The 57,671-nt window shown below is 50.0% G+C and carries 52 protein-coding genes (2 of these 52 only partly in view); 46 read left to right on the plus strand and 6 right to left on the minus strand.

All coding sequences use genetic code 11. The annotated features are described in order from the left end of the window. Positions 1 to 12: the beginning of an ABC transporter permease gene (locus tag ACFQ0N_RS18955; protein ID WP_379329325.1), read on the minus strand. It extends 846 nt beyond the left edge of the window; the window shows 12 of its 858 coding nt (coding positions 1-12); the start codon lies at positions 10 to 12; its stop codon lies beyond the left edge, outside the window. Between the two features lie 292 nt (positions 13 to 304). On the opposite strand from ACFQ0N_RS18955, the gene ACFQ0N_RS18960 reads away from it, so the two are divergent. The 10 genes from ACFQ0N_RS18960 to yajC all read left to right on the plus strand — a co-directional run bounded on the left by ACFQ0N_RS18960 (position 305) and on the right by yajC (position 12,529). After that, entirely contained in the window at positions 305 to 2,026 is a 1,722-nt protein-coding gene (locus ACFQ0N_RS18960; protein ID WP_379328989.1) for an extracellular solute-binding protein, read from the plus strand. 103 nt (positions 2,027 to 2,129) lie between these two features. Then, the gene (locus ACFQ0N_RS18965) at positions 2,130 to 3,824 is read left to right on the plus strand and encodes a cache domain-containing sensor histidine kinase (protein WP_379328991.1); all 1,695 of its coding nucleotides are present in this window, start codon (positions 2,130 to 2,132) and stop codon (positions 3,822 to 3,824) included. A gap of 18 nt (positions 3,825 to 3,842) precedes the next feature. After that, positions 3,843 to 5,474, plus strand: coding sequence for a response regulator (locus ACFQ0N_RS18970; protein ID WP_379328993.1), 1,632 nt, complete (start codon positions 3,843 to 3,845; stop codon positions 5,472 to 5,474). Between the two features lie 135 nt (positions 5,475 to 5,609). Next, positions 5,610 to 6,113: a crossover junction endodeoxyribonuclease RuvC gene (gene ruvC, locus ACFQ0N_RS18975; protein WP_379328995.1), complete on the plus strand. Its 504-nt coding sequence runs from the start codon at positions 5,610 to 5,612 to the stop codon at positions 6,111 to 6,113. Then, entirely contained in the window at positions 6,110 to 6,736 is a 627-nt protein-coding gene (gene ruvA, locus ACFQ0N_RS18980; RefSeq protein ID WP_379328997.1) for a Holliday junction branch migration protein RuvA, read from the plus strand. The genes ruvC and ruvA overlap by 4 nt, the downstream gene beginning before the upstream one ends. A gap of 20 nt (positions 6,737 to 6,756) precedes the next feature. Further along, positions 6,757 to 7,785: a Holliday junction branch migration DNA helicase RuvB gene (gene ruvB, locus ACFQ0N_RS18985; protein ID WP_379328999.1), complete on the plus strand. Its 1,029-nt coding sequence runs from the start codon at positions 6,757 to 6,759 to the stop codon at positions 7,783 to 7,785. 31 nt (positions 7,786 to 7,816) lie between these two features. Then, positions 7,817 to 9,925, plus strand: a complete 2,109-nt coding sequence (locus ACFQ0N_RS18990; RefSeq protein WP_379329001.1) for a SpoIID/LytB domain-containing protein — start codon at positions 7,817 to 7,819, stop codon at positions 9,923 to 9,925. A gap of 9 nt (positions 9,926 to 9,934) precedes the next feature. Beyond that, a complete protein-coding gene (queA, locus tag ACFQ0N_RS18995; RefSeq protein WP_379329003.1) occupies positions 9,935 to 10,993 on the plus strand; it encodes a tRNA preQ1(34) S-adenosylmethionine ribosyltransferase-isomerase QueA in 1,059 nt (352 codons plus the stop codon). A gap of 20 nt (positions 10,994 to 11,013) precedes the next feature. Then, entirely contained in the window at positions 11,014 to 12,147 is a 1,134-nt protein-coding gene (tgt, locus tag ACFQ0N_RS19000) for a tRNA guanosine(34) transglycosylase Tgt (protein WP_379329005.1), read from the plus strand. A 16-nt stretch (positions 12,148 to 12,163) separates the two neighbouring features. Beyond that, positions 12,164 to 12,529 carry a preprotein translocase subunit YajC gene (gene yajC / locus ACFQ0N_RS19005; RefSeq protein WP_379329007.1) on the plus strand — a complete coding sequence of 122 codons (366 nt, stop codon included), beginning with the start codon at positions 12,164 to 12,166 and terminating at the stop codon, positions 12,527 to 12,529. Positions 12,530 to 12,585: 56 nt separating this feature from the next. Here the strand turns inward: yajC and ACFQ0N_RS19010 are convergent, their stop codons facing one another. Together ACFQ0N_RS19010 and ACFQ0N_RS19015 are read right to left on the minus strand one after the other, a co-directional pair. Further along, positions 12,586 to 13,449, minus strand: a complete 864-nt coding sequence (locus ACFQ0N_RS19010; protein ID WP_379329009.1) for a phosphatase PAP2 family protein — start codon at positions 13,447 to 13,449, stop codon at positions 12,586 to 12,588. A gap of 116 nt (positions 13,450 to 13,565) precedes the next feature. Beyond that, positions 13,566 to 13,967 (minus strand): TIGR04086 family membrane protein, encoded by a 402-nt coding sequence (locus ACFQ0N_RS19015; protein WP_379329011.1) that lies wholly within the window; start codon positions 13,965 to 13,967, stop codon positions 13,566 to 13,568. Positions 13,968 to 14,212: 245 nt separating this feature from the next. Between ACFQ0N_RS19015 and ACFQ0N_RS19020 the strand changes: the two genes are divergently transcribed. Continuing rightward, on the plus strand, positions 14,213 to 14,905 hold the full coding sequence (locus ACFQ0N_RS19020; protein WP_379329013.1) for a DUF421 domain-containing protein: 693 nt from the start codon (positions 14,213 to 14,215) through the stop codon (positions 14,903 to 14,905). A 35-nt stretch (positions 14,906 to 14,940) separates the two neighbouring features. On the opposite strand, the gene spoVB is transcribed toward ACFQ0N_RS19020, so the two are convergent. Next, complete coding sequence (gene spoVB / locus ACFQ0N_RS19025; protein WP_379329015.1) at positions 14,941 to 16,521, minus strand: stage V sporulation protein B; 1,581 nt, start codon at positions 16,519 to 16,521, stop codon at positions 14,941 to 14,943. 169 nt (positions 16,522 to 16,690) lie between these two features. Here spoVB and ACFQ0N_RS19030 point away from each other — a divergent pair, with 169 nt between their 5' ends. From ACFQ0N_RS19030 to ACFQ0N_RS19110, 17 genes are all read left to right on the plus strand, one after another. Beyond that, positions 16,691 to 16,930 (plus strand): post-transcriptional regulator, encoded by a 240-nt coding sequence (locus ACFQ0N_RS19030; RefSeq protein ID WP_379329017.1) that lies wholly within the window; start codon positions 16,691 to 16,693, stop codon positions 16,928 to 16,930. A gap of 179 nt (positions 16,931 to 17,109) precedes the next feature. Beyond that, the gene (gene secD, locus ACFQ0N_RS19035; RefSeq protein ID WP_379329019.1) at positions 17,110 to 18,372 is read left to right on the plus strand and encodes a protein translocase subunit SecD; all 1,263 of its coding nucleotides are present in this window, start codon (positions 17,110 to 17,112) and stop codon (positions 18,370 to 18,372) included. After that, complete coding sequence (gene secF, locus ACFQ0N_RS19040; RefSeq protein WP_379329021.1) at positions 18,362 to 19,285, plus strand: protein translocase subunit SecF; 924 nt, start codon at positions 18,362 to 18,364, stop codon at positions 19,283 to 19,285. The genes secD and secF overlap by 11 nt, the downstream gene beginning before the upstream one ends. A gap of 78 nt (positions 19,286 to 19,363) precedes the next feature. After that, complete coding sequence (locus ACFQ0N_RS19045; protein WP_379329023.1) at positions 19,364 to 20,272, plus strand: cation diffusion facilitator family transporter; 909 nt, start codon at positions 19,364 to 19,366, stop codon at positions 20,270 to 20,272. Positions 20,273 to 20,294: 22 nt separating this feature from the next. After that, entirely contained in the window at positions 20,295 to 22,796 is a 2,502-nt protein-coding gene (gene recJ, locus ACFQ0N_RS19050; protein ID WP_379329025.1) for a single-stranded-DNA-specific exonuclease RecJ, read from the plus strand. Next, on the plus strand, positions 22,793 to 23,305 hold the full coding sequence (locus ACFQ0N_RS19055) for an adenine phosphoribosyltransferase (protein ID WP_379329027.1): 513 nt from the start codon (positions 22,793 to 22,795) through the stop codon (positions 23,303 to 23,305). The genes recJ and ACFQ0N_RS19055 overlap by 4 nt, the downstream gene beginning before the upstream one ends. 142 nt (positions 23,306 to 23,447) lie before the next feature. Next, positions 23,448 to 25,628 carry a RelA/SpoT family protein gene (locus ACFQ0N_RS19060; protein WP_379329029.1) on the plus strand — a complete coding sequence of 727 codons (2,181 nt, stop codon included), beginning with the start codon at positions 23,448 to 23,450 and terminating at the stop codon, positions 25,626 to 25,628. 29 nt (positions 25,629 to 25,657) lie between these two features. After that, positions 25,658 to 26,104: a D-aminoacyl-tRNA deacylase gene (gene dtd / locus ACFQ0N_RS19065; protein WP_379329031.1), complete on the plus strand. Its 447-nt coding sequence runs from the start codon at positions 25,658 to 25,660 to the stop codon at positions 26,102 to 26,104. A gap of 98 nt (positions 26,105 to 26,202) precedes the next feature. Then, positions 26,203 to 26,382, plus strand: a complete 180-nt coding sequence (locus tag ACFQ0N_RS19070; protein ID WP_379329032.1) for a hypothetical protein — start codon at positions 26,203 to 26,205, stop codon at positions 26,380 to 26,382. Positions 26,383 to 26,465: 83 nt separating this feature from the next. After that, the gene (locus tag ACFQ0N_RS19075; RefSeq protein ID WP_379329034.1) at positions 26,466 to 27,983 is read left to right on the plus strand and encodes a coproporphyrinogen III oxidase; all 1,518 of its coding nucleotides are present in this window, start codon (positions 26,466 to 26,468) and stop codon (positions 27,981 to 27,983) included. A gap of 643 nt (positions 27,984 to 28,626) precedes the next feature. Next, positions 28,627 to 29,880 (plus strand): histidine--tRNA ligase, encoded by a 1,254-nt coding sequence (gene hisS, locus ACFQ0N_RS19080; RefSeq protein ID WP_379329036.1) that lies wholly within the window; start codon positions 28,627 to 28,629, stop codon positions 29,878 to 29,880. Between the two features lie 32 nt (positions 29,881 to 29,912). Beyond that, positions 29,913 to 31,730 (plus strand): aspartate--tRNA ligase, encoded by a 1,818-nt coding sequence (gene aspS, locus ACFQ0N_RS19085; protein ID WP_379329038.1) that lies wholly within the window; start codon positions 29,913 to 29,915, stop codon positions 31,728 to 31,730. Positions 31,731 to 31,798: 68 nt separating this feature from the next. After that, the gene (locus tag ACFQ0N_RS19090) at positions 31,799 to 32,545 is read left to right on the plus strand and encodes a tRNA threonylcarbamoyladenosine dehydratase (protein ID WP_379329040.1); all 747 of its coding nucleotides are present in this window, start codon (positions 31,799 to 31,801) and stop codon (positions 32,543 to 32,545) included. A 103-nt stretch (positions 32,546 to 32,648) separates the two neighbouring features. Beyond that, positions 32,649 to 33,959, plus strand: coding sequence for a replication-associated recombination protein A (locus tag ACFQ0N_RS19095; protein WP_379329042.1), 1,311 nt, complete (start codon positions 32,649 to 32,651; stop codon positions 33,957 to 33,959). Positions 33,960 to 34,254: 295 nt separating this feature from the next. Further along, the gene (locus ACFQ0N_RS19100; protein ID WP_379329044.1) at positions 34,255 to 35,574 is read left to right on the plus strand and encodes a hemolysin family protein; all 1,320 of its coding nucleotides are present in this window, start codon (positions 34,255 to 34,257) and stop codon (positions 35,572 to 35,574) included. Between the two features lie 181 nt (positions 35,575 to 35,755). Further along, positions 35,756 to 36,121 (plus strand): BlaI/MecI/CopY family transcriptional regulator, encoded by a 366-nt coding sequence (locus tag ACFQ0N_RS19105; RefSeq protein WP_379329327.1) that lies wholly within the window; start codon positions 35,756 to 35,758, stop codon positions 36,119 to 36,121. A 6-nt stretch (positions 36,122 to 36,127) separates the two neighbouring features. Further along, positions 36,128 to 38,230, plus strand: a complete 2,103-nt coding sequence (locus ACFQ0N_RS19110; protein WP_379329046.1) for a M56 family metallopeptidase — start codon at positions 36,128 to 36,130, stop codon at positions 38,228 to 38,230. Between the two features lie 92 nt (positions 38,231 to 38,322). On the opposite strand, the gene mnmA is transcribed toward ACFQ0N_RS19110, so the two are convergent. After that, positions 38,323 to 39,429 (minus strand): tRNA 2-thiouridine(34) synthase MnmA, encoded by a 1,107-nt coding sequence (gene mnmA / locus ACFQ0N_RS19115; RefSeq protein WP_379329048.1) that lies wholly within the window; start codon positions 39,427 to 39,429, stop codon positions 38,323 to 38,325. Positions 39,430 to 39,664: 235 nt separating this feature from the next. On the opposite strand from mnmA, the gene cymR reads away from it, so the two are divergent. From cymR to ACFQ0N_RS19205, 18 genes are all read left to right on the plus strand, one after another. Next, a complete protein-coding gene (gene cymR, locus ACFQ0N_RS19120) occupies positions 39,665 to 40,084 on the plus strand; it encodes a cysteine metabolism transcriptional regulator CymR (RefSeq protein WP_379329050.1) in 420 nt (139 codons plus the stop codon). Positions 40,085 to 40,157: 73 nt separating this feature from the next. After that, positions 40,158 to 41,309, plus strand: coding sequence for a cysteine desulfurase family protein (locus ACFQ0N_RS19125; RefSeq protein WP_379329052.1), 1,152 nt, complete (start codon positions 40,158 to 40,160; stop codon positions 41,307 to 41,309). Positions 41,310 to 41,324: 15 nt separating this feature from the next. After that, on the plus strand, positions 41,325 to 41,876 hold the full coding sequence (locus ACFQ0N_RS19130; protein ID WP_379329054.1) for a PRC-barrel domain-containing protein: 552 nt from the start codon (positions 41,325 to 41,327) through the stop codon (positions 41,874 to 41,876). Next, positions 41,873 to 42,067, plus strand: a complete 195-nt coding sequence (locus ACFQ0N_RS19135) for a hypothetical protein (protein ID WP_379329056.1) — start codon at positions 41,873 to 41,875, stop codon at positions 42,065 to 42,067. Before ACFQ0N_RS19130 ends, ACFQ0N_RS19135 begins: the two co-directional genes overlap by 4 nt. Before the next feature lie 143 nt (positions 42,068 to 42,210). Next, positions 42,211 to 43,281: an AI-2E family transporter gene (locus ACFQ0N_RS19140; protein WP_379329058.1), complete on the plus strand. Its 1,071-nt coding sequence runs from the start codon at positions 42,211 to 42,213 to the stop codon at positions 43,279 to 43,281. A gap of 381 nt (positions 43,282 to 43,662) precedes the next feature. Continuing rightward, on the plus strand, positions 43,663 to 46,299 hold the full coding sequence (alaS, locus tag ACFQ0N_RS19145; RefSeq protein ID WP_379329060.1) for an alanine--tRNA ligase: 2,637 nt from the start codon (positions 43,663 to 43,665) through the stop codon (positions 46,297 to 46,299). A 49-nt stretch (positions 46,300 to 46,348) separates the two neighbouring features. Continuing rightward, positions 46,349 to 46,612 carry an IreB family regulatory phosphoprotein gene (locus ACFQ0N_RS19150; protein ID WP_379329062.1) on the plus strand — a complete coding sequence of 88 codons (264 nt, stop codon included), beginning with the start codon at positions 46,349 to 46,351 and terminating at the stop codon, positions 46,610 to 46,612. 108 nt (positions 46,613 to 46,720) lie between these two features. Then, positions 46,721 to 47,137 carry a Holliday junction resolvase RuvX gene (gene ruvX, locus ACFQ0N_RS19155; RefSeq protein ID WP_379329065.1) on the plus strand — a complete coding sequence of 139 codons (417 nt, stop codon included), beginning with the start codon at positions 46,721 to 46,723 and terminating at the stop codon, positions 47,135 to 47,137. Between the two features lie 8 nt (positions 47,138 to 47,145). Beyond that, positions 47,146 to 47,460 carry a DUF1292 domain-containing protein gene (locus ACFQ0N_RS19160; protein WP_379329067.1) on the plus strand — a complete coding sequence of 105 codons (315 nt, stop codon included), beginning with the start codon at positions 47,146 to 47,148 and terminating at the stop codon, positions 47,458 to 47,460. Positions 47,461 to 47,491: 31 nt separating this feature from the next. Continuing rightward, entirely contained in the window at positions 47,492 to 47,794 is a 303-nt protein-coding gene (locus ACFQ0N_RS19165) for a DUF1292 domain-containing protein (protein ID WP_379329069.1), read from the plus strand. A gap of 119 nt (positions 47,795 to 47,913) precedes the next feature. Beyond that, on the plus strand, positions 47,914 to 49,038 hold the full coding sequence (gene mltG, locus ACFQ0N_RS19170) for an endolytic transglycosylase MltG (RefSeq protein WP_379329071.1): 1,125 nt from the start codon (positions 47,914 to 47,916) through the stop codon (positions 49,036 to 49,038). An 18-nt stretch (positions 49,039 to 49,056) separates the two neighbouring features. Continuing rightward, positions 49,057 to 50,010 (plus strand): peptidase U32 family protein, encoded by a 954-nt coding sequence (locus ACFQ0N_RS19175; protein WP_379329073.1) that lies wholly within the window; start codon positions 49,057 to 49,059, stop codon positions 50,008 to 50,010. Positions 50,011 to 50,013: 3 nt separating this feature from the next. Continuing rightward, positions 50,014 to 51,273 carry a peptidase U32 family protein gene (locus tag ACFQ0N_RS19180; protein ID WP_379329075.1) on the plus strand — a complete coding sequence of 420 codons (1,260 nt, stop codon included), beginning with the start codon at positions 50,014 to 50,016 and terminating at the stop codon, positions 51,271 to 51,273. A gap of 226 nt (positions 51,274 to 51,499) precedes the next feature. Further along, positions 51,500 to 53,554 carry a methyl-accepting chemotaxis protein gene (locus tag ACFQ0N_RS19185; protein WP_379329077.1) on the plus strand — a complete coding sequence of 685 codons (2,055 nt, stop codon included), beginning with the start codon at positions 51,500 to 51,502 and terminating at the stop codon, positions 53,552 to 53,554. 568 nt (positions 53,555 to 54,122) lie between these two features. Further along, complete coding sequence (locus ACFQ0N_RS19190; RefSeq protein WP_379329329.1) at positions 54,123 to 55,244, plus strand: MBL fold metallo-hydrolase; 1,122 nt, start codon at positions 54,123 to 54,125, stop codon at positions 55,242 to 55,244. 41 nt (positions 55,245 to 55,285) lie between these two features. Then, the gene (locus ACFQ0N_RS19195; protein ID WP_379329079.1) at positions 55,286 to 55,858 is read left to right on the plus strand and encodes a sulfurtransferase TusA family protein; all 573 of its coding nucleotides are present in this window, start codon (positions 55,286 to 55,288) and stop codon (positions 55,856 to 55,858) included. A gap of 36 nt (positions 55,859 to 55,894) precedes the next feature. Beyond that, positions 55,895 to 56,122 carry a sulfurtransferase TusA family protein gene (locus tag ACFQ0N_RS19200; protein ID WP_379329081.1) on the plus strand — a complete coding sequence of 76 codons (228 nt, stop codon included), beginning with the start codon at positions 55,895 to 55,897 and terminating at the stop codon, positions 56,120 to 56,122. Positions 56,123 to 56,494: 372 nt separating this feature from the next. Beyond that, positions 56,495 to 56,971 carry a DsrE/DsrF/DrsH-like family protein gene (locus ACFQ0N_RS19205; RefSeq protein ID WP_379329083.1) on the plus strand — a complete coding sequence of 159 codons (477 nt, stop codon included), beginning with the start codon at positions 56,495 to 56,497 and terminating at the stop codon, positions 56,969 to 56,971. A 114-nt stretch (positions 56,972 to 57,085) separates the two neighbouring features. Here the strand turns inward: ACFQ0N_RS19205 and ACFQ0N_RS19210 are convergent, their stop codons facing one another. Continuing rightward, positions 57,086 to 57,671: the 3' portion of a zinc metallopeptidase gene (locus tag ACFQ0N_RS19210; RefSeq protein WP_379329331.1), read on the minus strand. 80 nt of this gene lie beyond the right edge of the window; 586 of the gene's 666 nt are visible here — the last part of the coding sequence; its start codon lies beyond the right edge, outside the window — the gene reads right to left on this strand; its stop codon occupies positions 57,086 to 57,088.

A 57,671-nucleotide genomic window follows, 5' to 3' on the forward strand; every position in this document is an offset into this window, starting at 1 on the left:
GGGTATTAACATGACATGGAGCTGCCAATTTCGGCGAAAGCTCCGGTTTGTTTCAGAATGGCGGCGCGTCGTGTGTACAGTGTTCAATTCAAATTCCTCCCCAATAGTTAGCGCTACAGTAAATTATAGAAGAGGGATTTTGTTTCAGATATGCGAAAGTCTCAACAAAAATGGCATTCTCTTAACCTCATTCGGCGGATAGTTAACGATTTATCTTTTTTGTTGAAATTGTTTTCTTTCCGGTATGTTTATAATTCGTTATGCTTGGATGGCAGTATCAAACTACAGAGCGGAGGTCTACACAATGAAAGCGTTAAAGAAACGAATGCTGCTGGCAGCGGCGGCAATGACGATGGTCTCGTCCCTGGCAGCCTGCTCCGGCAATACCGGCAAAGGGGCGGCTCCGGCGGAAAATTCGGGCAACGGCCCGAACAGTACCGCAGACAATAGCGGTTCCGCTGACCAGCGTGCGGAAACGGCGCCTTTTAAGGAAGGGAAGTATGATCCGCCAATACCAATCAATATCGCAGTTGATGTCGGTGACGATATTCAATATTTCAATGGAGAAACGGCGGAAAAAAATATTTTATTCGACCGCGCGAAAGAAAACTTGGGCTTGGACATTCACGTGCTGTGGACGGCGCCTGGTAAAAATGACGGTTTCAAGACGAAGCTGCTGCTTTCTCTCTCATCTGGAGAGAAACTTCCTGATGTCGTCTATACAGGCGGCGATTTTGAACTGACCAATCAATTAATAGACTCCGGCATGTTTATGGATCTTAATGAGGCGATCGATAAATATGCCAGCGACGATATAAAGCGGATCTATGCGGAAAATCCGGATTTGTTTCTTCCAGTAACTAGAGACGGCAAGACGATGGCGCTGCCGATACCGATATTTGGGCCGAACAGCCCGCCGCTTATGTATATCCGTCAGGATTGGCTCGACAAGCTCAATCTAAAGCCTCCTACGACTATGGAGGAACTGGAGAAAGTTATGGATGCATTTGTCAATCAAGATCCGGACGGCAATAATAAAAAGGATACGTATGCGTTGGCGGTGCAATTGAAAAACCCGGGCGGCGATATATTCGCCGATGCGACAGCATTGTTCGGCGCTTACGGGGCGATTCCCGGAATTTGGCGTAAATCATCGGACGGGAATACACTAACCTATGACTCCATTCAGCCGGAAATGAAAACTGCGCTCGGCAAATTTAAGGAATGGCTGGATAAAGGCTATATTTCCAAGGATGCCGCACAGCAGGACGGGGGAACGGCGGCGCAATTGTTCACTTCCGGGAAGGCCGGCATTGTATTCGGGCCGAACTGGTTTCCGTATTTTCCCCTTCCGGAGCTGGAGAAGAATGTCCCCGGAGCGACCTATAAGGTATATCCGCTCCCTACAGGCCCAAGCGGAAAAGCGGAGCGCAGGGCGATGTCGATCTATGGCGGAGCTTTGCTCATCAATAAAGATTATCCGCACCCGGACGCGGTGTTCAAATATGCGCAGGCAATGTACGAAATGAGCAGAGACGGTCAAATATGGGGACTGACGCGCGATTATTTGATCAATAATGGCTATCAGGCACAGGGAAGTTATTTCCAGGTTTCCAAATACGGGTTTCTTCCAAACTATTTTGTCGATCCTTGGTATCAAATTGACGGTTATCTGGATTATATGAAGGCAGGCAAGCCCGGCCGCACGGAGAGCGAGCAGGAAGGGTTCGACTCCTGCCAACAAAATCCGCTTTGCATCGACGGGCAAATCGAAGCGATGAGTACGTGGAGGGCGCAAAAGGATGCCGACGTCATTAATGCTTTTGCAGGCCCTGCTACTGAAACACAGAGTTCACAGGGCGATTTCCTGTACAAGCTGGAATATGAAACGATGGTTAAAATCATCTATGGCAGCATGCCGCTTGACGATTTCGATCAGTTTGTGGAGAAATGGAAGACAAGCGGCGGGGAAAAGGTAATACAGGAAGTCAATGACTGGTATCAACAAAATGTACTGAAAAAATAAATGCTGAAAAAAGAGGGGCGGACAATTTCCATTCGCCTCTCTTGCGCGTATTGCCGCAGTCATATCATAATAAATGAAAAAACGAGAAGGCGGTAGCGGATGAATGGCGAGAATGAACAGCTTTACAAAAATGAACAGTTTAATTTTGGCGCTGCTCATTCCTGTTCTAATTATGTATACAATCTCTCACCAGGTCAGTGTTGGCGTCATTCAGCAAAACCTTCAGGACTCTCAGATGAACAAGCTGTCGTTTTTGCTGAAGCAGCTTGATGATAATGTACGCCAGCTGTCGATGATGGCCAATGTGCTGTTAAAGGACCCGAATGTCAAGGAATTTCGCGATCTTGATTTGTATGGGGACGAAATTAATGTGCTGAAAACCGAACAGATTATTAGCCAAAAGCTGAATCTGCAAAGTGTCGCTAATGCGTTCAGTAATTCAGTTGTAATCTATGCGCCCCGTATTCAAAAGGCGGTTGGGCAAAACTCGCTCGTTTATTACGACCGGGAGCAGTTGTATAGGGACGCTAAGCCGCAATGGCGCTATGACAGCGAGCGGGGGCAATTTGTTCTATATACATTTGATCCGATAAACAGTAAAAGTCTGGTTGGGAATGCCCGGCTAATTGCCAAGGTGAGCTTTAATGCCGGCAATATTGTGAAGATGCTGGACAATTATCATGTGGAGGGCTCCGGTGAAACCTTTCTGTACCGACCTGCTGACGGGGAGCTGATTACTTCCGGCTTTGACCCGGATTTTTCCGGGATGATTGTCGGTAGAATTGGCGGAAGAGATATGCAAGAACGGGGCAATCATACAGTTGCTGTCAACGGCGCCGACTATTTGGTCAATTATGTGAAATCCGCAGAGCTGGGCTGGTATCTGGTCGATTATGTGCCGCTGCAAAAAATATTGGCGCCGGTTACCGAAAGCCGTACGTTTTTTTATTTATTTCTGGGCATTATGCTGCTCGTCAGCATTACGATTTCCTATGTCCTGTATCAAAATATCCGCATTCCGATTAAAAACCTGATTCGCAGTGTGCAGCAATTGAAAAAAGGCAACTACGCGACCCGAATCAGCATGAAGGGCGGCAATGATTTTACTTTTCTCATTCAGCGGTTTAATGAGATGGCGGAGCAAATTGAAAATTTGGTGGGGAAAGTGTATGCGGAAGAGATTCGTTCGCGGGAAGCGACGATGAAACAGCTGCAATCCCAGATCAATCCCCACTTTTTGTATAACTGCCTCGCTTTTATGAAGAGCATGGCCATATTAGAAAATAATGACGCCATTGTTGCCATGTCGGTTCATTTGAGCAAATATTACCGGTATACGACCAGAAATGAGCAGCAGCTCGTCCCTATGCGGGAAGAAATTGAGCTTGTCCGCCATTATTTGGCGATCCAGAATCTGCAAAACAAGCGTCTTTCCTACACGATTGAAATACCGGATGCGATGCTCGATTTGCTGATTCCCCGATTGCTGATCCAGCCGGTGGTCGAAAATGCCATTTTGCACGGGATTGAGAGGCATGCCGAGGCAGGACGCATACGGATTAGCGGCGTACAGCTGATCGATGAAAATCGGATTACGGTCGAGGATGACGGTCCGGGGATGAACGGTCAGGAGTTGCAAGCCTTGGCAAGGCGATTGAATCTTCCGTTGACCGAGGAGGTCGGCTGCGGCTTATGGAATGTCCATCAGCGTTTGAAGCTGCAATTTGAAGCCGGGTCGGGACTGCGGTTCGAAGCGGCGGAGTTGCGAGGGCTTAAGGTGAGTCTGCATTGGAAATAAGGAAAGGGCGATGATTTGATGTTTCGGATACTGATTGTCGACGATCATGAGCATCTGGTGCAAAGTCTGGCCAAGTCGATTCCATGGGGAGAGCTGGAAATCGATCAGGTGTATCAGGCGTATTCCGGCGCTGAAGCGCTGGAGCTGCTTAAACGGTACCCGATCGAAATTGTGCTGACCGATATTCGGATGCCGGGCATGTCGGGGCTGGAACTGCTGCAAATGATCCGCCAAAAGTGGAAACGGGTTAAATGTGTGCTGTTTAGCGGCTATGCCGATTTTGAATACGCCCAGCAAGCGATTCAGTATCATACGGATGACTACATTTTGAAGCCGGCGGAAGATGAGGAGATAATCGCCTGCTTGCGGAGACAGACGGAAGCGATCCGCAAGGAGTGGCAGGAAATCAGCTCGATGCAGCGGACAGTATATACACTGCGCGAAAATTTTCCGAAACTTCGCGACGGTCTGCTAAACGATCTGCTGCAGGGCCGCGCTTTTGCCCGGCAGTCCTTGTCGCAGCAGCTTGAAGCTTTCGAAATTCCGTTCTCCGTGGGCGATACCGTGACGCTTATGGTTGTTCGCATGGATGAATCATTTTACACGTACAGCGATCATGATTTTCATTTGAGGGAATATGCGATCGGGAATATGGCGGAAGAAATTTTTCAGGAGCATTATTTGATGTGGAAGTGCAAGGATCCACACGACTATCTAGTGTTTGTTATTAAACAGAAGCAGGGTGCTCCTGCGGCGGAGCTGCCGCAAGGGGGGCAGCGGCTTGAGCGTGAAGCAAGCGAGCTCCAGAGCTGCGTGCAGTCTTTTTTGCATGGTAAAATTTCCATTCTGATTAGTGAGCATGGGGTATTTCCGGAAGCGATCCCGCCGCTCTATCAGTCCTCTCTCCGCATGATCCGGCAGCAATTTGGGATGAACGGCGAGTTTTTAATATCCGCCGAATCATTTGGCGGGAGGCGTGACATCGATTTTGCGTCCTGCCTGCATGACTCGCCCACACTAATCCAGCTTCTGGAGGCAGGACGCTGGGAGGCGCTGGAGCAGAAGCTTCACACTGTTTTTGAGGCATTGTCAAGGCTTGCGCGGATGCTTCATCAGGAGCAGCTCTTGGAAGTGAGCTTGGCTGTTAGCCATGCCTTGATATGTATTTCCCATAAAAACGGAAAATTTCTAGAATCTATCCTTGGTGAGGATTGGAACGTTTTATCCCGTCCTAACCCGTTTCGCAGCGTGGAGCAGCTGCAGCAATGGGTATGGCGGGTGCTGGGAAAAATGAAGGCCGATATGCAAGGGGAACAGAGTGAAACCTCCGCTTATTTGGTGCGCCGCGCTCAGCAATATGTCGAAAACAATCTGGCCGGAGACACATCACTCCAGGCAGTAGCTCAATACGTGCGTGTTCATCCCGTCTATCTATCCCGGGTGTACAAGTCGGAGACGGGCGAGGGGCTTAGCGGGTATGTGCTGTGTTTGAAGATGGAGAAAGCGGAGAAAATGCTGTTGGAGAGCAATGCCAAAATCCACGAGATTGCCGATGAGCTGGGGTATATGAACCCTCCCTATTTTATAAAAGTGTTTAAAAAGCATTTCGGCTTGACGCCGAAGGAGTACAGAGAACAGATGACGCCTTGACAAGCCTTCCGCCAGGCCTCCACAGTTTGGAGGCTTTTTTTTCGTGAGGCAGTGATCGATACAAAACGCGCGTTCTCATTAGGGCGATGATTTGCTATAATGATAGGAAGTCTTTTTTGTGAGGAGAGAGCTAACTTGCGCGTATTGGGAATTGATCCGGGCATTGCCATTGCCGGGTTTGGGTTTATTGATAAAATAGGAAGCAAGCTGGCTCCTGTCCAATATGGCAGTATTGAGACGGCAGCGCATACACCTCAGGAGACGAGATTGTTGCAAATCTATGATTCTGCCTGCGCGCTGATGGATAAATATAAGCCGGATACAGTAGCGGTAGAGAAGCTGTTCTTTAACCGCAATGTGACAACGGCATTTGCCGTCGGGCAAGCGCGCGGCGTCATTATTTTAGCCGCTGCCCAGCGGGGGCTGCCGGTTGCGGAGTATACTCCGCTGCAGGTGAAGCAGGCTGTCGTCGGTTACGGGAAAGCGGAGAAGCGCCAGGTGCAGGAGATGGTGCGGATGTTTTTGAAGCTTTCCGCCATTCCGAAGCCGGACGATGTTGCCGATGCGCTGGCAGTAGCCATTTGTCACGCCCATTCATCTGTATTGACACAAAAAATTAGCGAGGTGCCCCGCCGATGATTGATTTTATTAAAGGACGGGTAGTACACTGGGATACAGAATATGTCGTAATTGATGTACGGGATATCGGCTATCGCGTGTTTACGCCCAATCCATACAGCTTTGCCAAATCGGATGAAGCAGTGACGATCTATACCCACCATCACGTACGCGAGGATGCCGTTTTGCTGTTTGGTTTTTCGTCGCGGGAGGAGCAGGCGATGTTCCGTAAATTGCTGGATGTCTCCGGCATTGGCCCGCGCGTAGCTTTGGGCATCTTGGCCGGAGGCAGGCCGGAAGCGGTAGCGGCGGCAATTCAGCAAGAAAACCTTACATATCTAACTAAACTTCCAGGCATCGGCAAGAAGACTGCCCAGCGCATGATTTTGGACTTGAAGGACAAGCTGGACATGCTGCCGGCAGGCGTTAGCGGTTCAGGCGCCGCATTGGCGCTTGATCTGCCGGTCGAGCCTGCTTCCGAAGGCGGCAAGCTTTGGCAGGAAGCGAGAGAGGCGCTGGCCGCGCTCGGATATACAGCGGCGGAGCTGGACCGGGCCTGGCATGGGCTTAAAGATTCTATACAGCCGGATGAATCGGTCGATGCACTAATGAAGCGGGCTTTGCAGCAGCTATTTAAAGGTTAAGTGGAAAGGAGGGAGCAAACGTGGAGGAGCGAATCATTTCCGCTAATCTAATGATGGAGGATCAAGCGGTCGAGCTGAGCTTGCGCCCCCGCTATTTGGCTGAATATATCGGCCAGTCGCAAGTAAAGGAAAATTTGAAGGTGTTCATTGAGGCGGCGAAGCTGCGGAAGGAAGCGCTGGATCATGTACTGCTTTACGGTCCTCCAGGGCTGGGAAAAACGACATTGTCCAACATTATCGCCAATGAGCTTGGCGTAAATCTGCGGACGACGAGCGGTCCCGCTATTGAGCGTCCTGGCGACCTCGCGGCTTTGCTGACGAATTTGCAGGAAGGTGATGTGCTGTTCATCGATGAAATTCACCGTCTGCACCGGACGGTGGAAGAAGTGCTCTATCCGGCTATGGAGGATTTTGCGCTCGATATTATGATCGGGAAGGGGCCGAGTGCCAGATCGGTGCGCCTGGAGCTGCCGCCCTTTACGCTCATTGGCGCGACTACCCGGGCCGGGCTGCTGTCGGCGCCGCTGCGCGATCGTTTTGGCGTCATCAGCAGACTGGAATTTTATAAAGTGGACGAGCTGGCTTACATAGTGACACGAGCGGCAGAAATATTGGAAATTGGTATAGTAGGCGAAGCTGCCAAGGAAATTGCCATGCGCTCGCGGGGAACGCCGCGGATTGCCAACCGGCTGCTGAAGCGGGTGCGGGATTTTGCACAGGTGCGCGGCGACGGCATCGTTACCCACGAGCTAGCACGCAATGCATTGGAGCTTATACAGGTAGACCCGCTTGGCCTCGATCAGATCGACCACAAGATGCTGCAGGCGATGATTGTGAATTATCGCGGCGGTCCTGTAGGACTTGATACGATTGCAGCTACTATAGGCGAAGAAAGCCAGACCATTGAAGATGTGTATGAGCCGTACTTGATGCAGATCGGCTTTTTGCAGCGAACACCCCGCGGAAGAGTTGTTTCTCCGCAGGCCTATATCCATCTCGGGCTTCCGGTTCCCGGCGAGTTAGCCGGCGGCAAGGCGTCCGAGGAATAAAATACTTCATGACAGAATGGAGGAACGGCTGATGAAGGCTAGCGAAGTAACTGCGGGAAGGAAGATGTATAGGGGCGGGATTCGTCCAAGGGTGCGCCGCATGGCGGCGCTGCTGCTGGCGCTGACGCTCATCGTTTCGGTGTGGACGGCTGTCCCTTCGCAAGGCGCTGTCCCGAAGCTGGATACAATTCGAGTGGGCTTATTTATCGATCACCCCAAATATAAATCAACCGTCCCTTCAATAACATTAAGTTCAGAAGGGGCATTGAGCGTTGGGTTTCGCGAGCCGTCGGGAATCGTCCCGCTCTTTCAATCCAGCCAGCAGCTGCGCTTTACGCTGGATGATTTCAAGGTCAAAGTAATTGAAACGAAGGATTTAAGCTCGGCACAGGCTGTCGCCAAACGGCTGAAGGCGGCGGGAGGAGCGGGGATGCTTACCGCATCGTCCAGGAATGGCACGACTGTGTATCAAGTGTTGGAGGGCTCTTATTCCAGCGTATCGGCAGCTAATACGGCAGCAGCGAAGTGGGGAAAGGACAGCACCATCTCCGGCGTGACTGGCAGTAATTCTGCCAGTGCAGTGATCGGGCCTTATCATTTGCTAGCCGGCTCTTATGCAACAGAGGAGGAGGCGCGTGCGGCAGCGAATTCATGGGGGGCTGCCGGCGTTGAGGCGATCGTCGGCATGCGGCAGGAAGCTGCCAAAAAAGGGCAATATATCGTGCTGCTCGGCGCGGAAACAGATGAGAGCGGCCTGAATGCCTTGCGGACGAAAGCGGGACAAAATGCGGATACTATGCCCGTCTTGACTTCATCCTATATTCTTTTGCGAGACGATTATACAGACCGCGCCGGCGGGGATAAATTGATTGCACTACCGGGAACGGCCGCCAAGGTGGCTGTAACGACAGAAGCGGCTACCGGAATCAAGCTTGCGGAGCGGTATAACCGCAATTATCGCGGCCAAATGGAATTTAGCGGCATGAATAGCAAACTGGCTGTTGTCAACGAGCTGCCATTTGAACAATATTTGTATTCTGTAATAGGGGGAGAAATGCCGGCCTCCTGGCATATGGAAGCGCTGAAAGCACAGGCGGTGGCCGCGCGTACGTTTGCTTTGTATCAAGGTTTTGCATTTCAAATCGCCCATGTTGCCGATACGACGATTAGCCAAGTCTACGGAGGGATTGGCGCGGAAAAGCCTGCAACAATAAAGGCGGTTGATGCTACGGCGGGAGAAATAGTGACGGTTAACGGCAAAGTGATCGAAACGATGTTTTCTTCCAGCGCTGGCGGAGTGAGTGCGGATTCGTCCGAGGTATGGGGATATGAAGTCTCATACCTAAAATCAGTGCCAAGTCCGGACGAGGTCTCGGAGAAGGGGCTGCCTTATTGGTCCCGCGTTGTACTGCCTAGCGGCGAAACGGGCTATATTCGTGAAGATCTGCTCGAACAGACAGCCGACAAGACGGCTGCCGGAAGCGTTATAATGCGCGTCAAGAGCGACGGCGTTATGGTGCGTCCGATCCCGCTTGTCCAGGACAGTGTGCCTGCCGTCGCCAAAGCTGCAGCAGGCACGCGCGTCGTTATTTTGGAGCGTGTCGTGCAGTCCAATGAAATGTCGTGGATTCGCGGGCCGTTTACTTCACAGGAGCTGGAGAAAAAGATCAAGGCAGCGGGCGTCGCGCTTGAGGGAACGATACGAACGCTGGAAGTGGGGAAAAAAGGGCCCTCCGGCAGAACGACGGAGCTCCTCGTTAACGGCAAGCCGCTTAATGTGAAATACCCCGACAATCTTCGCGGCGCTCTGGGCGGATTGCCAAGCACCTTATTCGAGGTGGATGAGTCGGCAAGGCTGGCCGTTGCCGGCGCCAAGGGCAGCCAGGACAACCGCAGCAATGTAACCATCCTTGGGGCAAACGGCAAACAGACATCACAAGACAAGCAGCTGTTTGTGCTAAATGGAAAAGGCGACATCAGACCGGTGACGAAAGAGCCAACCTTCCGTTTTGTAGGACATGGTTACGGGCATGGTGTAGGTATGTCTCAATATGGAGCACGCGGATTGGCAGAAAAAGGGTATGACTATCAGTATATTTTGCAATACTACTATAAAGACGCAAAGATCGTTAAGGACTGACAAGAGCCGATGAATGTAGAAGAGTTTGATTTTTATTTGCCGGAAGCTTTAATTGCCCAGACGCCGCTTGCTGAACGCACGGCGTCCAGGCTGTTGACATTGGACAAAGCGACAGGCGCGCTTGGCCATCATCGTTTTACCGAGCTGGCGCAAATGCTGCGTCCGGGCGATACAATTATTTTGAATGATACGCGAGTGCTGCCGGCTAGGCTGCTTGGCATGAAGGCCGACACAGGAGCAAAGGCAGAGATATTGCTGTTGAAGCAGCTTGAGGGCGATCGCTGGGAAACGCTGGCAAAGCCGGCCAAAAAGCTGAAAATTGGCTCGGAGCTGGTCTTTGGCGACGATGGGCATGGCAAGCCACTGCTGCGGGCTGTCGTTACCGGGGCAGGTGAAATGGGAGCGCGCGAGGTGCAATTCCAGTACGAAGGGATCTTTCAGGAGCTGCTGGACCGGCTGGGAGAAATGCCGCTTCCGCCATATATTAAAGAGCGGCTCGACGATCGCGAGCGGTATCAGACCGTTTACGCCCGGCAGGAAGGTTCTGCAGCCGCGCCGACTGCCGGCCTGCATTTTACGACTGGCTTTCTGGAGAAGCTAAAGGCACAGGGCGTTAATATCGGCTATATCACTCTTCATGTGGGACTGGGCACCTTTCGCCCTATGTCGGTCGATAAAGTCGAGGATCATACGATGCATGCAGAGTATTACGAATTAAATGAAGAAACCGCGGCCTTAATAAATAAAACGAGAGATCGCGGGGGACGTATCGTTGCTGTCGGCACGACTTCCGCCCGTACGCTGGAGACCGTGTCATCACACTGCATGGAAGTCAATGGTCAGCTAACAGTCAAAGCATGCAGCGGCTGGACAGATATTTTTATTTTTCCCGGCTACACCTTTAAGCTTGTCGACGCCTTGCTGACAAATTTTCACCTGCCCAAATCGACGCTTGTCATGCTCGTCAGTGCATTGGCGGGACGCGATCATACGATGCAGGCTTACAAGGAAGCAGTTGCACGGGAATACCGCTTTTTTAGCTTTGGGGATGCGATGTTTATCTATTAGAGAGAATGGAAGATGCACAGATGGCAATTACGTATGAATTATTGAAGGTATGCAAGCAATCCGGGGCGCGCCTTGGCCGCATTCATACTCCGCACGGAGTCATTGAGACGCCGACCTTTATGCCGGTCGGCACACAAGCGACGGTCAAGACGATGAGCCCGGAAGAACTGAAGCAGATGGACGCGCAAATTATTTTGAGCAACACTTATCATCTCTTTGTCCGTCCCGGTCATGAATTGATCAGGCAAGCAGGCGGACTGCATAAATTTATGAATTGGGATCGTCCGATCTTGACCGATAGCGGCGGGTTTCAAGTGTTCAGTTTAAGCGAGATGAGAAAAATTACAGAAGAGGGCGTACATTTCCGTTCTCATCTAAACGGCGACAAGCTGTTTATTTCTCCGGAGAAGGCGATGGAGATTCAAAATGCGCTGGGGCCGGATATTATGATGGCATTCGACGAGTGCGCGCCTTATCCGGCGGAATACTCTTATGTGAAGCAATCGCTGGAAAGAACGACCCGCTGGGCGGAAAGATGTCTAGAATCCCATGCCCGTCCGCATGACCAGGCGTTGTTTGCCATAGTGCAGGGCGGGATGTTTGACGATTTACGCAAGCAAAGCGCCACCGAGTTGACTTCCATGGATTTCCCGGGGTATGCTATTGGAGGATTAAGTGTCGGGGAACCGAAGGATATCATGTATCGCGTGCTGGAAAGTACGGTTCCGCTGCTGCCAACCGGCAAGCCGCGTTATTTGATGGGGGTTGGTTCACCGGATGCGCTGCTGGATGGCGCAATTCGCGGCATCGATATGTTTGATTGCGTTCTGCCTACCCGAATCGCCCGGAATGGGACAACGATGACAAGCGGCGGAAGGCTGGTTATTCGCAACGCGAAGTTCACGGACGACTTTGGTCCGCTCGATCCGGAATGCTCCTGCTATACCTGCACCAACTATTCCCGCGCTTACATCCGTCACCTCATCAAGGCGGACGAGACGTTTGGACTGCGCCTGACTACGTATCATAATTTGCACTTTTTACTGCAGCTCATGCGGGATGTGCGTCAAGCCATCAGAGAGGATCGTCTGCTTGATTTCCGGGACGCTTTCTTCGACAAATATGGCCTGCATGACAATGACAAAGGATTCTGAAAGGGGTGAATAAACTATGATGATAGCAGCTGATGCTGCCGCCGGCGGCAGCTGGGGTATTTTAGGCTCGATTGCGCCGTTTATTTTGATGTTTGCGGTGTTTTATTTCCTGCTTATCCGTCCGCAGCAGAAAAAACAAAAACAGCGTACTTCGATGCTGCACCAATTGAAGAAGGGCGACAAAGTCGTAACAATCGGGGGCATGCACGGAACAATTATGGAGATTACAGATGACATCGTTGTCCTGCGTGTAAACGATGCCACGAAAATTACATTTGACCGCAGTGCGATAAACAATGTAACTTCCAGTACTGCTGCTGCAGCAGCAGAGAAGAAGGAAGAGAAGAAAGAAGAAACCGCTAACGACGGCATTAAAGCATAATGACAAAAGGGCTATTTCATCATCGCCATCGGCGGTTGATGAAATAGCCCTTTTTCTCACTTGGCGTCTTCACGGACATAAGAATACTTGGCCGCCGCGAGCCGCTGCTTGCGGGCGCGCATCCATGGAACTGTTTTTTCGCTTAATCGCAGGCCTGCTGTGGAAGCGAACAAGCCAAGCAGCAATCCGCCCAACATATCGATTAACCAGTGGATGCCCAAGTAGAAAATCGAGAATATAACGAGTGCTGCACAGATGCTGCAAAACCAGCCCCAGCGTTTATTCCCGGATCGAACCGCCAGCACCGCAAGCGTTACAGATAAAGAGGTATGCAGGCTAGGGAAGCAATTGTCGATGCCGGATAATGCCCGGTACTCGGTTTCAAAGGACGGGAATACATCAAGCATCAAAAATTTGACGCTGGAATCGAAATGCCATACCTCCAGAACCGGAAAAAACAGATAAAAAGGAATGGCCACTATATAATTTATCATAATTGCATAGCAGACAGCGTAGAACATTTTTTTCGTCTTGTCCTCAAACGTATAGATACCGATCGAGACGATAAGCAGCGCCTGAAAAACAACAACATAAATAAATGCAAGAATCGTCGTCAGTATGCTATTTTCGAACAGTTGCTGCAGGCTGCCGACAAAATGGCCTTCAATCGATTGAAAAAACGGCGTAAAGTTAGCCTGATAGGAGGTCATGTTTTCCTCAATCATTAATTCAACTTTATTAAAGAACAGGATCATCAGCAATGCAGCGAAATGCAGCAAGTAAGCCCTTGAGGTTATGAGTTCCTTCAGAAATGCGCCGCCCACTCGCAATGGATTGCTTAGCGTGCCGTACCATAGCAGAAAGACGACAGTGAATGCCGTATAGATGGTGACGGTCGTCATACTGTCAAACAACATCATAATAATATTTTCCCCCTATAACATTAACAATTACGCAAGTAGCGGCTCGATCTAGTATAGCATATTACATAGGGGAGTTCATAATGGTTAACATTTGGCGAATTTGAAATCTTTCCTCAATTTTTTTTCGTATTGACCCCGATCATACCGCCCAGTGCTCCGCAAGTTAAAGCCGCGCCGATCATTGTAAGCGTGTGTGAGGTGAAGGAGGCATTGGAGGCGAGAAAACCGACAAGCAATACGAGCAAACCATAAATTAGACCGAGCAGCCCTCCGTAGTACCAGCCTTTTTTCCCCGATCTTCTTCCGGAGACAAATCCTCCGGCAAGTGCGGCCAGCCCGTGTACAATCAAGCTGCTTGACAAGAGCTGTTCCTCTCTCAAGCTTCCCCATTTGAGTAAAATCGACAGCGTAATTGCTCCCAAAGCAAGCCAGATTGCGGCATAGATAATGCCTGACAGCATCGGCGAGTTGATCGGTTTTTTAGAAACTTCTTTGAATGAATGGCCGATTTTCATTAGTAACTCCTCCTTATGACGTCATCGTATTTTTGCTGCATACGTTCTGATGTTTACTACACCTTATGGTCAAGCTCCCCCAAATAGTACAAGTTTTACACCAACTCGTATCATTTCTCCCATAAATTCGAAGCTTATGCGCTGCATGACGCTGCTGGTCTTCGGTGACAATAGAGGAACAGTCTTGGGACAGAAGGGTGGTTATAAATTTGGAGATAACAGCACATATCACAAGGACGTTAGCAATGTATGTTACCATATTTTTAATTATCCGATTAATGGGCAAGCGCGAAATCGGAAAGCAGTCGGTGTTCGATTTAGTTATTTTTGTGATGATGGCTGAAATGGCGGCCATTGTCATTGAAGATACGAAACGGCCGTTCATGCATGGCTTGCTTCCGATACTGGTCCTTCTCATTGTACAAGTATGTCTGGCGCTTATTTCGCTTAAGAGCCGCCGTCTGCGGTTACTGTTTGACGGCAAGCCGACGATCCTGGTTGATCGCGGCCAGTTGAATCGTAAAGCGATGCGCAAGCAGAGGTATTCACTGGACGATCTGATGCAGCAGATGCGGGAGAACCAGATCGCTACGATGAAAGATGTCGATTTCGCTGTACTAGAGCCTTCGGGAAAGCTTTCCATTATAAAAAAAGAGTCAGCTAATAATACGGCTGGAAATACAGCTGCGAATAATCAAAAACAGGGAAAAGAGCTGCCAAAACCATTTCCTAAGCACTATCGTTTCGAATCGTTGCCCGTACCGTTAGTAATGGATGGCAAGCTTATTGCCGAAAACTTAAAATCCCTCGATAAGGATCGCTTTTGGCTGAACAGTCAATTGAAGGCGAAAGGCGTTAATGAGTTGAAAAATGTTTTTCTGTGCACGATCGATCATCGCGGCGAATTATATATCAATGTAGAGCATCAACTGCGGTAGAAGCTTTGAGCGGCTCAAAGCTGTTGCCGCAGTTTTTATTTGAACCACCGGTTAAGATATGGGATGCGGGCAAGATCGTAGCGGTCAATTAAGCCGAGCTTGACCATCAGCAGCAAATAGATCAGAAGGCCTATTAAGCAGGCGGCGACCAAGTTAAGCGGCAAGGCCGGCATGAGCTGCTGCTTCATGAGCCAAAGAGACGCCGCGCCCATTATGATCATTGCTCCTCCTACTTTAATAAAATCAAGGTACTGCATCCGGAAGCCGATAAACCGGGTAACGCTAATCCAGTGCAATACCGTAACGAGAACCGTATTGACGTTTATGGCGATTAATGCGCCATAAATGCCAAGTTCGGGCATGGCCGCAAGCTTCATAATAAGCAACAGCTTGACGATCGCTCCGATAAATGTATTGGATAAGGCAGTGCCCGGTTTGTCCAATGCTTGCAATGCCGCTTGCAGCGGCGCTTGCATATAGATAAATAAACCAATAGGCGCCATCCACGTCAGCATAGGGGCAATCTCGGCATAGTTGTACAGCAGCCGGCAGATCGGATCGGCAAATAGCGCCATTACGACCACGAACGGAGCACCGGTCACTAAAGCCAGCCGCATGGATTGATGCAGTCTTTTATGAATCAGTCTGCGATCCCCTTGAGCAGCTGCCTCCGATAAGGAGGGAACGAGCGAGACGGCAAGCGAATACGTCAGTGCTGTAGGCAGCAGCAGGACGGGAATGATCATGCCCTGCAAGGCGCCGTATTGGGCAGTCGCCGCAGCGGTAGCTATGCCGGCGATTGCGAGCGCGCGCGCAGTAATGATCGATTCAAACAGATATGAAAAGGAACCGATCATTTTGCTTCCGGTCACCGGTATAGAAAGGCTGAGCAGATGGCGCAGTATCGGCTCTCTTTTTTTGGGGCGGTCTGACAGTTTTGCCTCCCCGCCGCTGGCTGGCTCAGCCTGTCCAGGCTTGCTGCTGCGCTTATGCCGGCGATAGTGCCATAGCAGAACGAGCAATCCGGCTATTTCTCCGGCAATGACGCCGATCATAGCACCGGCAGCAGCCCAGGCCAGACCGTACGGGAGCATCCAGACGGCAAAGGATAACTGGAAAACGATGCGAATGGCTGTTTCTACTGTTTGGGATACGGCGGTAGGAATCATGTTCTGTTTGCCTTGGAAATAGCCGCGGTACACTGAGGAAATACCGATAATGAGCAGCAGGGGACTCATACATAGGAATGTTTGATAGACGCGCGGGTCTGTCATGAGCGTCGCAACCATCCAAGGCGTGAACCATATAAAGGCGGCTGTTATGACAAGCGAGAACAGGATGATAAACGCCATAGCTGTATGGAAAATTTGCTTGACCCGGTGCGAGTCTCCTTTTGATTCCGCCTCTGCCACCCATTTGGCGATTGCCAGCGGAATGCCGCCAGTGATGAGGGTCAGCATGACGAGCAGGAATGGATAAGCGAGCTGATAAAGACCGACTCCTTCAGCCCCGATAATTCTGGGAAGTGCGATGCGCGGCACAAAACCGAGTATGCGATTAATGATCCCGGCCATGAGCAAAATTAAGGCGCCTTTAATGAATGATTGCTTGGTCACGGTCATATCCCTCTCTTTTATGAAATCCTTGTTCAAGCATATGCACGGCATGTCCGTTTCCATGTCAATTATTGCATATATCCGGCGTCAAGCAGGAAACCGTAAATGAGAGGGCGAATAGAACTAATATAGCTGCCGAAGATCGTTGTGCATGAGGGAGGAACTGGCAATGACAGAAGAGGAATGGAGCATGGCAATCGAGCAGTTGTGCCAGAGCAAGGCTGAGGAATTCCGGCTGGTCGGTTATGAGTATGTAACAGCCGAAGAAGTGTGGCAATGCGTCAGTGAGAAATATGCCAAATCCGGGCAGCCGGCAATGCATCAAGTCGTTAATGATATTTTATCGTTAAAAGCGACAAAATTTATGAATTATTTAACAATAAGTGCCTATCGCGGAACTCAGTTTTAAGGGATGGGCTTCTTTTTTTTGACTCGTTTTTCCGGCATCGCTATAATAGATAGCATGACGAGCGCTAGGACAAGCATTTCTGCCATACTAAAGGGAAAGATTGTCTATGGACGCAGGATGAGCCGGAGCGTGCCAGCGCTGTTGGGACTCATCAATTATAAGGGGGAACTTGAGGCACTATGAATCGTCGTTTGCTTTATTTTGTGCTCATCGTGGTCGTATCGATAGCCGCTGTTGGAGCAACGAGCCCGTGGTTTGTAAAGCAGGTCAAGCTGGGCCTTGACCTCAAGGGCGGATTTGAAATTTTGTATGAAGCGAAGCCGCTTGTAGAAGGGGGCAAAATTACGCAGGATGCGCTGCGGCAAACGGCAAAAAGCCTTGAGCGCCGCGCGAATGAAACCGGCGTAGCCGAGCCTGAGATCACGCCCGAAGGCTCCAATCGGATCAGAGCCAAAATTGCCGGTGTTACTGACGAAGCCAAGGTGCGCGACATTTTGAAGAAGCCTGCCGAGCTTACGTTCCGCAGCGCCAGAGACTGCTCTGAGGATGCCGGCTATTGCAAGGTAGAGCTGACCGGCATCGATTTTGTCGAGGGCGGAGCGAGCATTCATCAGACGCAGCTTGGCGGCTGGGAAATCGCGATCAAGCTGAAAGATTCGAAGAAATTCGGCGAAGTAACGAGAGAAATTGCCAAGCTTCAAAAGAATCAATTGGCGATTTTTCTGGACGAAGAAATGATTTCTTATCCAAATGTCGACCGCGAAATTCCGAGCAGCGAGGCCGTTATTTCAGGCAGCTTCACGCGCGATGAAGCCAAAAATCTGGCCGACACGATCAATCTCGGCGCACTGCCGCTTAAGCTGACGGAGAAATATACGCAAAGCGTAGGCGCGACGCTGGGACAAATGTCGCTGGAAAAAACGCTGTTTGCCGGCGGGCTGGGCACGATTCTGGTTCTGCTCTTTATGCCGCTGTTCTATCGCGTGCCGGGGTTGATTGCCAGCTTCTCGATTATCGTTTATATTTGGGTGCTGCTCATCGGCTTCTATCTGATCAATGCGACGCTCACGTTGCCGGGCATTGCCGCATTTATTCTCGGGATCGGGATGGCCGTCGATGCCAACATCATTACGTTCGAGCGGATACAGGAGGAGCTGCGCAGCGGCAAGAGCGTTTTGTCCTCGCTAAAAGCGGGCTCGAAAAATTCATTCCGCAGCATTATCGATGCCAACTTGACGACCGTTATTGCCGGCCTGGTGCTGTTCTTTATCGGTACAGGTTCGGTTAAGGGCTTTGCCGTCATTCTCATTTTGAGCATTATCGTTAGTATTCTTACAAACGTGCTTTACTCACGATTGCTCCTTTATTTGCTCATTCGCAGCAATTTCTTGAAGAAACCGGCTTACTTCGGCGTGAAGGAGAGTGAAATTCGTGAGCTCTAAGTTTGGATCGCAAAACCGGAATTTCAGTTTTGTTAAAAAAGCGCGTATTTTCTTCATTTTCTCGCTCATTATTACGGTGCTGGGGATTGCGACGCTGGCGATCTTCGGTCTGAATTACGGCGTCGACTTTCGCGCGGGCTCCAGCGTCGATATTGCTTTGAAGCAGGATTTGAGCGGTCGCAAAGCGGAAATCGAGCAGTTTTTGCAGGAGGGCGGATTCGGCACTCCGGTTCTGACGATCGGCTCTGACCGGATTACGATGCGCTTTGATGAAGAGCTGAAGGACGACAAGGAAAAGGCGCTGAAAGAGGGCTTCGCACAGAAGTTCGACAAGCACGCCTCTATGGAAATCAACACCGTCGACGCCGGGATGGCCAGAGAATTGCAATTTAACGCTTTGAAGGCGCTCGGGATTGCCAGCATCGGGATCATTATTTATGTGGCGATCCGTTTTGAGTGGCGCTTTGGCGTCGCGGCGATCATCGGCATTATGCACGCTGCGTTCTTTGTTATAAGTATGTTCTCGATCTTGCAATTGGAGGTTACTTTGACCTTTATCGTTGCTGTCTTGACAATCGTCGGCTATTCTATCAATGATACGATCGTTATTTTTGACCGGATCCGCGAAAATATGCGCTTCGCCAAGCTGAAAACAACAGAAGATTTAATCAAGCTGGTCGATGATAGCATATGGCAAACATTGCGCCGCTCGATTAACACGGTTGTCACAGTCGTTATTTGTGCGCTTAGCTTGTTCCTGTTCGGCAGTGAATCGATCAAGCTGTTCTCGCTCGCTATTTTGTTCGGTCTTATCTGCGGCGCGTACTCTTCGATTTTTATTGCCAGCCCGTTATGGGTATGGCTGAAAAGCAAGCAAAAGAAAGCGGCCGCAAAATCGCCAGCCGCATCTTAATCGGACAAGCAACCGTGCAAGCACTTATGGAGAAGTGCAAAGCCTCTTGCTGTTATGGGGACTTTGGGGGGATCCATGATGTTAGCAAACCAACGATATGCCAAAGCGGAAGCGGCCGCATGGATGGCGCTGCTCGGCAATATTGGCATTGCTGCGATCAAAGGCGGGATCGGCATGCTGGGAAGCAAGGCGCTTCTGGCAGACGCATGCCGGTCCGCTTCTGACGCGACAGCGGCTTTTGTATCACTGGCTGGCTTGCGCCGCTGCCGGCAGCTGGGCGCCTTTGAGGCGCCCGTGCCGGCGGTTAAAGGTAGAACGGAAGGCGCTTCCGGCGTGTTTGCTTCTATTTTGCTTATGATTATGGGCTTGGAAATCGGCATTTCGGCGATCAAATCGATTGCCGACGGGGTTGAGGACGGGCCGGGATGGCCAGCAGTAACTACTGTAATCATCGCTTTTTTTATTAAGGAAATTTTCTTCCCGGTCAAAGAGCGGCGCCTTGACATGTACGCTTCCATCGCGGCAGTTGTCGGCACTGGAGTTGCTGCACTCGGCGAACCGCTGGCATTGCCGGTGCTCTATTATTTTGATCCGGCTGCATCTCTAGTCATTGTTGTCATTGTATTTGCCAATGGCTATAGAATTGCTTCGATGTCGGTGCTGAAGAACCAGCATATTCAAGAAGAGCCTGCCGATATTAACGAGTTAAAAACTGCGGTGCAGCGCATTGAAGGTGTAGTGACGGTCGAGGAGCTGCGTGCAAAAGAGCATGGCCATTATGTCATTGTAGATGTCGTCATTAGCGTCAATCCGCGTATTACTGTGCTGGAGGGCAATGAAGTTGCCCGCCGGGTCAAATATTTTTTAATGCGCCGTTTTTTACATGTGACCGATGTCATTGTTGCTGTGGAGCCATACGATCCGGGTTATCCATACAAATCGAATCATGATCCGAATCAGGAGCAAATGCCGACGCTAATGCAGTAGCGAGCGGCGTTTGCTTTTTGGAGTGAAGGAGGGGGACAATCTGCTTCAAGCGAGGACGAGATGGGACATTGCTGCGCTTGACGAGGCCGGAAATCAGGAGGCTGAGCTTCTGTCGCGCACTTTGGGCGTTCCGCTGCTTATCGCCAAGCTGCTCGTACAGCGCGGCTATGGCGAGCCGCAGAAGGCAAAAACCTTTTTGCATGGCGGTCTGGAATGTCTGCACGATCCCTTTATGCTGAAGGGAATGCGTGAAGCGGTAGAACGGATTGAGCTGGCAAGGGCTGCAGGTGAAAGAGTGCGCATCTATGGCGATTATGATGCGGACGGAGTTTCTTCGACGACGCTGATGACCTGTTTGTTTCAGCGGCTTGAGCTGCAGTTTGATCATTATATTCCGCATCGATCGCTCGAAGGCTACGGCCTTAATAATAAGGCGATCGATTTGGCCGCGGAAGCGGGAGTAACGCTGCTCGTTACAGTAGACACCGGCATAAGCGCGGTCACGCAGATCGATTATGCCAGAGAGCGCGGCATCGATGTCATCGTTACGGATCATCACGAGCCGCCGGCTGTTTTGCCTAAAGCGGCTGCCCTTATTAATCCAAAATTGCCGGATTGCCCTTATCCGTTCAAAGGGCTCGCCGGAGTAGGTGTCGCATTCAAGCTGGCGCAGGCACTGCTCGGTGAGCCGCCTATAGAATGGACGGATATTGTCGCCTTAGGCACAATCGCCGATCTGATGCCGCTAGCGGATGAGAACCGGGTGCTTGTGCGCTATGGCATTGAGCGGCTGCGCCAATCGGACAAGCCCGGCTTTCGGGCGCTTGCTGAAGTGGCGGGCATCGATTTACATACTATTACTGCTACCAATGTCGCTTTCGGCATGGCGCCGCGCATTAATGCCGCCGGACGGCTTGAACATGCCGACCGCGCTGTAGCCTTGCTTACAGCAATAGATGAAGAGAAAGCTTCATCAGCAGCTATCAGCCTCGATATGCTCAATCGCGAGCGGCAGCGCGTCGTCGAAGCGATCGTTAAAGAAGCGGAAGCGATATGGGAGGCCAAATGCGCCGAGGCAGCTGCGGCCGGCAAACTTGCGCCGGCTGTTGTAGTTTTGGCGGGAGAGGGCTGGAATGTCGGGGTGGTGGGCATTGTAGCGTCCAAATTTGTCGAGAAGCTATACAAGCCGGTCTTGATTTTAGGGATAGATCCGGAGACCGGAATGAGCAAAGGCTCGGCCCGCTCGATAGACGGCTTTGATTTGCACGCCGCGCTGACTGCCTGTGAAGAACTGCTTGATCATTATGGCGGACACCAGGCGGCGGCTGGCATGAGCCTGCAGCGGGAGAAGCTGCCTGCGCTTGAGGAACGGCTTAGCGAGCTGGCGCGGCAATGGCTGCAGCCTGAGGACTGGATTCCGAAAACGACGGTCGATCTGACATGCACGATAGAAGAGGCTTCACTCGCCGTACTGGAGCAGCTCTCCTTGCTGGAGCCGTTCGGTGCAGGAAATACTGCTCCCAAGCTGATGCTCTCCGGCACGACAATAGCCGATTACCGGACAATGGGAAAAGAGAAAAATCATTTGAAGCTGACGCTGAGCGCTCAAGGCCTGCTGCTGGACGGGGTAGGCTTCGGCTTGGGGATGGCCGCCGAGCGGATTTCGAACGGCGCTGGAATTGAATTGGTAGGCGAGCTGTCGCTTAATGAATGGAACGGACGCAAGAAAGCGCAGTTTATGATTCAGGATCTGCGGATAAAAGATGTTCAGCTTATCGATCAGCGCGATGTTTCTCCGCTCACGGCATTTAAACAGCTTCTGGCGGATCAGAGTCTGATCAGCGGCGGTGCGCTGGTAGTCGTGCCTGATCAAGTATGGCGCGATGCGCTGCTTGCAGCCGCCCAAAAAGCGGCAGGGGGGCTGCCGCCTTCGCTTGTCATTTCGACGTATGACGAATTGGAAGAGCGGCTTGAACTGGCCGGCAATTCGCTTGTTCTGTGCGGCAGGCCCAAATCGGCAGACCGCTTGATAGCTTTGCTGCAGCAGTGGACGAATCTGGAGCGGGTCTATGCTTGCTACAATCGCTCGCATCAGTTGGAAGAAGGGCGGGGAGCCGGCGTCGGGCGCAGACAGTCTGAGGCGGGAGCGTTCCCGGACCGCGCTGCTTTCGGACAGCTTTACCAGACGATGCGGCGCGTATGTCCGCTTGAAGGAAGCGGGTATACGGAGCGTTTGACGGCGATGATGGGATGGCCGGGGGCAACAATTTCTTTCATGCTGCGTGTATTTGCGGAGCTGGAACTGGTTAGCGCGGCTGAAAACGGCCTTCGTCTGCCGGCGGCTCCGAAGAAGCGGGATCTGTCCGAGTCGGAGACTTACCGCCGCGCCCGGCGCACTGCGGAAGTTGAACAAATATTGTTTGCGGACACAGCGCAATTGGCACAATGGATTATAGAGCAAAAAAATGCAGCGCCTATGCAATCATCAACCTACGACATTAAACAAGGAGTGGCCATTTCATGAATTTCAAAGATTATATTCGCGTAATTCCTGATTTCCCGCAGCCGGGAATTCGTTTTAAAGATATTACGACATTAATTAACGACGGCGGGGTCTACCGTGCAGCTATTGAGGCTATTCAAGCAGGCATAGCGGACAAATCGTTCGACCTGATCGCCGGTCCTGAGGCGCGGGGCTTTATTGTCGGCGCTCCGCTGGCAGTTTCTTTAGGCTGCGGCTTTGTACCGGTCCGCAAAAGCGGCAAATTGCCGGGAGAAGTTGTGGAGGCAAGCTACGGCCTGGAATACGGTACAGACAAGCTGGCGGTTCACAGCAATGCGATTCGCCCGGGTCAGCGTGTGCTTATTGCCGACGATTTGCTTGCAACGGGGGGGACGATTGCGACGACGATCGATTTGATCCGCCAGTTGGGCGGAGAGGTTGTCGGAGCTGCATTTTTGATCGAGCTGGGCTATCTCGATGGCCGGAAAAAGCTCGAAGGCGTCGACGTGTTTTCATTAGTCACGTATTAATTGCAATAAGAGCTGCGGAAATCGGCGGAGGCCGATGTCCGCAGCTTTCGTCGTTTTCCGCGCACAGGACATGACAAATAGTTGACGTCATGCCGTTTGTGGGGGCATAATAGGAGAAATAGCAGTCGGAAAGGGTCGTTTCATGGGCATTGAGCAGTTAATTGAAAAGGCATCGACCTATATGAAGGAACAAGATATCAGTCTTGTTATGGACGCCTATACATTTGCAGAGCAGGCTCATCACGGTCAAATCCGCAAATCGGGCGAGCCTTATATTTTGCATCCGGTCGCAGTAGCCGAAATTCTTGTTAATATGCAGATGGACGTGCTGTCTATTATTGCAGCTTTACTCCATGATGTAGTAGAGGATACTACAGTGCCGCTGGCTGAATTGCGCACGCGGTTTGGCGAGACGGTAGCCATGCTGGTGGACGGGCTGACCAAGCTGGAGAAGATTCAATTCCGTTCCAAGGAAGAACAGCAAAATGAGAACTATCGCAAGATGTTTGTAGCGATGGCTCAAGATATTCGCGTTATTCTCATTAAGCTGGCGGATCGGCTGCATAATATGCGTACGCTCAAGTATCAATCGGAGGAAGCGCAGCGCAGAATCGCATACGAGACATTAGAGATTTTTTGTCCGATTGCACACCGGCTCGGGATTTCGGCGATCAAATGGGAAATGGAAGATATTTCGCTTCGTTATTTAAATCCGCAGCAGTATTACCGCATTGCTAATCTGATGAAGAAGAAGCGCGCGGAACGTGAAAAGCATATAAACGATGTTATTTCCCGCATTGCAGAGAAGCTTGGCGAGATGGGCATCGAAGGCGACATTTCCGGTCGTCCCAAACATATTTACAGCATTTATAAGAAGATGACCGCTCGCAATAAACAGTTTAATGAAATTTATGATTTATTGGCGATTCGGATCATCGTTGACAATATTAAGGATTGCTATGCTACGCTGGGCATCATTCACACGCTGTGGAAGCCGATGCCTGGCCGTTTTAAGGATTATATTGCAATGCCGAAGGCGAATATGTATCAGTCCCTGCATACGACCGTTATCGGACCGACAGGCGAGCCGACGGAAGTGCAGATCCGTACATGGGACATGCATCGCACAAGCGAATACGGCATTGCAGCTCACTGGGCCTATAAGGAAGGATCTGTCGTGCCGGGCGATAATTTTGAGGACAAAATGACGCTGTTCCGGGAAATTATCGAGCTGCAGCATGAAGCGCGCGACGCGTCCGAATTTGTGGAATCGCTCAAGATGGATTTTTTCTCCGATCTTGTCTTTGTTTTCACGCCCAAAGGCGAGGTGTTCGAGCTTCCTGCCGGCGCCGTGCCGCTTGATTTTGCCTACCGCATTCATACCGAGGTCGGCAACCGGACAATCGGCGCGAAGGTGAACGGGCGGATTGTACCGCTTGATCATAAGCTGAAGACGGGCGATATTGTGGAAATATTAACGTCGAAGCATTCCTACGGGCCAAGCCAGGATTGGATCAAGATTGCCCAGTCCTCACACGCCCGCAGCAAAATCAAGCAATGGTTCAAAAAAGAAAAGCGCGAGGAAAACGTGCTTAAAGGGCGGGAACTGCTGGAACGCGAAATCAAGCGGCTCGGGCTGGAGCCGTCCGTATGGCTTACCGATGACAAGCTGCTGGAGGCGGCGCAGAAGTTTACCTTCCACGATATAGAGGATATGCTGTCGGCGATCGGCTTTGGAGGCATTACAGCTGCACAGATCTGTACCAAGCTGACGGAGAAGATGCGCAAGGAAGCGGAAGAAGCCAATCAAATCGAGCTGACGGGCGAGAAGAAGGAAGTCAAGACGCCGCCGCAGCGCAAAAATCGCCCGACCCACGGCGTGTCGGTTAAAGGCGTCGACAACCTGCTTGTCCGTTTTGCACGCTGCTGTAATCCGGTCCCCGGCGATGAGATAATCGGTTATATCACCCGTGGACGGGGAGTGTCTGTGCACCGGGCCGATTGCCAGAACATTCCGGTTGGCGGCGAAGATGAGGAAGCGGCGCGTGTAATTGAAGTGGAATGGGAAGAGTCCGTAGAAGCCAACTACAGCGTCGATATAGAAATTACTGGGCATGACCGCCGCGGCTTATTGAATGAAGTGCTGCAGGCAGTGTCGGAAAGCAAGACGAACATGTCCGCCGTATCCGGCCGCTCAGACAAAAATAAAATGGCCATGATCCATATGACGATATTGATTCGCAATATTGATCATTTGCATGCCGTTGTAGAAAAAATTAAACGGGTGAAAGACGTATACTCCGTGCAAAGGATTATGCAATAGCATTAGGAGCAAGAGAGGGAAGCGATAGCATGAAAGTCGTAGTCCAAAGAAGCAAGGCGGCATCGGTCACCGTTAATGATGAAGTTGTCGGCGAAATTGACAAAGGGCTAGTCCTGCTTGTCGGCATCGGACCCGAAGATACGGAGGCCGATCTTAACTGGATGGCTGAAAAAGTGACCGGATTGCGCATTTTCGAGGATGCGGAAGGCAAGATGAATTTATCGGTGCAAGAGATCGGCGGGCAAATATTGTCGGTATCGCAATTTACGCTATACGGCGATTGCCGCAAAGGAAGACGTCCTAATTTTATGGGAGCGGCCAAGCCGGACATGGCGGAGAGCCTGTACAATGAATTCAATGCTGTGATGAGGCAAAAAGGGATGAGCGTCGCCGAAGGCCGATTCGGGGCGATGATGGACGTTCAGCTTGTTAACTGGGGGCCGGTAACTTTAATTATCGACAGCAAGGAGAAGTAAAGTGCTGCCAATATTTCCATGGTTCCGTCTGTTTGATTAGTTTGGTGATTAAGGGCAACACTATATGCTGCTAGCAAGTGCAGCAGGAGGGTTGCCGCATGCATCAATCGCGCAAAGAGCAAGGGATAGAACGGGCAGGTAAGCAATTATTGCAGCCAGAGCGTAATGAGGCGCTGCTGTTTGCTTCGCTTGAGGAGGAACTGTTCCTGGACATGAATGCATTGGCCGATGGAGCGGCATCGTCTCGTTATCAGGAAACGAAGGGCGGCCGCTCATAAACTCATTTTGGTAATAAAGAGGCGGACAGTAGGCGTCGAGCAGACGAGCCTGGCTGTCCGCTTCATGCTGGGAGAGGTGTATCATGCTTGTACATTTGCAGGCGGAGGATATGACATTTGAGCGTTCATTGTCGCATATCGTCCCCTTATTTTTTGAAAATGTAAAAACTTCATTCGGCCCGGAAGAAAATGAAAATGCGGATATCGTCATCGCATTGACGGCCGAGGATGACGGCCGGTCGATTCATGCCTCGGCCGTCATGCATATCCGGGCAGGAGGCATGCGGCAGGCCGAGCATAGCCGGACGCCGGATGATGTGGCCGGTCATGAGGAGCGCAGGAGAAACTACAAGCAGGCGCTCTGTTTCGTTTTGCTTGATGTCTTGCAGCAGGAGACGGGGATTGTTCAGCCTTGGGGGATCTTGACGGGTATTCGGCCAACGAAGCTGCTGCACGAGCGGATGCGCAAAGGCGTCGACCGCGAGACAGCCTACCGCGAACTGAGGGCCGATTATTTAATTTCGGATGAAAAAATTGCGCTTATGGAGCGAATCGTGGATCAGCAGCTCTCGGCATTGCCTGATTTATACGATTTGCGCAATGAGGTAAGCATTTATATCGGGATTCCGTTCTGCCCAACCAAATGCGCATATTGCACCTTCCCTGCTTATGATATCAATGGGCGTCAGGGCTCGGTCAGCGGCTTCCTGGGCGGGCTCCATCATGAAATAAGAGAGATCGGTAATTGGCTGCGGCAGCATCAAATCAGCATTACAACGATTTACTTTGGCGGGGGCACACCGACCAGCATTACGGCAGAAGAGATGGATGACTTGTATGCTGCGATGTATGAGTATTTTCCCAATGTGAACGATGTACGGGAGATTACGGTGGAAGCCGGACGGCCGGATACGATAACGCCAGAGAAGCTTGCCGTGCTGCGCAAATGGGGGATCGACCGCATCAGTATCAATCCCCAGTCCTATATTCAAGAAACGCTGGAATTGATTGGCCGCCACCATACCGTGCGCGAAACAATCGAAAAATTCGAGCTGGCTCGGGCATCCGGTATGAACAACATTAATATGGACCTCATTATTGGCCTGCCTGGCGAAGGAGAGGCGGAATTTGCCTATACGCTGGCTGAGACGGCCAAGCTTATGCCGGAATCTTTAACTGTGCATACCCTCTCGTTCAAGCGGGCATCCGAAATGACCCAGCATCGCGGGGAGGCAAAGTATAAGGTAGCCGGCCGCGAGGAAATTAACCGGATGATGGAGCAAGCCGTAAAATGGACGGAAAAATATGGCTATGTGCCTTACTACTTGTACCGGCAAAAAAATATTTTAGGCAATCTGGAAAACGTCGGCTATGCGAAGCCTGGCATTGAAAGCTTATACAATATTGTCATCATTGAAGAAATGCAGACGATAATCGGTTTGGGCTGCGGCGCATCGAGCAAATGGGTCGATCCGCATACGGGAGCCATTGGGCGGCTGGCAAATCCAAAGGAGCCAAAAGCGTATAACGACACCTATTTGCACTATACAGAGGCGAAGATTGAAGCATTAAATAAATTGTTCCGTATCGGGCACAGCTAAATTAAATAGCCGGTCCTGCACTGTACATCAATTGTGGAGGGCAGGACCGGCAAGCCTGCTTGCATGCGCTTTATTTTTTGTAATGGAACTGTAATCTGTTTTCAATGTTTGTTTAATGTCCTGCGCCTATAATAATAGTCGACCCCCTTTTTTGAATATAGAATATACATTGAACCTGCAACCCGTCGTTGTAGGTTATTTTCTTTTTTGGGCTTAAATACAATCCGCTTGACAAGCGGCATTGAACGCCCTACAATGAGTGTAATATTGTGTCGATCCGTTGAAGGGACCGCGTTGTACAATCAGTACCTATTCAGAGAGGGATTCCGTGGCTGCAAGAATCCTTAGTGTGCCTGTACGAACAGACTTCCCGGAGGACATATAGTGAACGGTTTCCGGCTTGCCTGAAGCTCATTAGCTATTATGCGTAGTCGGGCGTTAACCGAGTGAAGCGAATTGTGGCGGCAGTCCAATTAGAAATTGTTGGCGTTCCTGCTTTATAACAATTCGGAATGTGGGTGGTACCACGGTAGCAACGCAACTCGCGAGCTCTCGTCCCTTGGCCTTATTAGGCAGGACGAGGGCCTTTTTTTATTTTGAATAAGCGAGCAGAAAATGAAGCAGCGATTGGAGGGGACATGCGATGAATTTTCAGAAGCCGCCAGGCACTCAGGATTTTTTGCCGGGCACTGTGGAGAAATGGCAGTATGTTGAGAATAAAGCGAGAGAAGTATGCCGCCGTTTCAACTTTCGGGAGATTCGCACGCCGATCTTTGAGGCGACTGAGCTTTTTCGTCGCGGTGTAGGCGAAACGACCGATATTGTGGAGAAAGAAATGTATACCTTTCAAGATAAAGGTGACCGCAGCATAACGCTCCGTCCCGAAGGTACAGCGGGCGTTGTCCGTTCCTTTGTGGAAAACAAGCTTTACGGCGAGCCAGATTTGACAAAGCTTTATTACATGGGGCCGATGTTTCGCTACGAACGGCAGCAGGCAGGCCGTTACCGCCAGTTCCATCAATTTGGCGTGGAGGCGCTGGGAGCCGTTGATCCTGCATTAGATGCCGAGGTGATCGCGCTAGGCTACACCTTTTACACGGAAGTTGGTTTAAAAGGAGTAACGGTAGAAATCAATTCGGTCGGCACGCCGGCGGTTCGCGCTGCTTTTCGGGAACGGCTGCTGCAATTTTTGCAGCCTATACGTGATAAGCTGTGCAAGGACTGTCAGTCCCGGATGGAGCGCAATCCGCTGCGGGTGCTCGATTGCAAGGTGGATCAGGAGCATTTTGAAGGCGCGCCTTCCATTCTGGATAGCTTGGACGAGGAATGCAGGACACATTTTGCCGCCGTGCAGCAGCATTTGAGCAGCATGAACATTCCTTATTCGATCAACCCAAGGCTTGTACGCGGACTTGATTACTATACGCATACAGCTTTTGAATACAAAGCTGCCGGCATTGGAGCAATCGATACGATTGGCGGCGGCGGCCGCTATAACGGTCTGGTTGCCGATATCGGCGGGCCGGATCAGCCGAGCGTAGGCTTTGGGATCGGTCTGGAGCGTACGGTTATGCTGCTGGAGAACCAGCAGGCGGAACTGCCTGATTTGCACAAGCTGGATGTCTATGTTGTAGCGCTAGGCGAGGCGGCAGAACGTGAAGCGACGCGCGTGCTGCACAGCTTGCGTCAGCATGGCTGGAGCGCGGAACGCGATTATCAGGGGCGGAAGATGAAGGCACAGCTCAAATCGGCGGATCGGCTGAATGCGCGTTATACTGCAATTCTGGGCGATGACGAATTGGCCCGCGGTGAAATCGCGCTGAAAGAGATGGCGACCGGCGAGCAGCGCATGGTAGCCTTGGATCGTCTGTGTGAAGAATTAGCTGCAACCAAATAAATAAAAGCAGATTAAAAAGGAGCGACATTACAATGATGTTAAAAACACACCACTGCGGCACACTTTCAAAAGCGGATATTGGCCAAACGGTTACATTGAATGGCTGGGTACAGCGCCGCCGGGATCTTGGAGGCGTATTGTTTATCGATCTGCGCGACCGCACAGGGATTGTACAAATCGTATTCAACCCTGATTTCTCCGGCGATGCGCTGGCGATTGCCGACCGTGCGCGCAATGAATATGTGCTTGCCGTACGCGGGCAAGTCGTTGAGCGCGATGCCGAAACCGTAAACACCAATATCGCTACAGGCGAAATTGAAGTCCGTATCACGGAAATTGAAATTATGAACGCATCCAAAACGCCGCCATTCCCAATTGAGGATGGGGTGGAAGTGGATGAGGCTATTCGGTTGAAATATCGTTATCTGGATCTTCGTCGTCCGGAAATGCAAAATACGCTGCTCCTCCGTTCCAAAGCGGCAAAAATTTTCCGCGATTTCCTCGACGGCGAAGGCTTCGTCGATGTCGAAACGCCGATTTTGATCAAAAGCTCGCCGGAAGGCGCACGCGATTATTTAGTGCCAAGCCGGGTTCACCCGGGCGAATTTTTCGCTTTGCCGCAATCGCCGCAAATTTATAAGCAGCTCTTGATGGTGAGCGGTCTGGAGCGCTACTATCAAATTGCCCGCTGCTTCCGCGATGAAGACTTGCGTGCCGACCGCCAGCCGGAATTTACGCAGGTGGACATTGAAACCTCCTTCCTAAGCCAGGATCAATTGCTGGCCCTGATGGAGCAGCTTGTAACGAAGCTATTCCGCGAGACGGTTGGCGCTGAAATCCCAGCGCCATTCCAGCGGATTACCTATGCTGACGCGATGAACAAATACGGCTCTGACAAGCCGGATCTTCGCTTCGGCATGGAGATGGAGGATATTACCGACATCGTCTCCGGCAGCGATGTAAAAGTATTCGCATCGGTAGCGGCCTCCGGCGGTGTAGTGAAGGCACTCAATGCCAAAGGCTGTGCAAGCTGGAGCCGCAAAGAGCTGGATGACCTGCAGCCATTCGCAGCGCGTTACGGCGGGAAAGGCCTGGCGTGGGTTACAGTGAAAGAAGGAGAATGGCGCGGGCCGATCGTGAAGTTTTTCAAACCGGAGGAAATTGCGGCGCTTACAGAACGGCTTGCGGTAGAAGAAGGCGATTTGCTGCTATTCTCGGCCGACAAGAAGAAAGTCGTCGCGGATGTGCTTGGCAACCTGCGTCTGAAAATCGGCAAACAGCTGGGCTTGATCGACGAATCGCAATATAAGTTTGCTTGGGTTGTGGACTTCCCGCTGCTCGGCTGGGATGAAGAGGCCAAGCGCTTCGTAGCGGAACACCATCCGTTTACTCGTCCGAATGACGACGATCTGGCGTTGTTCGACACAGATCCGGGCCAAATTCGCGCACAAGCGTATGATCTTGTATTGAACGGCTACGAAGTCGGCGGCGGTTCCATGCGGATTTTCAAGCGCGATGTGCAGGAAAAAATGTTTGCGGCGCTTGGCTTCACGATGGAAGAAGCGCATGACAAATTTGGCTACCTTCTGGACGCCTTCGAATATGGCACGCCTCCGCATGGCGGCATCGCCTTCGGATTTGACCGCCTAGTGATGCTGCTGGCCGGACGGACGAACCTCAGGGAAACGATTGCCTTCCCGAAAACGGCAAGCGCTACAGAGCTCATGAGCGATGCGCCGTCAGAAGTCGATATTTCCCAGCTGCAGCAGCTGCATATCCGTACTTTGCCTAAACCTGGCAAACAGCCGGAAGCAGCCGCAGCTGGCGCTAAGCCGTCAGAGGGCAATTAAATAGGTTGATGCGCGTCCCCCCGCTGGGACGCGCCATTTATATGAAGACGAGGAGGCGTGCTGCATATATGCTGCACCAGTTTTCGCGAACAGAGCTGGCTATAGGGCCTGAGGGTCTGGAACGGATGAGGAAAAGTACGGTCGCTGTGCTTGGGGTAGGTGGTGTCGGCTCAATGGCGGCAGAAGCGCTTGCCCGAACAGGCATTGGCCGTATTATTCTGATTGATAAAGATGTAGTTGACATAACCAATATTAACCGGCAAATTCATGCACTGACGACAACGGTCGGACAACCGAAATCGGATTTAATGAAGGAAAGAATCAAGCTTATTAATCCGGAGTGCGATTGTATATCGCTGCGGATGTTTTACACGGAAGAAACTTATGAGCAATTGTTTCAATATCCGCTGGATTATGTTCTGGATGCGTCAGATACGATATCGTACAAAATCCATCTCATCAAAGAGTGTCTGAAGCGGAAAATTCCGATTATTTCATGCATGGGAGCCGCTAACAAGATGGATCCAACCAAGTTCCAGGTTGCGGACATTTCCAAGACGACGATGGATCCGATCGCTCGTGTTGTCCGTACGAAATTGCGCAAGGACGGCATTAAAAAAGGCGTAAAGGTTGTATTCTCCACAGAGGAGCCGCAAAAGCCGCGGGAGGATGTGACACAGCGGATTGTGCCGGAAAATGCGCCGGAAATTCGCAAAGCGCAGCAGCCGCCGGCAAGCAATTCCTTTGTGCCGCCTGTAGCCGGACTAATTATGGTTAGTGTCGTCGTGAAGGATTTAATGGCGGCTGAAGCTTAAGAGTAGAGGGAATGCCTCCTAATCCGTTGATCCTGCGGCTGTTCTGATGCGGTGATCAGCGGATTTTTTCTCACAATGGTTAACAAGGGAAAGAGGGATGATAATGGATTTATTCTCTTTTCAGAACGAGCCGGAGACGCCCCGGGCAAAATTGCTCGCTGACCGCATGCGTCCGGCAACGATCGAGCAGTATATTGGACAATCCCATATTGTCGGCGAAGGAAAGCTGCTGCGGCGGGCAATTGAAGCGGATCAAGTATCGTCGATTTTGCTTTATGGCCCGCCGGGCTGCGGAAAAACGACACTGGCTCACATTATTTCACAGCGCACACAAGGCGAGTTTGTCAAGTTGAACGCAGTCGATGCATCGGTCAAAGATGTGCGCGAAGTGATCGAGCAAGCCAAAATGAATAAAGCGATGTACGGTAAAAAAACGATTCTCTTTTTAGATGAGGTCCATCGCTTCAACAGCTCGCGCCAGGACGCATTGCTTCCGGCGGTAGAGCAGGGAATTATTATTTTTATCGGGGCTACGACTGAAAATCCGTTTCATTACGTGAATGGCGCATTATTGTCCCGTTCCACATTATTTCAGCTGGAGGCTTTGACACGGGCGGATGCACTGGAAGCGATGCGGCGGGCGCTTGCGGACAAAGAGCGGGGGCTCGGTTTTATGGATCTGGAGGTTGACGAGGAAGCTTTGGAGCATATTGCGAATATGGCTGGCGGAGACATCCGCCGCGCGCTGAATGCAATTGAGTTAGCTGCTGTTACAACGCCATCCAGACCGGACGGCTCTGTCCATATTACGCTTGAAGTTGCCGAGGAATCGATTCGCAAGCCGACTATACGGGCAGATGAGTCGACGCAGTACGATGTACTGTCCGCTTTTCATAAAAGTGTGCGCGGCTCCAGCGATGCGGCATTGTTTTGGTTTTTGTATGCGGTGGAAAAGCTTGGTATGGACCCGATGGTATTTGTCCGCCGCTTAATTGTAGCCTGCAGTGAAGATATCGGTTTGGCCAATCCGCAAGCGATGGTACAGGCTGTAACGGCAATGGACGCCTATCATAAGATTGGCTGGCCGGAGGCTAAATACAATATTACGCAGGCGATTTTGTTTGCTGTAGAAAGCCCGAAGTCGAACGCGGCGGCGATTGCCATCAGCAATGCCATGCATGCAATCGAACAGCTTGGCACAGCCGAGGTGCCTCTTCATTTGCGGGATACACATTATAGCGGCGCAGAAAGGCTTGGGCATGTCGGCTATAAATATCCGCATGATTATCCGGGGCACTATGTTAAGCAGCAATATTTGCCTGACCGTCTGGCCGGGAAAAGCTTTTATCGCGCGACAGAACAAGGCATGGAGGAGAAAATAAAAATAAATCAATCCCGAAGAAACGGGAAATAATGGGCTGCCAAGTATTAAAACTGAGCAGGAGTCAGTAAAAGGCGCATAAAGGCTGACCATAGCGCCATAAACATGAAATATAAGCGGAAAACGGCGTTCTTGCTCCTAAACCGAAGTTTGACGGAAGTAAGTACAATCGACTAATCTAGTATTATAACAAATTTTTATAAGTCGTTATTTTATGTCCAGAGGGAGGTGTACCTGTCATTGGGCGAGCCGACTTGCTGCAAGGCGCCTGATGCACAGGGAATAGTTGAGTGACCCGTTACCCATACTGTTGAATGGGATTGTAATTATGTTGCTCGTATTTTTGAATGGCTTTTTCGTATCGGCTGAGTTTGCGATGGTAAAGGTCAGAAGCAGCCGAATCGATACGCTGGCCATGGAGGGCAATCGCCGCGCGCGATTTGCCGCCAATGTAACGAATCATCTCGATGCTTATTTATCTGCTTGTCAATTAGGAATTACATTATCGTCTCTTGGGTTAGGGTGGATTGGTGAACCAGCGATCGTGAAGACGATTGAACCGCTGCTGTTAAAACTGGGCTTCAATGCCACACTGATTCATTCCATTGCATTTATTATCGCGTTTTCGATCATTACTTTGCTGCATATCGTACTGGGCGAACTGGCTCCCAAGACGATTGCAATCCGCAAGGCGGAATCTGTGACAATGTGGACAGCTCTGCCGCTGATCGCCTTTCATAAGGTGATGTATCCTTTTATTTGGCTGCTGAATGGCACGGCCAACTGGATTTTGAAGAAATTGTTTGGCATAGAACCGGCCGCCGAGCATGATTCGGCCCATACGGAAGAAGAGATCCGGATTTTAATGAAGGAAAGCCACAAGTCCGGATTAATTGATAATACTGAGCTGACGTTAGTGGATAATATTTTTGAATTTGCGGAAACCAATGCCCGTGAAATTATGATTCCCCGCACGGAGATGATCTGCTTGTATGCCGATCAGCCGTTCGAGGACAATAAAGCTGTAGCTCTTAAAGAGCTGCATACCCGTTTTCCATTATGCGACGGCGATAAGGATAATATTATCGGATTTGTTCATATAAAAGATTTGCTTAAAGCGTCAACGCAAGGGGTTCAAGATATACGATCGATGGCGTGGCCGATTACGACTGTGCCGGAATCGATGCAGATCAGTTCATTGCTCAAGCTGATGCAGAAGAAAAAGACACAAATTGCATTGCTGATCGATGAATATGGCGGCACATCGGGAATGGTTACGCTAGAAGACATTATGGAAGAAATCGTCGGCGAGATCCAGGACGAATTTGACAAAGAACGCCCCGATATCGAACGTCGGGACGACAATACTTTCTCGGTAAACGGCATGATGCTGATTGAGGAAGTCAACAGTTTCTTCGGGCTGGATATATCGACGGACGATTATGATACAATTGGCGGGTGGCTGTATTCGCAAATTGAAATTCCGCCATCGCGCAATCAGCGCATTGTTCATCCGGACGGTTATGAATTTATTATAGAAGAGACCGACCATCTGCGTATTTCCCGGATTATCGTGCATAAATTAAGTCAGAGCGAACAACAGGCCGAGAACCTGCAGCAGTCTGAGCTGCAAGTAGGCGCCAGTTAATTCGAAGGGTGTCCCCAAAATTAAAATTTGGGGCGCCCTTTTTGTATGGAGCAAGTATAACGTTGGCGTGCGGCAGCAGCCGTCTAAAAAAATAGCTGGACCCTCTTTACTTTTATAAACGACAATTGTAGAATATAAAAAAGACAGTTGTAGAAAACGGAGGCGATCTGTTGTGAGCAGTATGAAAAAACTTCCTGATGCTGAGTTTGAGATTATGAAAGCAGTTTGGTCGCATGAGCCGCCGCTCACTACTAATGAAATAATTGCCGGTTTGGAGAGCGGTAACAGCTGGAAACCGCAAACAGTGCTTACTTTACTGGTGCGGCTTACTGAGCGCGGTTTTTTACGGAGCGAAAAGAAGGGCAAGGAACGGACCTATTTCCCGCTTATTACGGAGGAGGAATATTTGCAGTTCGAAACGGGCAATTTCATCGAAAAGTTTCATCAAAACTCTTTTTTAAGTCTGGTCAATACGCTGTACAAGGGCCGAAAGCTGGATGATGGCGATTTGGATGATCTGATGAGGTGGTTGAAGGAAAAGGAGTGAGGCAGGATGGAGAAATTGTTGATGGCATGGGGGCAAAGCACGATTGTGATGTCGTTTTTGATCATATGCTTTCTCCTTCTTCAGCCATGGTTGTCCAACAAGCGGAAGTATTCCGCCAAGTGGCTGTACTATACTTGGCTCGTAATCGTCATCGGACTATTGATTCCGTTTCGGCCGCAGATAGCATCTCCGCTCATTGCGTTTGAGCAGCCTGCATCATCTGCAAAGGCCGGACAGCATGATATTTGGTCCCCGCCATTTGCGTCGGGAATAGCTGTTGGTGCAGAAGCGGCAGGAGGAGCTGCTGCGGACGGGACGGCGGAATTGGCAAGGCCAAACGGCGCTTCGCTGCTTGCATCCGTCGATTGGTATCAGGCTGCAAGCTATGTGTGGATTGCCGGTGCCGTCATTTTTCTTTTGTTCCATGTGATTAATCATCGCAAATTTATGAGTCTGGTAAAACGCTGGAGCAGCCGGATAACCGATCACGCTATGCTGGAAATTTTAGCTCAGCAGCAAGCGGAAATGAAAATATCGCAGCCTGTGACGCTAAAGGCTTGCCCGTTCATCGCCAGTCCGATGATGATTGGTTTTGTGCGGCCAGTCATTCTATTGCCCGTACATACATTTACGCCCGATGAATTGCGGTTTATTTTCAAGCATGAACTCATTCACTGGAGACGCAGTGATTTATGGTACAAAATTGCCGTTTTGGCGGCAACGGCGATCCATTGGTTTAACCCGTTCGTGCATCTGATGGCGCGCGCCATTGCAATCCAGTGCGAGAAGGCCTGCGATGAAGCGGTACTTGCGCATACCGGTATCGAAAACAGAAAGCTGTACGGGGCGATGATCCTTGGTGTAATCCGGAAGCAGACGTCAAGTAAGACTGCATTTTCCACTACTTTTTATGGAGGTCGAAAAGAAATGAAAAACCGGTTAAGCGCTATTTTGGATAGCGGCAAAAAAAGAAAAAGTATAGTGCTCCCATGTTGTGTACTGCTTGGAACGCTGGTGTCGGGGGCCGTGTTCGCTGAGAACGAGGAAGCAGAAAGGCAATCAGGGCAGTCGGAGCTAGCGGCCCGGCATTTTGCAAGTGATCGCATGAGCGGCGCCACGACTTATTCGGTTGGGATGGAAGCGGGCGAAGCAGAGTATGACTATGAGAAGCTGCTGGGAGCAAATTGGAAAGAGATGACTGTAGCGCAAGTTGAAGCCAAGCTGGAGCAAGCAGAGGCGGAGCAAATGGAAAAAATAAAAAAATCGGCAGAGCTTGAGGGAGTGAGCATTTCCTCTTCGTATGTCGATCGTGCGCAAAGCGGGTTGAGTACGGCATTCAGTGTTTTCAAGAAGGATGCCAAGGGCATTGAGCATGAAATTATGCTGGAACTGGCATATGAAGAGGAGATAAAAGATAAGAACAGCATTACAATGAAAGAAAAAGAGCGGATTTTCACCCGAAGTTTTCACGATATTAAAAAAATGATCACGGACAAATCTTACGATGCGTTGAGCCAGCGGGATCTGGCCCGCAAGTTGCAAGCTGAGCTTGTCCAGATGGCAGCAAAAGCAAAGCAGGCAGGAGCGAATATGACGATCAACTATGAAATTGTATCCTACGCCATCGATGGGAGAACGTATTATCAAAAGTATGAAGATGTGCTGCAGCAGGAGCAATCGCCGAAGCAGTGGGCGGCCCAGCATAGCTTTCAGTATGTTAAGCTCGATATCCGCGTCTCGGATATGAGCCGGGAAGAAGCGGCGCAGTTTGAACATGAGCTGCATGTGAAGTATAGAGGAAAGAATATGATCGTTGAGCTAAATGATTTTGTCTACGATCTTCGCGCAGAGGATGTCGTCCATTTCTCCAGCTACAGTTCCGCCCGCAATCGGGATTTTATCGTAAAGGTAGAAGCGAAATATACGATATTTGATCAAGTAAAAGTGGAGGAGTTATCCGAGCAGCAGGTAGATGATACTGTGAACGGTGTGCTCGCCGGGAAGCAGTACAAATCTGCAGCAGATCTGCAGTCGGACATGATCAAAGCGCTGGCTGATAAATTCGGGGTTGATGCGAGCTATTTTGTTGTTAACGTTATTCATTCCTAATGTTCAAATATTTTGACCAAAAATAACCTCCTGGCAGGAGGGCTGACCGAAGGCAATTCGCCTTAACAGTCCGTTTGCCAGGAGGTCATCTTTTATACGTGGTGAACCTGATCAATCGTGCCGCCGCCAAGGCATATCTCGCCGTCATAAAAGACGACTGCTTGCCCGTGGGTAATCGCTTTTTGCTGCTCATCGAACTTGACGTCCACTGTGGATCCGTCCTCGCGGAAAGCGATGGTGACGCCTTGATCCGGCTGGCGGTAGCGGAATTTTGCTGTACAGCGCAGCTCGGCCTGCGGCTTGTCGGGAGGGATCCAGTTGACGTCTGTGGCCGTCAATCCCTTAGAGTACAGGCTTGGATGCTTGTCTCCCTGTACGACGTACAAAATATTTTCTTTCAAATCCTTGGAAGCCACGAACCAGGGCTCGCCGCTGCCGGAGCCGCCAATGCCGAGTCCTTGCCGCTGCCCGAGCGTGTAGTACATCAATCCGTCGTGCCGTCCCTTTTGCTCTCCGCTGACAATATCGATCATCGGACCGGGCTGGGCGGGCAGATAGCCGCTTAAAAAGGTTTTGAAATCACGTTCCCCGATAAAACAAACGCCGGTGCTATCCTTCTTCTTAGCGGTGGCTAGTCCGGCTTCCTCAGCAATTCGCCGCACCTCCGGCTTCGGCAGATGACCGATCGGGAACATCGCCTTGCTTAGCTGCTTCTGATTTAAAGCATGCAGGAAATAGGTCTGGTCTTTGTTGCTGTCTGCGCCGCGCAGCAGCCTGGTCTGACCGTCCGCAGTCCGCTCAACGCGGGCATAATGGCCGGTAGCCAAATAGTCGGCGCCCAAATCGAGCGCTTTTTTGAGAAAATCGCCGAACTTAATTTCACGATTGCACATGACGTCCGGATTAGGCGTCCGGCCGCGGCGATATTCCTCCAGAAAGTAAGCAAATACTTTGTCATAGTACGCTTGCTCGAAATTAACTGTATAGTAAGGGATCCCGATTTGGTCGCATACGCGGCGGACATCTTCTGCATCCTCTTCAGCGGTGCAGTGGCCGAACTCATCGGTATCATCCCAGTTTTTCATAAAAATGCCGATCACATCGTAGCCTTGCTGCTTGAGCAGAAGGGCGGTAACGGATGAATCTACGCCGCCGGACATACCGACTACGACTCTTGTTGAAGCATTGTCATTATTCATTGCTAAATCCACCACCTTATATCATATGCAGTTAAGCTTTCCTGCAGATTTCTTCATTGTAGCACAAATTGAATAACTTTTTCATGAGATAGTCAAGCTTTTTTCACCAAAAACGGCTTGAGTGTGTTAACATAGATATGTAATGGGAATACAATGATTAACAAATGGATTGCCAGCAGGCAAGACTTCAACCGTGGTATAGCCACTTGTACGTTTCGGAGAAGAGGTGCTGTAGTTGAAAATATCGACCAAAGGCCGGTATGGTTTAACGATTATGATGGAATTGTCCACGAAGTTTGGTGAAGGACCGACTTCATTGAAAAGCATTGCTGAACGGAATGGACTTTCGGAACACTACTTGGAGCAATTAATCGCTCCGCTGCGCAATGCCGGTTTGGTAAAAAGCATTCGCGGCGCATACGGCGGTTATATTCTTTCCCGGGAACCGGAATCCATTACGGCCGGCGATATCATTCGTATATTGGAAGGACCTATCTCTCCGGTGGATTTTACGGAAGAAGACGATCCGGCCAAGCGCGATCTATGGCTTCGCATCCGCGACAGCATTGCCCAAGTGTTGGATTCAACGACACTTGCGGACTTGGTTTCCTATAAGGAAGACGGTCATTTGGATTCCTATATGTTTTACATTTGATGGCCTATCGAAGCCGCTAAGCGTTGCCGCTTGCGGTTCCGGCCAAACCTTGCTTAAAGGATGGATGCATGGGATGCAGTACTATTTTGACCATGCTGCCTCGACCCCGGTTCATCCCGAGGCTGTGCAAGCAATGCTGGATGTATACACTTCAATGACAGGTAATGCATCCAGCACGCATAGTTTCGGACGAGCAGCCAGACAACTGCTTAATCGGTCGCGAGATTGCATCGCCGCACAGATTGGCAGTTCAGCAGCAGAGCTTGTATTTACTTCAGGCGGCACAGAGAGTGACAATGCTGCTATTGCGGGTGCGGCTTATGCGATGCGCAATAGAGGTAAGCGACATATAATAACTACCGCCGTCGAACATCATGCGGTTTTGCATACATGTGAAGCACTTGAGGAGGAAGGTTTTCGTCTGACGATTCTCCCTGTAGATGAGTATGGGATCGTTGCTCCGGCTGATGTTGAAGCGGCAATCGAACCAGACACCGCCCTCATTAGTGTGATCTATGTCAATAATGAGACAGGAACGATTCAGCCGATTGCCGAAATTGGCGAAATCGCACGCCGCCGCGGCGTATTGTTTCATGTCGATGCGGTTCAGGCGCTTGGCTCAATGCCCATTGATCTGCGTACTTTACCTGTTGATTTAATGAGCTTCTCCGCCCATAAAGTAAATGGACCCCAAGGTGTAGGAGCATTATACATTTCGCGGCACACTCCATTTCATCCGATTATTCACGGCGGCTCTCAAGAACGGAAGCGGCGGGCAGGGACGGAGAACCTGGCCGGAATCGCCGGATTTTCCAAAGCAGTTGAACTTTCTGTGAAAAATATGGCAGCAAGGAAACTTTTTTTGGACGAGCTTCGTCTTAGATGGGTAGAGTGTTTGCAAGCGATGGCGCAGACGTCATCAATCGTTGTAAATGGTCATCCCTCACAGTATGTGCCAAACATTATCAATGTAAGCTTTATCGGTGTCGATACCGAGACTATGCTAATGAATTTGGACCTAGAGGGCATTGCGGCTTCGAGCGGTTCCGCATGCACTGCCGGGGCGCTTGAGCCCTCCCATGTGCTGCATGCGATGGGGCTGCCGGCAGAAAGATTGCAATCAGCTGTCAGATTTAGCTTCGGTTTGGGAAATACTATGGAGGAAATCGAAATTGCGGCAAAAAAAATTGAAACGATTTTGCGCCGCGTTCGTACTACTGCCTAGGAGGCTTTCCCGGACTTGATTAAACTTCAGCATATGATTGGTCTTCCTGTATTGGAAATAGACACAGGCAAGCAGATCGGACATGTTAAGGACGCATGGTTCGATGAGCATTGGCAGCTTACGGGGATTATTTTAGAGGGCGGACGCCGCTTCTTATCCGCTATGAAATCTATCCTGTGGCGCGATGTGCTCATCTGCGGAGAAGACGCAGTTTTGATAATGAATGATACTGCTGTCCGCAAAGCGAAGCCTGATGAAGTATGCCGAACTTTTCTTACCGGCTCCAATCGGCTGAAAGACTTGCCGGTCGTAACGACAGACGGTGAGCAATTAGGTCGCATATCAGATGTTTATTTTAATGAAATACTGGGAACACAAATAGTAGGCTACGAGCTTACAGACGGTTTCATAGCGGATTTGATGGAAGGTCGACGTTGGCTGCCCGTTCCGCCTGATCCCGATACCGTCATGCTTGGGGAAGATGTGATTATAGTTCCTGCCGGCAGTGAAGATCGGCTGGAGACGGTCACTGCTTCTGATTCGGATATAGGGAGAAATGAACCATGAGATGTCCCAACTGTAACTCGAAAGATATCGGGAAAATCGGATCCCATCAGTTTTATTGCTGGGGATGCTTCATTGAACTGACTGTTAATGGAGATAAAATGTCGGTCTACCAAGTGGAAGAAGACGGTACTTTAAGCTCGCTTGACGACCTGTTCTTTGAAGAGGAATTACCGCAAATTCATGCGAATTAAACGAGACGCGTAAAGAGAGTTGTTCTGGCAGCAGCATATGTTTGCTGCCAGAGCAGCTCTCTTTTTTGTGAATTGGGATGAAGAGGACGACTTGTACATATACTGATTACAACACAAATTGGGACAGGAGGGGGCAAGCCGGAATGGAGCGATTCACCAATAATCGTCTGTTCGTGCTGCTGGTTTATATTATTCTCGGGCTTGTCGCTCTTTATTTGCTGCTGCTGATTAAGCCGCTGATCGTTCAGGTGTACGGCTTTCTAAAGGCCGTCCTCGCTCCTTTCCTTATAGCAATGATCATTTCTTATGTATTGAATCCGATTGTCAGTTTGCTGGGCGAGCGGAGAATGCCGCGGACAATTGCAATTTTGCTTATCTATGCCGTTTTTTGCGCCTCGCTTGCCGTTATTCTTATTAACGCCATCCCGATGTTTATCGAGCAATTGGAGCAGCTTAACCGGCATATGCCCAACCTGACTATGCGGGCGCAAAGCCTGGTCAATGACTTGAACAACAACTCGTTTTTGCCTGAAAGCATCCGCGACGGCTTTGACAAATCGCTGGTGAAGCTGGAGAAGCAGGCGTCGGAGGCGATTTCTGATTTTATTAACAATATCGGCACGATGGTCAATGCCGTTTTTGTCGCTTTTATTATTCCGTTTCTCGCTTTCTACATTTTGAAGGATTTCAATGTGTTCGAGCGAACTGCGCTGACTTACATCCCAAGGGTGCATCGCAAGCATGTAATCAGATTGCTGAAAGATATCGACACTGCACTCGGCAGCTACATCCGCGGCCAATTCCTCGTCTGCATCATCGTCGGCGTTCTGGCCTATATCGGGTACTTGCTGATCGGCATTCCCTACCCGATTTTGCTGGCCAGTGTTGTCGCCGTTACGAATATCATACCGTATTTGGGGCCGTTTTTTGGTGCTGCGCCAGCGCTTGTTGTCGCTTCAACCATTTCATTCAAAATGATGCTGTTGGTCGTCTTAGTCAACACGGTATGCCAGATTCTTGAGAGTAATGTTGTATCTCCGCAGGTCGTCGGCCGTACTTTGCATATGCACCCGCTTTCGATTATTTTTGCCCTGCTTGTCGGGGGAGAAATTGCCGGCATTGTCGGGATGATTTTGGCTGTACCGATTTTTGCTGCGTTGAAAGTGATTTTACAGCATATCTTTGCGTATTATGTCAGAAGAAAGATCATTTGACAGCAGTCTATTCCAGCCGATATACTGTTGACTATAGTCAATATGCAGAAATCGTCGATGAAACATTAAGTATGTTATAGCCCGTCAAACAGAGATGGAATTGCTTCGCGTTCTTTCGTACATTCGAAAAGGGGCGTTGGCTGCAACAATTCCAATGGCGAAGAATGACAGAAAGCTCGTTTCGGAGAGTGAACCAAATTCACCGGCTCAGGACCCGTTATCGTCCGTCTAAGGAGATTGCCGCCGCTTCGCATTGAAGCATCTGGACGGCAATAACCAGGGTGGTACCGCGAAGACAATCGTCCCTGTTTGAGACAGGGGCGATTTTTTTGTATTTTCCGAAGCCGGAGTACAACCAAATTTATTAGGAGGCATAGTGAAATGAAAGCAAGTGAGATTCGTTCCAAGTGGCTGCGATTTTTTGAAAGCAAAGGACATCATATTGAGCCAAGCGCATCACTTGTGCCGCATAATGATCCTTCGCTCTTGTGGATTAATGCCGGTATGGCGCCGCTCAAGGCCTATTTTGACGGACGCGTTATTCCCGATAATCCGCGTATCGCCAATTCGCAAAAATGTATTCGGACCAATGATATTGAAAATGTAGGCAAGACAAGACGCCACCATACGTTTTTTGAAATGCTCGGCAATTTTTCGATCGGCGACTATTTTAAAGAAGAGGCCATTACATGGGCATGGGAGTTTCTGACCAGTCCGCAATGGATCGGATTCGAACCTGAGCGGCTGTCGGTTACGATTCATCCTGAGGATGACGAAGCTTTCCGTTTCTGGAATGAAAAAATCGGGCTTCCTGCGGAGCGAATATATAAGCTGGAGGAAAATTTCTGGGATATTGGCGAGGGGCCTTGCGGACCTTGTACAGAAATTTTTTACGACCGCGGCGAAAAGTATGGCGACCTGTCAGATCCCGAATGCTGGCCGGGCGGCGAAAATGAGCGTTTCCTCGAAGTATGGAATTTAGTATTTTCGCAATATAATCATAATAAAGACGGCAGCTATACGCCGCTTCCCAACAAAAATATCGATACGGGAGCCGGTCTAGAGCGGTTCGCATCGATTTTGCAGGATGTTGATTCCAACTTTGATACCGACTTATTCATGCCGATCATTAATCGTACTTGTGAAATCGCTAATGTGCGCTACAAGGAAAATAATGATCACGATATTGCCTTGAAAGTAATCGCCGATCATGTGCGTACTGTCGTCTTCGCCGTAAGCGATGGCGTGCTTCCTTCCAACGAAGGCCGCGGCTATGTCATTCGCCGGCTGCTGCGCCGCGCTGTGCGCTATGGCAAAACGCTTGGCGTTGACCGCCCGTTCTTGCATGATTTGGTTCGTGTTGTCGGTGACGTAATGGGGGTATACTATCCGGAAGTTACAGCGAAGCGCGAGTTTATCGAAAAGGTAATCCGCACTGAAGAGGAGCGTTTTCACGAGACGCTGTCCGACGGTCTGGCGCTGCTGTCGAATTTGGTCAAGACTGCCGAGGAGAACGGCCAGAAGGAAATTGGCGGCGAAGATGCGTTCAAGCTGTATGACACCTACGGTTTTCCGTTCGATCTGACAGAGGATTACGCTGCCGAGCAGGGAATGACGGTCGATCGTGCGGGTTTTGACAAAGCGATGGAAGCACAGCGCAAGCGCGCCCGCGAAGCGCGTCAGGAAACAGGCGGCATGAATGTGCAAGGCGGGCCGCTCGCTGATCTTACAGAGGCTTCAGAGTTTGTCGGTTATGAGCAGCTTACCGTCGAGGGCGCGCAAATTATGGCGATTGTGGGAGACGGTACGCTTGTGGAGAAGGCTGCTGCAGGCAGCAAAGTGCTCGTGCTGCTTAACCGGACGCCGTTTTATGCGGAAAGCGGCGGCCAGGTCGGAGATAAAGGAAGCATAGTGGGCGATGGCTTTGAGCTGCAAGTTGAGGATGTCACGAAAGCGCCGCACGGCCAGGCAGTTCACCATGCTGCAGTTGTCAGCGGCACTGTAACTGCAGGCGCAGCGGTAAAAGCGGTCGTCACTGCTGAAATGCGTGAGGCAACGATTAAAAATCATACCGCGACTCACCTGCTTCATCGCGCGCTGAAGGATGTTTTGGGCGAGCATGTCAATCAGGCGGGTTCGCTTGTAGAACCGGATCGTCTTCGCTTCGACTTCTCTCATTTCGGCAGCATCAGTCCGGAGGAGCTTGCGGATATCGAGCGCCGTGTCAATGAGCAAATCTGGCTCGGCACCCCGCTAACTATCGAATACAAATCGCTGGCCGAGGCGAAAGAAATGGGTGCAATGGCGCTGTTCGGCGAAAAATACGGTGATATTGTACGTGTCGTACAAGTAGGAAGCTACAGTCTCGAATTATGCGGAGGCTGCCACGTTGCCAATACGGCGCAAATCGGCTTGTTCAAGCTGCTTGGCGAGAGCGGGATCGGTTCGGGAGTCAGACGGATTGAAGCAGTCACCGGACGCGCGGCTTACGAATATATGGAGAGCCAGTTTGAGCTGTTAAAGCAGGCTGCCGCTATGCTGAAGTCCAATACGGCCGATGTGCCAAAACGGCTTGAGGCGTTGTTTGCCCAAAATAAAGAATTGAGCAGAGAATGCGAATCGCTGCAATCCAAGCTGAGCAGAATCGAAGCCGGATCGCTGGAAGCGCAAGCGAAGACGGCTGGCGATGTTACAGTGCTGGCAGCAAAAGTGAGCGCGCCTTCGATGGATGCTCTGCGGGGTATTGTAGACGAGTTGAAGGGCAAGCTCCCAAGCTCGGTCATTATTGTAGGCGCCGCTGCAGAAGACAAGGTGAATCTCGTTGCCGCTGTATCGCCTGACCTGGTCAAGCGCGGCTTCAATGCCGGCAAAATTGTAAAAGCGGCTGCAGCCGCTTGCGGCGGCGGAGGCGGAGGAAGGCCGGATATGGCGCAAGCGGGCGGCAAAGATCCGTCAAAATTAGAAGAAGCGCTGCGAATTGCTGAAGAACTGGTTCTCTCCCAAGTAAATGTGATATGATATAATTATCAATGGGCTGTTACACAGCTTGGAAAGTGAGGTGCTGGCGATGAATTCCATGGACAAGACGATGAAATTTGATGTGAAGGCAGAAGGACTTGAAACTTCTTCAAAAGATATTATACTTCAAGTATATGATGCTTTGCAGGAGAAGGATTATAATCCCATCAACCAGATTGTAGGCTATTTGCTGTCTGGAGATCCTGCATATATCCCGCGTCATAACAACGCCAGAAGTCTAATACGCAGAAAAGAGCGCGACGAGCTGATCGAAGAGCTTGTACGGTCCTACTTAAGTCAGCACCGCAGCTAACACAGCGCGAATAGCCGGATTCCAGAGTCATTAATCGCTCTTTCGGCAATGAATGCTGACTTTCCAACTGCTTGAACATGTACCAGGATGAAATGGGGCCGAAACTTTATGCGCATCATGGGATTGGACTACGGCGACCGAAGAATTGGCGTTGCGGTCAGCGATGCGTTCGGTTGGACGGCACAAAGTGTCGGAATCGTGGAGAAGCGCCGCGACGGCGGAGAGATCGAAGCGATTGGCCAATTGGCGAATGAACACGAAGTAAGCGAGATCGTGGTTGGGTTACCGAAGAACATGAATGGCACCATCGGTCCGCGTGGCGAAATTTGCATCGCATTCGCACAAGATTTGCAGCAGAAGCTAAATGTACCCGTTCACCTTTGGGACGAACGGCTGACGACGGTGGCCGCGGAGCGAACACTGCTTGAGGCGGACGTCAGTCGCAAGAAGCGAAAGTTAGTCGTAGACAAAATGGCGGCAACGCTCATTTTGCAAAATTATCTCGATTCTAAAACGAAAAGGTGAGGGTAACGATGACAAAGGACGACATGCAGTACGAAGAGCCGGAAATCATCTATATTCCGGATGAAGAAGGCAACGAGGAAGAATTCGAGGTAGTCATGAAGTTCGAGGTAGACGGTTCCGATCAGAAATATATGATGGTCGTGCCGCTTACCTCCTCCGAGTCCGAAGCAGATGACGAGGAAGAGGCGGATGAAGTGTACGCCTTCCGCTATGAGGAAGACGGGGATGATTTGAAGCTGTACACGATTGAAGATGAGGAAGAGTGGAACATGGTGGAAGAAACGTTCAACACACTCCTCGGCGAACTCGAAGACAACGATTAAGCCGTAGCAAGCGGTGAAGGGAGATACTGGCTTGAGTACGGTTGAAAAAATCAATCTTTTACAGCAAACTTATGGTGACGAGATTGAGCTTACTGATGACGCAGGTACAGCAGAGCTATATCGCATTGCTGCCGAATTTCGTTTAGGCGAGCAGGCCTATGTCGGCCTGCAGACAGCTGCAATGCGCAAGGAAGACGAAGTTGCCTTCTTTCGTGTCATATTGACGGAAGGGGACGGCGAGCCTCAGCTGGAGTCAATTGATGACGATGAGGAATGGGAAGCGGCAGCTGAAGCTTATGATGACCTGTTGTTTATTGGCGATGATCAGCCATAGCCGGTAAGAATCTATAAGTTCAAGGAAAAAGGGCGGCGCCAATAACCGCCCTTTTTCCACGGGTATAGAGCAAATTTTGTCGCAAGTTGCTGATGTTGCTTGGAACGGAGGATTAGGTTTTGGAGGAGAATGAGAGCCGCGTATCAAGAAAAAAGTCGGCCAAAAACAAAAAGCGCAGAGGAAAGCCGAGCAGGCTGCGCCTTGCATTATATGTCATGCTGACGATGTTCACTTTGTTTATCATTGTTGTCGGTGGAATACTCTTCTATGTGTGGAACGGTTTGCGCCCGGCTGAAGCGGGGGAACCAAAGCAGGTAGAGCTCAAAAGAGGAATGTCGCCGTACAAGTTTGCGGAACTGCTCGAGAGTGAGGGGATTATTCGCGATGCCTTCCTGTTCAAATATTATTTGACGCTAAAAAAAGCGGGGGGGGATTTTCAGGCGGGCGTGTATGAAATTAAACCTGGCACTGATAAAGATACCATTATCTCGATGCTTAATACAGGAAGCACGTTGAAAAAAGAAACCGTCCGCGTTACGATTCCGGAAGGCTTCACGATCGTTCAAATTGGCGAGGCTCTGGAAAAAGCCGGGCTTGTCCCTAAAAAAGAAGATTTTATTAAGCTTGCCGATAAAGAGCGGACATGGAGCAAGGCCGAGTCAGTGCGCAACATCCCGTCTAACGATAAGCTCCGTCACCGTCTGGAAGGCTATCTGTTTCCGGAAACCTATGAAATTGAAAAGGGCAGTACAGCCGAGGCGATTATTGAACGGATGCTTAAGGAGCTTGACCGAAAGCTGAGCGCGCTGCCGGCAGGCTGGGAAGAAGCGCTTGCGGAGCGGGGGCTTGATTTGCATGAGCTGCTTACGATCGCCTCTTTGATTGAGCGTGAGGTTGTAGTCGATGCGGAGCGTCCGCTTGTCTCAAGCGTTATCTACAACAGGCTGAATCAAAAGATGAGGCTGCAAATTGATGCAACTGTACAATACTTGCTTGACAAGCCGAAAGAACGGATTGTAGAGAAGGATTTGAAAGTAGAAGGGCCTTACAATACGTACCAAAATGACGGGCTTCCTCCGGGACCGATTGCCGCGCCAAGCCTGAAATCGATCCAAGCTGCGCTCTACCCGGAAGACACGGATTATCTTTACTACGTTACGAAAAAAGACGGTTCGAATGAGCATTTATTCGCCCGAACATTAAAAGGGCATAACGAAAACATTCGGAACAGCAATAAGAATTAATATTGAGGAGCAAGTAGAATGAAGAAACCGGAGTTGCTTATAGCCGCCGCTTCATTGGAGGAAGTGCAGCGATATGTCGAAGCCGGGGCTGATGCCGTAGTGCTGGGCGAAGCCCGCTACGGTCTTCGTCTGCCTGGCGACTGCAATGCGGCGCAAATCGCTGAAGCTGTTCAGGGGGCTCATCCGCGCGGCGCACGCGTGTATGTGGCAGTCAACAATCTGATGGACAATGATACGGTTGCTTTGCTGCCCGATTATTTAGCACAGCTGGCGGCTGCCAATGTGCATGCGATCCTGTTTGGAGATCCTGCTGTCTTAATGGCAGCGCGTGCTTCCGCACCGAATTTGAAGCTGCACTGGAATGCAGAGATGACATCAACCAATTATGCTACAGCGGAGTACTGGGGGCGGCGCGGCGCCTCCAGATTTGTGCTTGCCCGTGAGTTGAATATGGATCAAGTGCTGGAGATTAAAAGAAGCTGCAAGCTTGAGGTGCAAGTGCAGGTTCACGGCATGACTAATATTTATCATTCCAAGCGGCCGCTCGTAGGCAATTATCTCGATCACCAGCAATCGGCCGGCGTGGAGGGGGCTTTGCCGCTGGCCGGCAGAACAATCGGCAGCCGCGAGGATGGATTATATCTTATTGAAGTAGAACGGCCGGACGAGCGTTATCCGATCTATGAGGACAGCAATGGGACTCATATTATGAGCTCCGATGATATATGCATATTGGAAAGCCTGCACGAGCTGCTTGAGGTTGGGATTGACAGCTTCAGTATCGAGCCGTTAATGAAGACAGTCGAGTACAATGAGACGGTTATACGCGCTTATCGGAAAGCGATCGACGCTTATGCTGCTGATCCGGAAGGTTACCGGTTTGAGGACACTTGGCTCGATCCGATTCGCGCGCTGCAGCATCCCGATCGCGAGCTGTCATTCGGATTTTTCTATAAAGAGCAGATCTATTAAGCCATGCAGGAGGTGACTGGACTTTTGGCAATTTATACAGGAAAAAGACATCGTCTATCGAAGCCGGAGCTGCTGGCGCCGGCTGGTAATTTGGAAAAACTAAAGTTTGCTGTTCATTACGGGGCGGATGCCGTCTATATAGGCGGACAAAAGTATGGTTTGCGCTCCAATGCTGATAATTTTAGCTTCGAAGAAATGAAGGAAGGCGTCGAATTTGCCAAGCGGTATGGCGCCAAAGTGTTCGTTGCGACTAATATTTATGCGCATAATGAGGATATCGAAGGGCTGGAGGAATATTTGCGCAATTTGCAGGAGGCGGGCATTGCTGCTGTCATTGCCGCCGACCCGCTCATTATAGAGACGGCACAGCGCGTTGCGCCCAAGCTGGAGGTCCATATTAGCACCCAGCAGTCGATTTTGAATTGGCAGACTGTGCAGTTTTGGAAGGAAGAGGGCAGCCCGCGGGTAGTGCTGGCACGTGAAGCGAGCCTCAAGGAAATTGCGGAAATAAAGGCGCATGTCGATATTGAGCTGGAAGCATTTATCCATGGGGCGATGTGCTCTTCCTTCTCCGGCCGCTGCGTGCTGTCGAACCACTTTACAGACCGCGATTCGAATCGCGGCGGCTGCTGCCAATCGTGCCGCTGGAAGTATGATCTGTACGATCAGGAAGCGCAGCTTTTCGCCGATGAGGACGAGAAGTTTACGATGGGCTCCAAAGATCTGTGCATGCTGGAGCATATTCCGGATATGATCGAGGTCGGGGTAGATAGCTTCAAAATCGAGGGCCGTATGAAAAGCTTGCACTATGTAGCGACTGTTGTGCATGCTTACCGGCAAGCTATCGACGCGTATATGGAAAATCCGGACACCTATGAGCTGAAGCAGGAATGGCTAGACGATATTCAGAAGGCGGCGAATCGTCCGCTTAATACCGGATTTTTCTATGACACGCCTGGCGCGGAGGACCATATCTTCGGTCCGGAAGATAAGGCCGCCCCATACGATTTTGCCGGTGTTGTACTTGCATACGATGAGGAGCGGAGAGAGGCTGTAATTGAGCAGCGCAATCACTTTAAGCCTGGCCAGGAAGTAGAGTTTTTTGGTCCTGACGGCACAACGTTCAAGCAAGTAATCGAGCGTATTACAGACGAACAGGGCACCGAGCTTGATGCTGCGCGCCATCCGCTTCAACGGGTCGTTATTCGCACCGAACAGGCTGTGAAGCAAATGGATATGATGCGAAAGCGGCTTCGTTCGTAGGAGATAGATCATAAGACCTAAAAACCTTTCGTCATGCGATAAAAAGCATGGGAAGGTTTTTTTTGTGCGCAAATTTGCTTAAATATCTAACTTTTTAGGTATATTTGTCCGATATATTAAGATGGAGAAATAAGCAATAAGGCTCAGTTGGCTGGAAGCGACGTTCCAAGCGATAATTGCAGCTGCATGAAATAAAACATATAAAACATTTAGGTGGTGTCTCACAATGAAGATGAAGAGCCTTCGACTGCAAAACCCGCTGAAATCAGTTGGGTTGAAATTATTTATCATTATTTTTTCTGCCATTCTGCTCTGCGTATTAATCGTTGGTCTATCTTCTTACTCAACCGCACGCACGATCATTCAGAACAAAGTAGCTGAGTCGACCTCTGTTGCTTTGCAGCAGTCCAAAGGGAAATTGGATTTAATGTTTAAAAACTATGAAGAACTATCGATGCAAATTTTAATCGACCGCTCCATTCAATCCGATTTGCTCGTAATCGCACGTTCCAAAGAGGATTACGCCAAATTTGAAGCTTCGTCGAAAATTAACGAAGCATTGCAAAAATACGCGATCGGCAATCAATCGATCGCCAATGTCGCCCTTATTCCGGTTAAAGAAGGCGGGCAGTCGCTTTCCACCGGGTACGAAATTAAAGAAGCGCGTAAGGCGGATTGGTTCAAGCAGGTGATTGAACTTGACGGAAAAGCGATGTGGTTTCCCGTATCAAAGAGCGGCCTTAATGACAGCGGAACGAATCCGACCTTTGCATTGTCGCGGCTGATCAAAAGTACATCATCCAATGAAGCGCGGTATGTGCTCGTAATTGAAGTACAAATGAAACAGCTGGCCGGCCAGCTGGAGGATTTGAAGCTTGGCGAAGAAGGCGGAGTTGCGATTGTAGATGGCAATAACAATTATGTTTACCATACCGATGTCGAGCTGCTGGGTACTGCATCGGGAGTGGGGCTGCCTGCGATTAACGATAAAAAGTCACAAGATCGCGGTTCAATCGAAGCTACAGATGCAGCTGGCAATGAAGTGCTTGCTGTGTATAACAAGTTTCAATCGATGGATTGGAGATTGCTTGGCACTTTGCCGGTGAAGGAACTGGTGAAGGATGCCGGTCAAATTTCGCAGATGACCTGGATTATCGCCGGTTTGGCCGCGCTGCTCGCCATTGGTATCGGCTGGTTTGTTGTGTGGATGGTGGCTACGCCGTTAAGCAAGCTGCGCAATTTAATGAATGAAGGGGCTCAGGGCAACTTGACGGTGCGCTCAACCTTTAAGAGCAAGGATGAAATCGGCCAACTGGCAGACAGTTTCAATCAGATGATGACACAAATTACTGTACTGGTGAATCAAACGAATCAGACCGCTCGCGACGTATTAATGACGGCAGGGGAACTGACCGAAGCCTCGAAGAAAACAGCGGTCGCCGCCAAGGAGATAGCAATTGCGACCGAAGAAATTGCCAGCGGCGCAATGAGTCTGGCGGTTGAAGCGGAAAAGGGGAGCGACCTTACCGGCGAGATCAGCAGTCAGATGAAGCAGGTAATGGAAGCGAACGGACAGATGGTTGCTTCTGCTGATGAGGTAGAGAAGTCCAGTCATCAAGGCACTGCCTATATGTCGATGTTGATTGAGAAAACGGGACTAACCGAAGAGATGGTGCGTTCCATGGTGGAAAAAGTGGATCGGCTCAAGGAAAGCACACGCTCGATCCGCAAAATTTTGGAAGTATTGAACAATATGACGAAACAGACAAATATTTTGTCGCTCAATGCGACGATTGAGGCTGCCCGTGCGGGCACGGCCGGTAAAGGCTTTATGGTAGTTGCCGATGAAATTCGCAAGCTGGCAGATCAATCTCGCCAGTCCATCGAAGTAGTAGGTCAAATAACTGTAACCATCCAAAAAGAGATCGATGAGACGGTAGATGTATTATCGAATGCTTATCCGCTCTTCCGGGAGCAGATCAGTTCAGTCAAGGAAGCGAATGAAATCTTCCTGTCGGTACAAGAGCAGATGGCACAGTTTACAGAGCGGTTGGGCGGTGCTACTGATGCTGTAGTCAATCTGGGCCGTTCACAGACGGTGCTGTCAGAGACGATGAGCAGTGTAAGTGCTGTAGCGGAAGAGTCTTCGGCTACATCGGAGGAAGTGGCATCATTAAGCAGCGAGCAGACGAATATAAGTCAGGGCTTAGTTCAGTTATCGGATAAATTGGAAAGAGTATCGAAGGAGCTTTCTGAATTGTTGGCTAAGTTCCGCACATGAGAAGAAACGGCTGACGCCGTCCTTGACTCGAGGCAAGTTGGTTCAAAAATCGATAAACGGATAAGCTGCCGTATATCTGAACTTCTTATAGAGGACACCTCTTCTGAAAAGTAGTGTATTGCTGCACACAATCACTATACTAAACGAAGGGGTGTTTTTCTGTTTTTACATTAGATGGATGATTATCCCTATAATTCTAAATCCATTACAAGGGGCTTGACGAACAGAAACAAAATGATTATAGTGTTTACATACCCTAACGGGTATGTGTATATAAAAAGAGAGGAGCGTTTTTGAATAATAATTTAAGTACCGCTCTAGATTTTGAGTGAAAATTTTGGATTGGAAATCAGTGAGAAATTTTTTTTGCCCAAAATTATACCCAGTGGGGTATATTTAAAAAGAGATATTAGAGCATGACAACAAAATATTGAAATTAGAAAGGCAGGAGCCTAGATGGATTTGGCTTTTCCATCATGGCTAATCACCGCAACTGTAATCAAAATATGGATGTCGATTCTATTCTAAGGAGGAAATCAAATTGACGAATCAAGTTCAACTTCAAGGAATGACCGCGGCGCAGTTGACGAAAAAAATACTGAATCACGAGTCGCTATTTATCTTGGATGTACGTAACGAAAGTGACTTTAAAGATTGGAAAATCGAAGGAAATCAGGTAAAGGTCATCAACAAACCGTATTTTGATTTGATTGATGGAGTCGAAGCGGTTCTAGACCTGATTCCGGACAATCAAGAAGTGCTAGTCGTATGCGCCAAAGAAGGCTCTTCGAAATTCGTCGCCGAGCAGTTGGTTGAAGCAGGGAAGCAACATGTTTCCTATTTGATAGGCGGCATGAAATCGTGGAGTGAGCATTTGGAGCCCGTTAAGATAGCTGATTTGAAGGGCGGCGGTGAAATCGTCCAATTTGTCCGCATCGGCAAAGGCTGCCTGTCTTATATGGTCATCTCTAACGGTGAAGCCGCAGTTATTGATGCAGTTCGTATGACAGATGTTTTTGCGGATTACGCCAAAGAGAACAGTGTGAAGATCAAGCATACAATTGACACTCATCTTCATGCCGATCACATTTCTGGAGGACGACAATTAGCCGAACAAACAGGTGGAACGTACTGGTTACCGCCAAAAGATGCGGACGAAGTGGTTTTCGACTATGAGAAGCTTGAGGAAGGCGAATCCATCGTCGTAGGCAATACACAAATCAAGATCCAACCGGTCTATTCTCCTGGTCATACGATTGGAAGTACGTCCTTAATTGTGGACGATCGGTACCTGCTGTCCGGCGATATTTTGTTCGTGAAATCTATCGGGCGTCCCGATCTGGCCGGCAAGGCGGAGGATTGGGTATCGGATCTAAGAACAACGCTGTATGAGCGCTATAAGCAGCTGTCTGAAGAACTTGTTGTGCTTCCCGCCCATTTTGGCAAGTCCACAGAACTGGGGAAGGGAGGCAAGGTATCAGCACGTCTTGGCGACCTGTACAAGGAAAATCCGGGATTGAATATTCAAGAAGCTTCCGCATTCCGCAGAACGGTTACCGAGAATTTACCGCAGCAGCCGAATGCTTATCAAGAAATTCGGCAAACGAACATGGGGAAGATCACACCCTCGGAAGAGGAACAACGGGAAATGGAGATTGGTCCGAATCGCTGCGCGGTTCATGACGCATAGTTTACGGCGTCTAAGCATTTTAAAAATACGGGAGGTTTATCATGACAACATTGCAGGTAGTTCGCACTTTGGAATGTGAAGGGCTAGCTTGTCCGCTGCCCGTAGTTCGAACCAAGAGAGCCGTCGATGAAATGAAACCCGGCGAAGTATTGGAAGTCCGCGCAACAGATAAAGGATCAGTCGCAGACCTAAAGGGCTGGGCCAGTCGTATCGGGCATCAATATTTAGGCTTAAAAGAAGAAGACGGCGTATTTCGCCACTTTATTCGTAAAGCCGAAGAGGCGGATACGAAAACGGAGAAAAAGCACCCGCATACAACAACGAATGGTGAGATTCACTCCAAAATTTCATCAGGAACAAAGCTGAATATCATCGATGTTCGGGAACCCGCCGAGTATGCATTCGGACGTATCCCGGGAGCGATCTCGATCCCTCTGGGCCAGCTTGAAGAGCAAATCTCGTCGCTGGATCGAAATAAGGAATATTATGTAGTGTGCCGTACCGGAAGCAGAAGCGATCTGGCTTGCCAAATCCTGACGGAAAAAGGGTTTTCCCAAATCAAAAATGTAATTCCCGGCATGTCTGCGTGGACGCACGAACTAGAGCAAGATTAATTCAAAATAATTTAAGAAAAGGAGAGATACACAAACATGGCAAACTTGGTTGTAGACGCAAAAGGACTGGCATGTCCGATGCCAATCGTAAAAGCGAAGAAGGGAATCGATACGCTGGAACCTGGACAAATCATGGAACTGCAAACGACGGACAAGGGCTCTAAGAAGGATTTCCAGGCATGGGTCAACCAAACCAATCATGAACTGCTGGAAACAAGAGAAGACAACGGCGTATTTACCTTTGTTGTGAAGAAGGGCTCCTGAAAATAAAATGGCTGCCGCGAAAGTGGCAGCTTTTTATAACATTATAGAATTTCGGCTAGTGTGGCCTACTCTAACGGATATCACGGCCGCTATTTCCGAAAATTCGACCGATTTGAAATTGTAACGGAACTGTGAGCCGCTATTTGATGATATTGAAGCCCGATTCGCAAGAAAACGTCGAATTAAGATCGCTCAGATCCGTTAGATTTCAAAAATAGGGGTTATTGGCGAAATAAGGTCTGTGGCTTCCGTCTTAGACGAACTGGCTTTGCAGCTTCCCCCTTCTTCGGGGCTCAAACCACCACTGCTGACAGCGATGAATGCTAATAAAAGTCCCATCCAAGAGCAAAGAGTGAAAGGATTGAGATTTAAGTGAATAAAGAAAAATCGACGATTGTCTTATTTAGCGGGGAATTGGATAAAGCGATAGCTGCGTTCATTATTGCCAATGGAGCTGCTGCTTACGATCATGAGGTGACCATTTTCTTTACGTTCTGGGGCTTGAATGCACTGCGTAAGGACGAGTCGGTACTCGTGAAAAAAGGCTGGCTGGAGACGATGTTCGCGAAAATGATGCCGCGCGGCGCGGACAAGCTGGGTCTGTCCAAAATGAATTTCGGCGGCCTTGGTCCCAAAATGATTAAGCACGTTATGAAAAAGCACAACGCCATGACGCTGCCGCAATTAATTGAACTGGCACGAGAGCAAGGAGTAAAATTGGTGGCTTGCACAATGACGATGGACCTGCTTGGCTTGCAGAAGGAAGAGCTTCTGGACGGTATTGAGTATGCTGGGGTCGCCGCATATTTGGGTGATGCCGCAGATGCCAAAGTTAATTTGTTTATTTAACACGGCCCCGAGTGGCATTGTGTTTATAGACCGGTTAAGCACTAAGGCACAGGTCTCTTTTGCTTTGAAAAACCGGCGCGATCCGTTCAGCAGAGCGGATCGCGCCGGTTTTGTTCAGTCGCGGTTGTTTGTGAAAATCATGATGTATTTCACAAGCTCCAGCAAGGAAATCAATGCTGCAGCGACATAAGTCAGGGCGGCGGCATTCAATACTTTGGCGACGCCGCGCTCTTCTTCATTTGTAATGAAGCCTTCGGATACCATTACTTCACGCGCCCGATTGCTTGCATTAAATTCTACCGGCAGCGTGATGAGCTGAAACGCTACTGCGACCGAAAAGAAAATGATGCCGACGCCGATCAGGCCGGTCGCATGGAAGAGGAAGCCGGCAATCAGCAGAAACGGCGCTACACCTGAGGCGAAGTTGACAATTGGGAAAATGCGATGCCGCAGTGTCAGCATTGGATAGTCTACCTTGTGTTGGATTGCGTGTCCTACCTCATGGCAGGCGACCGAAATGGCCGAGATTGAACTTTCGTAATAAACCGATTCAGACAAGCGGACGGTCCGGTGAATCGGATCGTAATGGTCGGACAGCGTTCCTGGAACCGGCTCTACAGGCACATCGTGCAGGCCGTTGTTGTCGAGCATGCGCCGGGCCGCCTGATAACCGGTCAACCCGCTTGATGCACTGACATCC

Origin of the sequence: Paenibacillus sp. GCM10027626, from assembly GCF_042676285.1 — a bacterium.
Taxonomy (GTDB): domain Bacteria; phylum Bacillota; class Bacilli; order Paenibacillales; family Paenibacillaceae; genus Paenibacillus_Z.

Coding starts and splice junctions, on each gene's coding strand:
- ACFQ0N_RS18960 (WP_379328989.1), top strand. CDS start 305: ATGAAAGCGTTAAAGAAACGAATGCTGCTGGCAGCGGCGGCAATGACG.
- ACFQ0N_RS18965 (WP_379328991.1), top strand. CDS start 2,130: ATGGCGAGAATGAACAGCTTTACAAAAATGAACAGTTTAATTTTGGCG.
- ACFQ0N_RS18970 (WP_379328993.1), top strand. CDS start 3,843: ATGTTTCGGATACTGATTGTCGACGATCATGAGCATCTGGTGCAAAGT.
- ruvA (WP_379328997.1), top strand. CDS start 6,110: ATGATTGATTTTATTAAAGGACGGGTAGTACACTGGGATACAGAATAT.
- ACFQ0N_RS18990 (WP_379329001.1), top strand. CDS start 7,817: ATGAAGGCTAGCGAAGTAACTGCGGGAAGGAAGATGTATAGGGGCGGG.
- queA (WP_379329003.1), top strand. CDS start 9,935: ATGAATGTAGAAGAGTTTGATTTTTATTTGCCGGAAGCTTTAATTGCC.
- tgt (WP_379329005.1), top strand. CDS start 11,014: ATGGCAATTACGTATGAATTATTGAAGGTATGCAAGCAATCCGGGGCG.
- yajC (WP_379329007.1), top strand. CDS start 12,164: ATGATGATAGCAGCTGATGCTGCCGCCGGCGGCAGCTGGGGTATTTTA.
- ACFQ0N_RS19010 (WP_379329009.1), bottom strand. CDS start 13,449: ATGATGTTGTTTGACAGTATGACGACCGTCACCATCTATACGGCATTC.
- ACFQ0N_RS19015 (WP_379329011.1), bottom strand. CDS start 13,967: ATGAAAATCGGCCATTCATTCAAAGAAGTTTCTAAAAAACCGATCAAC.
- ACFQ0N_RS19020 (WP_379329013.1), top strand. CDS start 14,213: ATGTATGTTACCATATTTTTAATTATCCGATTAATGGGCAAGCGCGAA.
- ACFQ0N_RS19030 (WP_379329017.1), top strand. CDS start 16,691: ATGACAGAAGAGGAATGGAGCATGGCAATCGAGCAGTTGTGCCAGAGC.
- secD (WP_379329019.1), top strand. CDS start 17,110: ATGAATCGTCGTTTGCTTTATTTTGTGCTCATCGTGGTCGTATCGATA.
- ACFQ0N_RS19045 (WP_379329023.1), top strand. CDS start 19,364: ATGTTAGCAAACCAACGATATGCCAAAGCGGAAGCGGCCGCATGGATG.
- ACFQ0N_RS19055 (WP_379329027.1), top strand. CDS start 22,793: ATGAATTTCAAAGATTATATTCGCGTAATTCCTGATTTCCCGCAGCCG.
- ACFQ0N_RS19060 (WP_379329029.1), top strand. CDS start 23,448: ATGGGCATTGAGCAGTTAATTGAAAAGGCATCGACCTATATGAAGGAA.
- dtd (WP_379329031.1), top strand. CDS start 25,658: ATGAAAGTCGTAGTCCAAAGAAGCAAGGCGGCATCGGTCACCGTTAAT.
- ACFQ0N_RS19070 (WP_379329032.1), top strand. CDS start 26,203: ATGCATCAATCGCGCAAAGAGCAAGGGATAGAACGGGCAGGTAAGCAA.
- ACFQ0N_RS19075 (WP_379329034.1), top strand. CDS start 26,466: ATGCTTGTACATTTGCAGGCGGAGGATATGACATTTGAGCGTTCATTG.
- hisS (WP_379329036.1), top strand. CDS start 28,627: ATGAATTTTCAGAAGCCGCCAGGCACTCAGGATTTTTTGCCGGGCACT.
- aspS (WP_379329038.1), top strand. CDS start 29,913: ATGATGTTAAAAACACACCACTGCGGCACACTTTCAAAAGCGGATATT.
- ACFQ0N_RS19090 (WP_379329040.1), top strand. CDS start 31,799: ATGCTGCACCAGTTTTCGCGAACAGAGCTGGCTATAGGGCCTGAGGGT.
- ACFQ0N_RS19095 (WP_379329042.1), top strand. CDS start 32,649: ATGGATTTATTCTCTTTTCAGAACGAGCCGGAGACGCCCCGGGCAAAA.
- ACFQ0N_RS19100 (WP_379329044.1), top strand. CDS start 34,255: ATGTTGCTCGTATTTTTGAATGGCTTTTTCGTATCGGCTGAGTTTGCG.
- ACFQ0N_RS19105 (WP_379329327.1), top strand. CDS start 35,756: ATGAAAAAACTTCCTGATGCTGAGTTTGAGATTATGAAAGCAGTTTGG.
- ACFQ0N_RS19110 (WP_379329046.1), top strand. CDS start 36,128: ATGGAGAAATTGTTGATGGCATGGGGGCAAAGCACGATTGTGATGTCG.
- mnmA (WP_379329048.1), bottom strand. CDS start 39,429: ATGAATAATGACAATGCTTCAACAAGAGTCGTAGTCGGTATGTCCGGC.
- ACFQ0N_RS19125 (WP_379329052.1), top strand. CDS start 40,158: ATGCAGTACTATTTTGACCATGCTGCCTCGACCCCGGTTCATCCCGAG.
- ACFQ0N_RS19135 (WP_379329056.1), top strand. CDS start 41,873: ATGAGATGTCCCAACTGTAACTCGAAAGATATCGGGAAAATCGGATCC.
- ACFQ0N_RS19140 (WP_379329058.1), top strand. CDS start 42,211: ATGGAGCGATTCACCAATAATCGTCTGTTCGTGCTGCTGGTTTATATT.
- alaS (WP_379329060.1), top strand. CDS start 43,663: ATGAAAGCAAGTGAGATTCGTTCCAAGTGGCTGCGATTTTTTGAAAGC.
- ACFQ0N_RS19150 (WP_379329062.1), top strand. CDS start 46,349: ATGAATTCCATGGACAAGACGATGAAATTTGATGTGAAGGCAGAAGGA.
- ruvX (WP_379329065.1), top strand. CDS start 46,721: ATGCGCATCATGGGATTGGACTACGGCGACCGAAGAATTGGCGTTGCG.
- ACFQ0N_RS19160 (WP_379329067.1), top strand. CDS start 47,146: ATGACAAAGGACGACATGCAGTACGAAGAGCCGGAAATCATCTATATT.
- ACFQ0N_RS19175 (WP_379329073.1), top strand. CDS start 49,057: ATGAAGAAACCGGAGTTGCTTATAGCCGCCGCTTCATTGGAGGAAGTG.
- ACFQ0N_RS19180 (WP_379329075.1), top strand. CDS start 50,014: ATGCAGGAGGTGACTGGACTTTTGGCAATTTATACAGGAAAAAGACAT.
- ACFQ0N_RS19185 (WP_379329077.1), top strand. CDS start 51,500: ATGAAGATGAAGAGCCTTCGACTGCAAAACCCGCTGAAATCAGTTGGG.
- ACFQ0N_RS19190 (WP_379329329.1), top strand. CDS start 54,123: ATGACCGCGGCGCAGTTGACGAAAAAAATACTGAATCACGAGTCGCTA.
- ACFQ0N_RS19195 (WP_379329079.1), top strand. CDS start 55,286: ATGACAACATTGCAGGTAGTTCGCACTTTGGAATGTGAAGGGCTAGCT.
- ACFQ0N_RS19200 (WP_379329081.1), top strand. CDS start 55,895: ATGGCAAACTTGGTTGTAGACGCAAAAGGACTGGCATGTCCGATGCCA.